At 53.7% G+C, this 57,671-nt stretch carries 53 protein-coding genes (1 of these 53 cut by a window edge); 26 read left to right on the forward strand and 27 right to left on the reverse strand.

Features of this window, described 5'->3' with window-relative positions; translation table 11 throughout:
- Positions 1-260, forward strand: the end of a protein-coding gene (locus AC0Z7K_RS08035) for an amino acid ABC transporter ATP-binding protein (protein WP_413530827.1). Its footprint begins 463 nt before the window's first position; 260 of the gene's 723 nt are visible here — the last part of the coding sequence; its start codon lies off the left edge, out of view; its stop codon occupies positions 258-260.
- Positions 261-303: 43 nt separating this feature from the next.
- On the opposite strand, the gene AC0Z7K_RS08040 is transcribed toward AC0Z7K_RS08035, so the two are convergent.
- Positions 304-1,194: a glycerophosphodiester phosphodiesterase family protein gene (locus AC0Z7K_RS08040; RefSeq protein ID WP_485613792.1), complete on the reverse strand. Its 891-nt coding sequence runs from the start codon at positions 1,192-1,194 to the stop codon at positions 304-306.
- 253 nt (positions 1,195-1,447) lie between these two features.
- Positions 1,448-2,308: an aldo/keto reductase family oxidoreductase gene (locus AC0Z7K_RS08045; RefSeq protein ID WP_485613793.1), complete on the reverse strand. Its 861-nt coding sequence runs from the start codon at positions 2,306-2,308 to the stop codon at positions 1,448-1,450.
- A 93-nt stretch (positions 2,309-2,401) separates the two neighbouring features.
- Between AC0Z7K_RS08045 and AC0Z7K_RS08050 the strand changes: the two genes are divergently transcribed.
- Positions 2,402-3,328 (forward strand): LysR substrate-binding domain-containing protein, encoded by a 927-nt coding sequence (locus tag AC0Z7K_RS08050; RefSeq protein WP_485613794.1) that lies wholly within the window; start codon positions 2,402-2,404, stop codon positions 3,326-3,328.
- Here the strand turns inward: AC0Z7K_RS08050 and AC0Z7K_RS08055 are convergent.
- The 3 genes from AC0Z7K_RS08055 to AC0Z7K_RS08065 form a co-directional block, all read right to left on the reverse strand.
- Complete coding sequence (locus AC0Z7K_RS08055; protein WP_485613795.1) at positions 3,313-3,852, reverse strand: glycine zipper family protein; 540 nt, start codon at positions 3,850-3,852, stop codon at positions 3,313-3,315. The genes AC0Z7K_RS08050 and AC0Z7K_RS08055 overlap by 16 nt on opposite strands.
- A gap of 15 nt (positions 3,853-3,867) precedes the next feature.
- On the reverse strand, positions 3,868-4,203 hold the full coding sequence (locus AC0Z7K_RS08060) for a hypothetical protein (RefSeq protein ID WP_485613796.1): 336 nt from the start codon (positions 4,201-4,203) through the stop codon (positions 3,868-3,870).
- Positions 4,204-4,426: 223 nt separating this feature from the next.
- Positions 4,427-5,311, reverse strand: a complete 885-nt coding sequence (locus tag AC0Z7K_RS08065) for a LysR family transcriptional regulator (protein WP_485613797.1) — start codon at positions 5,309-5,311, stop codon at positions 4,427-4,429.
- Positions 5,312-5,625: 314 nt separating this feature from the next.
- Between AC0Z7K_RS08065 and AC0Z7K_RS08070 the strand changes: the two genes are divergently transcribed.
- Both AC0Z7K_RS08070 and AC0Z7K_RS08075 read left to right on the forward strand, forming a co-directional pair.
- Positions 5,626-6,738: an MFS transporter gene (locus tag AC0Z7K_RS08070; protein WP_485613924.1), complete on the forward strand. Its 1,113-nt coding sequence runs from the start codon at positions 5,626-5,628 to the stop codon at positions 6,736-6,738.
- Between the two features lie 80 nt (positions 6,739-6,818).
- Positions 6,819-7,832 carry an alpha/beta hydrolase gene (locus tag AC0Z7K_RS08075; protein WP_485613798.1) on the forward strand — a complete coding sequence of 338 codons (1,014 nt, stop codon included), beginning with the start codon at positions 6,819-6,821 and terminating at the stop codon, positions 7,830-7,832.
- 86 nt (positions 7,833-7,918) lie between these two features.
- On the opposite strand, the gene AC0Z7K_RS08080 is transcribed toward AC0Z7K_RS08075, so the two are convergent.
- From AC0Z7K_RS08080 to fhuE, 17 genes are all read right to left on the reverse strand, one after another.
- A complete protein-coding gene (locus AC0Z7K_RS08080) occupies positions 7,919-9,031 on the reverse strand; it encodes a VasL domain-containing protein (protein WP_485613799.1) in 1,113 nt (370 codons plus the stop codon).
- Positions 9,018-11,552: a type VI secretion system ATPase TssH gene (gene tssH / locus AC0Z7K_RS08085; protein WP_485613800.1), complete on the reverse strand. Its 2,535-nt coding sequence runs from the start codon at positions 11,550-11,552 to the stop codon at positions 9,018-9,020. Before tssH ends, AC0Z7K_RS08080 begins: the two co-directional genes overlap by 14 nt.
- A 19-nt stretch (positions 11,553-11,571) precedes the next feature.
- Positions 11,572-15,000, reverse strand: a complete 3,429-nt coding sequence (locus AC0Z7K_RS08090; RefSeq protein WP_485613801.1) for a type VI secretion protein IcmF/TssM N-terminal domain-containing protein — start codon at positions 14,998-15,000, stop codon at positions 11,572-11,574.
- 6 nt (positions 15,001-15,006) lie between these two features.
- Complete coding sequence (locus AC0Z7K_RS08095) at positions 15,007-15,621, reverse strand: DotU family type IV/VI secretion system protein (protein WP_485613802.1); 615 nt, start codon at positions 15,619-15,621, stop codon at positions 15,007-15,009.
- Complete coding sequence (tssK, locus tag AC0Z7K_RS08100) at positions 15,618-16,997, reverse strand: type VI secretion system baseplate subunit TssK (protein ID WP_485613803.1); 1,380 nt, start codon at positions 16,995-16,997, stop codon at positions 15,618-15,620. Before tssK ends, AC0Z7K_RS08095 begins: the two co-directional genes overlap by 4 nt.
- 1 nt (position 16,998) lies before the next feature.
- Entirely contained in the window at positions 16,999-17,649 is a 651-nt protein-coding gene (locus tag AC0Z7K_RS08105) for a type VI secretion lipoprotein TssJ (protein ID WP_413530705.1), read from the reverse strand.
- On the reverse strand, positions 17,646-18,725 hold the full coding sequence (gene tssA / locus AC0Z7K_RS08110) for a type VI secretion system protein TssA (protein WP_485613806.1): 1,080 nt from the start codon (positions 18,723-18,725) through the stop codon (positions 17,646-17,648). The genes AC0Z7K_RS08105 and tssA overlap by 4 nt, the downstream gene beginning before the upstream one ends.
- A gap of 24 nt (positions 18,726-18,749) precedes the next feature.
- A complete protein-coding gene (locus tag AC0Z7K_RS08115) occupies positions 18,750-19,049 on the reverse strand; it encodes a PAAR domain-containing protein (protein ID WP_413530826.1) in 300 nt (99 codons plus the stop codon).
- On the reverse strand, positions 19,049-19,531 hold the full coding sequence (locus AC0Z7K_RS08120) for a DUF6931 family protein (protein ID WP_413530703.1): 483 nt from the start codon (positions 19,529-19,531) through the stop codon (positions 19,049-19,051). Before AC0Z7K_RS08120 ends, AC0Z7K_RS08115 begins: the two co-directional genes overlap by 1 nt.
- 23 nt (positions 19,532-19,554) lie before the next feature.
- Positions 19,555-21,516, reverse strand: coding sequence for a type VI secretion system Vgr family protein (locus AC0Z7K_RS08125; protein WP_485613807.1), 1,962 nt, complete (start codon positions 21,514-21,516; stop codon positions 19,555-19,557).
- 66 nt (positions 21,517-21,582) lie between these two features.
- Positions 21,583-22,521 carry a type VI secretion system baseplate subunit TssG gene (gene tssG, locus AC0Z7K_RS08130; protein WP_485613809.1) on the reverse strand — a complete coding sequence of 313 codons (939 nt, stop codon included), beginning with the start codon at positions 22,519-22,521 and terminating at the stop codon, positions 21,583-21,585.
- Positions 22,512-24,308 carry a type VI secretion system baseplate subunit TssF gene (gene tssF / locus AC0Z7K_RS08135; protein WP_485613810.1) on the reverse strand — a complete coding sequence of 599 codons (1,797 nt, stop codon included), beginning with the start codon at positions 24,306-24,308 and terminating at the stop codon, positions 22,512-22,514. Before tssF ends, tssG begins: the two co-directional genes overlap by 10 nt.
- Complete coding sequence (locus tag AC0Z7K_RS08140; RefSeq protein WP_485613811.1) at positions 24,301-24,714, reverse strand: GPW/gp25 family protein; 414 nt, start codon at positions 24,712-24,714, stop codon at positions 24,301-24,303. The genes tssF and AC0Z7K_RS08140 overlap by 8 nt, the downstream gene beginning before the upstream one ends.
- 56 nt (positions 24,715-24,770) lie before the next feature.
- Positions 24,771-25,256, reverse strand: a complete 486-nt coding sequence (locus AC0Z7K_RS08145; protein ID WP_485613812.1) for a hypothetical protein — start codon at positions 25,254-25,256, stop codon at positions 24,771-24,773.
- A gap of 24 nt (positions 25,257-25,280) precedes the next feature.
- Positions 25,281-26,762: a type VI secretion system contractile sheath large subunit gene (tssC, locus tag AC0Z7K_RS08150; protein WP_485613814.1), complete on the reverse strand. Its 1,482-nt coding sequence runs from the start codon at positions 26,760-26,762 to the stop codon at positions 25,281-25,283.
- Complete coding sequence (gene tssB / locus AC0Z7K_RS08155; RefSeq protein ID WP_485613816.1) at positions 26,759-27,247, reverse strand: type VI secretion system contractile sheath small subunit; 489 nt, start codon at positions 27,245-27,247, stop codon at positions 26,759-26,761. Before tssB ends, tssC begins: the two co-directional genes overlap by 4 nt.
- Positions 27,248-28,469: 1,222 nt before the next feature.
- Complete coding sequence (gene fhuE, locus AC0Z7K_RS08160; protein WP_485613817.1) at positions 28,470-30,686, reverse strand: ferric-rhodotorulic acid/ferric-coprogen receptor FhuE; 2,217 nt, start codon at positions 30,684-30,686, stop codon at positions 28,470-28,472.
- Between the two features lie 488 nt (positions 30,687-31,174).
- Between fhuE and AC0Z7K_RS08165 the strand changes: the two genes are divergently transcribed.
- From AC0Z7K_RS08165 to AC0Z7K_RS08190, 6 genes are all read left to right on the forward strand, one after another.
- Positions 31,175-32,077 carry a homocysteine S-methyltransferase family protein gene (locus AC0Z7K_RS08165; protein WP_485613819.1) on the forward strand — a complete coding sequence of 301 codons (903 nt, stop codon included), beginning with the start codon at positions 31,175-31,177 and terminating at the stop codon, positions 32,075-32,077.
- 72 nt (positions 32,078-32,149) lie between these two features.
- Complete coding sequence (locus AC0Z7K_RS08170) at positions 32,150-33,691, forward strand: ABC transporter substrate-binding protein (protein WP_413530825.1); 1,542 nt, start codon at positions 32,150-32,152, stop codon at positions 33,689-33,691.
- Between the two features lie 91 nt (positions 33,692-33,782).
- Positions 33,783-34,721 carry an ABC transporter permease gene (locus AC0Z7K_RS08175; protein ID WP_485613926.1) on the forward strand — a complete coding sequence of 313 codons (939 nt, stop codon included), beginning with the start codon at positions 33,783-33,785 and terminating at the stop codon, positions 34,719-34,721.
- Positions 34,722-34,739: 18 nt separating this feature from the next.
- A complete protein-coding gene (locus tag AC0Z7K_RS08180; protein ID WP_213052748.1) occupies positions 34,740-35,555 on the forward strand; it encodes an ABC transporter permease in 816 nt (271 codons plus the stop codon).
- A complete protein-coding gene (locus AC0Z7K_RS08185) occupies positions 35,552-37,135 on the forward strand; it encodes an ABC transporter ATP-binding protein (RefSeq protein ID WP_485613820.1) in 1,584 nt (527 codons plus the stop codon). Before AC0Z7K_RS08180 ends, AC0Z7K_RS08185 begins: the two co-directional genes overlap by 4 nt.
- Before the next feature lie 315 nt (positions 37,136-37,450).
- On the forward strand, positions 37,451-39,121 hold the full coding sequence (locus tag AC0Z7K_RS08190) for a methyl-accepting chemotaxis protein (protein WP_485613822.1): 1,671 nt from the start codon (positions 37,451-37,453) through the stop codon (positions 39,119-39,121).
- Positions 39,122-39,192: 71 nt separating this feature from the next.
- Here the strand turns inward: AC0Z7K_RS08190 and AC0Z7K_RS08195 are convergent, their stop codons facing one another.
- Positions 39,193-39,645 (reverse strand): GNAT family N-acetyltransferase, encoded by a 453-nt coding sequence (locus tag AC0Z7K_RS08195; RefSeq protein ID WP_485613823.1) that lies wholly within the window; start codon positions 39,643-39,645, stop codon positions 39,193-39,195.
- Positions 39,646-39,761: 116 nt separating this feature from the next.
- Between AC0Z7K_RS08195 and AC0Z7K_RS08200 the strand changes: the two genes are divergently transcribed.
- The gene (locus tag AC0Z7K_RS08200; RefSeq protein ID WP_485613824.1) at positions 39,762-40,142 is read left to right on the forward strand and encodes a YebG family protein; all 381 of its coding nucleotides are present in this window, start codon (positions 39,762-39,764) and stop codon (positions 40,140-40,142) included.
- Positions 40,143-40,205: 63 nt separating this feature from the next.
- Here AC0Z7K_RS08200 and AC0Z7K_RS08205 read toward each other — a convergent pair whose 3' ends face one another.
- Positions 40,206-42,062 carry a M48 family metalloprotease gene (locus AC0Z7K_RS08205; RefSeq protein ID WP_485613825.1) on the reverse strand — a complete coding sequence of 619 codons (1,857 nt, stop codon included), beginning with the start codon at positions 42,060-42,062 and terminating at the stop codon, positions 40,206-40,208.
- Between the two features lie 346 nt (positions 42,063-42,408).
- Positions 42,409-42,699, reverse strand: coding sequence for a hypothetical protein (locus AC0Z7K_RS08210; protein ID WP_485613827.1), 291 nt, complete (start codon positions 42,697-42,699; stop codon positions 42,409-42,411).
- Positions 42,700-42,786: 87 nt separating this feature from the next.
- On the opposite strand from AC0Z7K_RS08210, the gene AC0Z7K_RS08215 reads away from it, so the two are divergent.
- Positions 42,787-43,128, forward strand: a complete 342-nt coding sequence (locus AC0Z7K_RS08215) for a hypothetical protein (RefSeq protein ID WP_485613828.1) — start codon at positions 42,787-42,789, stop codon at positions 43,126-43,128.
- Between the two features lie 82 nt (positions 43,129-43,210).
- The gene (locus AC0Z7K_RS08220; protein WP_413530686.1) at positions 43,211-43,765 is read left to right on the forward strand and encodes a hypothetical protein; all 555 of its coding nucleotides are present in this window, start codon (positions 43,211-43,213) and stop codon (positions 43,763-43,765) included.
- A 73-nt stretch (positions 43,766-43,838) separates the two neighbouring features.
- Here AC0Z7K_RS08220 and AC0Z7K_RS08225 read toward each other — a convergent pair whose 3' ends face one another.
- A complete protein-coding gene (locus AC0Z7K_RS08225) occupies positions 43,839-44,357 on the reverse strand; it encodes a hypothetical protein (protein WP_485613927.1) in 519 nt (172 codons plus the stop codon).
- Between the two features lie 151 nt (positions 44,358-44,508).
- On the opposite strand from AC0Z7K_RS08225, the gene AC0Z7K_RS08230 reads away from it, so the two are divergent.
- The 4 genes from AC0Z7K_RS08230 (at position 44,509) to AC0Z7K_RS08245 (ending at position 48,638) form a co-directional block, all read left to right on the forward strand.
- Positions 44,509-45,393, forward strand: coding sequence for a serine hydrolase domain-containing protein (locus AC0Z7K_RS08230; protein WP_485613829.1), 885 nt, complete (start codon positions 44,509-44,511; stop codon positions 45,391-45,393).
- A 56-nt stretch (positions 45,394-45,449) separates the two neighbouring features.
- Complete coding sequence (locus AC0Z7K_RS08235) at positions 45,450-46,448, forward strand: ROK family protein (RefSeq protein WP_485613831.1); 999 nt, start codon at positions 45,450-45,452, stop codon at positions 46,446-46,448.
- 95 nt (positions 46,449-46,543) lie between these two features.
- Complete coding sequence (locus tag AC0Z7K_RS08240; protein ID WP_485613833.1) at positions 46,544-47,716, forward strand: MFS transporter; 1,173 nt, start codon at positions 46,544-46,546, stop codon at positions 47,714-47,716.
- A 103-nt stretch (positions 47,717-47,819) separates the two neighbouring features.
- On the forward strand, positions 47,820-48,638 hold the full coding sequence (locus AC0Z7K_RS08245; RefSeq protein ID WP_413530682.1) for a Cof-type HAD-IIB family hydrolase: 819 nt from the start codon (positions 47,820-47,822) through the stop codon (positions 48,636-48,638).
- Between the two features lie 252 nt (positions 48,639-48,890).
- Here the strand turns inward: AC0Z7K_RS08245 and mntR are convergent, their stop codons facing one another.
- The gene (gene mntR, locus AC0Z7K_RS08250) at positions 48,891-49,337 is read right to left on the reverse strand and encodes a manganese-binding transcriptional regulator MntR (protein ID WP_413530823.1); all 447 of its coding nucleotides are present in this window, start codon (positions 49,335-49,337) and stop codon (positions 48,891-48,893) included.
- Positions 49,338-49,525: 188 nt separating this feature from the next.
- Between mntR and AC0Z7K_RS08255 the strand changes: the two genes are divergently transcribed.
- The 9 genes from AC0Z7K_RS08255 to AC0Z7K_RS08295 all read left to right on the forward strand — a co-directional run bounded on the left by AC0Z7K_RS08255 (position 49,526) and on the right by AC0Z7K_RS08295 (position 57,551).
- The gene (locus AC0Z7K_RS08255) at positions 49,526-50,467 is read left to right on the forward strand and encodes a metal ABC transporter substrate-binding protein (RefSeq protein ID WP_485613834.1); all 942 of its coding nucleotides are present in this window, start codon (positions 49,526-49,528) and stop codon (positions 50,465-50,467) included.
- Positions 50,464-51,264: a metal ABC transporter ATP-binding protein gene (locus tag AC0Z7K_RS08260; protein ID WP_485613835.1), complete on the forward strand. Its 801-nt coding sequence runs from the start codon at positions 50,464-50,466 to the stop codon at positions 51,262-51,264. Before AC0Z7K_RS08255 ends, AC0Z7K_RS08260 begins: the two co-directional genes overlap by 4 nt.
- Positions 51,261-52,118: a metal ABC transporter permease gene (locus tag AC0Z7K_RS08265; protein ID WP_485613836.1), complete on the forward strand. Its 858-nt coding sequence runs from the start codon at positions 51,261-51,263 to the stop codon at positions 52,116-52,118. The genes AC0Z7K_RS08260 and AC0Z7K_RS08265 overlap by 4 nt, the downstream gene beginning before the upstream one ends.
- Positions 52,115-52,969: a metal ABC transporter permease gene (locus AC0Z7K_RS08270; protein WP_485613837.1), complete on the forward strand. Its 855-nt coding sequence runs from the start codon at positions 52,115-52,117 to the stop codon at positions 52,967-52,969. Before AC0Z7K_RS08265 ends, AC0Z7K_RS08270 begins: the two co-directional genes overlap by 4 nt.
- A 56-nt stretch (positions 52,970-53,025) precedes the next feature.
- Positions 53,026-53,613, forward strand: coding sequence for a flavin reductase family protein (locus AC0Z7K_RS08275; RefSeq protein ID WP_485613839.1), 588 nt, complete (start codon positions 53,026-53,028; stop codon positions 53,611-53,613).
- Positions 53,614-53,931: 318 nt separating this feature from the next.
- Positions 53,932-54,111, forward strand: a complete 180-nt coding sequence (locus AC0Z7K_RS08280) for a hypothetical protein (protein WP_413530677.1) — start codon at positions 53,932-53,934, stop codon at positions 54,109-54,111.
- 157 nt (positions 54,112-54,268) lie between these two features.
- Complete coding sequence (locus tag AC0Z7K_RS08285; protein ID WP_485613840.1) at positions 54,269-54,859, forward strand: GNAT family N-acetyltransferase; 591 nt, start codon at positions 54,269-54,271, stop codon at positions 54,857-54,859.
- Positions 54,860-55,301: 442 nt separating this feature from the next.
- Positions 55,302-56,516 (forward strand): ribokinase, encoded by a 1,215-nt coding sequence (rbsK, locus tag AC0Z7K_RS08290; RefSeq protein WP_413530675.1) that lies wholly within the window; start codon positions 55,302-55,304, stop codon positions 56,514-56,516.
- Positions 56,517-56,621: 105 nt separating this feature from the next.
- On the forward strand, positions 56,622-57,551 hold the full coding sequence (locus tag AC0Z7K_RS08295) for a dihydrodipicolinate synthase family protein (RefSeq protein WP_485613841.1): 930 nt from the start codon (positions 56,622-56,624) through the stop codon (positions 57,549-57,551).
- Positions 57,552-57,671 lie beyond the last annotated feature (120 nt).

Raw genomic sequence — 57,671 nt, forward strand, 5'->3', positions numbered from 1 at the left:
CGTCGATCATTTTGTTCGACGAACCAACTTCTGCGCTCGATCCTGAACTGGTGGGCGAAGTATTGGCGGTGATGAAACAGCTGGCGCTCGAAGGTATGACCATGGTGATTGTCACTCACGAAATGGGTTTTGCCCGCGAAGTGGCGGACCGCGTGGTATTTATCGATCAGGGTGTGATTCAGGAGCAGGGGCCACCGGCACAACTGTTTACCGCGCCGACCAATCCGCGTACCAAAGAGTTCTTAAGTAAAGTGTTGTGATGTAAGAGCCGGAAGTTTCGTGGGGGAACTTCCGGCTTTTTTATTAACGAGGAAGCGTTTTAAACAGCGCCGGAGAGTTTACCAGCACACCGTCCGCGCCCAGTGATTTCGCTTGTTTATAATCCGCTTCATCATTTATGCCAATTAAGATGATGTGCGCCTCGCCTTGCGAGCGGAAACAGTCCATCGCTTCTTTATCCCACACCAGCGTGGCTTTTGAACGCGCCTCACCTAATGTGTATTTTTCGACAACTTCCACTTCCCGTTTCATTTCAAGCGCATACCAGCGCGGCTGTTTATCGGCTTTGATCTGGCATTGATGCGCCATCGTGATATTCGCCAGCGCAGTGCGCGTCATGTCGCGGCTTTCAAATTTCGGCAACGTAGCGGGAAGCACGCTGAGATAGCGTGAGTCTGTGGAATAAATACGCGTTCTTTGCAAGCTGTGAGTCTCCTGCAAGACCTTGCTCAATGCAGCGGCCATTTGCTGAGGATCCGCATCCGGTGTTTTGATGTCGATATAAAACGTCGTCGTCGGGAAAGTCTTCAGAACGGACTCCAGCTGCGGAATACCGATATGTTTATCGCGATAAGGATGACTGGTTTCGGTACCAAATGCCCAGCCAGCGTCCATCTGCGACAACTCTTTGGCTGTATATTGAGAAACAGCGCCTTTCTTATCCGTTAAACTTTTCAGGTCTGAAGGCCTGTACAGCACGGGAATGTCATCTTTCGAAAGCTGGACGGTGATCCACACAGCATCAGCTTTATTCTCAAGCGCGAGCTTGATTGCCGGGACTGTATTTTCAGGGGCGTCGGCGGATCCCCCTCGGTGGGCAATGATTTGTGGAGAGAGTGGGAGGGATGCTGCACAGGTCATGGCAGAAAGGGAGGACAGTGTCAGAGCCAAAATCATTTTTTTATGAAGATACATTACATATTCCTTTAAAGTAACTTACCCATAACTATCTGTTATATAGTCAATATATTTCATCAGAGGAAATAAGTCTGTTTAATGAACCACGTTTGAAAGATGACATTGTTTGATGACAGTTTATGGTCACAATTCATAATTTTGGCTATGAAAGAGATAACTACAGAGTGAGTCCGTTAGATTATGTGTCCACGTTCTACACGAAATAGGGCGATGTTGATGCCTTACTCCGCCCCCAATCCCCTGTTTTCGCTCAACTTCCCATCCCGTTCAGTTTTTCCATCACGTCATCGGACAGCGTCAGTTGACCGCTGGCCAGATTCTCCTGCAAATGCAGCGGCGAGGAGGTGCCGGGGATCAGCAGAATATTGGGGGAACGTTTAAGCAACCAGGCGAGGGCGACCTGCATAGGCGTCGCGTTAAGTTCGGCGGCCACTTCATTGAGCTGCGTGGACTGCAACGGCGAGAACCCACCGAGCGGGAAGAACGGCACATAGGCGATCCCCTCGTCTGCCAGCTGATCGACCAGCGCCTCGTCTTGACGATTGGCGAGGTTATACATGTTCTGCACGCAGACGATCGGCGTCATTTTCCGGGCATCGGCCACCTGTCTGGCGGTCACATTGCTCAGGCCGATGTGACGGATTAGGCCGCGCTCTTTTAGCTTAATCAACGTTTCCAGCTGCGGCTCCAGTGAACCTTCTTTTGGTTTATGGATATCGAGCATACTGCGCAGGTTCACCACTTCCATGCTGTCCAGTCCCAGATTTCGCAGGTTATCTTCCACCGCCTGAGTCAACTCTTCCGGGCTGAACGCCGGGATCCAGCCACCTTTTTCATCGCGACGGGCGCTGACTTTGGTGACGATGCACAGATCGTCGGGGTAGGGATGCAGCGCCTTTTTAATCAGCTGGTTAGTGTAATGCGGGCCGTAAAAGTCGCTGGTATCAATGTGATTAACGCCGGAGGCCACGGCGTCACGCAGTACCTGAATCGCCCGTGCTTCGTCTTTCACCGGGCCGAAAACGCCAGGGCCAGCCAGCTGCATTGCGCCGTATCCTAAGCGCCCAACTTCACGGTCGCCGAGGCGGTAAGTCATTGTAGGTTTTGACATGGGGTTCTCCTGTGAGTGTTCATTGATTGTATCGGGGAACTGGCTGTGCAACTATCCGCTCAAATCAGGACAAACTGTACGAGGTGACGCACAATGTCGATGGATATCGCCCTGCTGCACGCGGTAGTGGAAGTGGCGAAAGCCGGAGGATTTCGCGAGGCTGCGCGGGTGACCGGCAGCAATGCGTCGCGGCTGAGTGATGCGGTGCGCCGTGCGGAACAGCAGCTCGGTATCCGGCTGTTTCACCGCACCACGCGCACCGTGGTGCTGACCGAGGCGGGCAGGGCGCTGATTGACCGTCTGTTACCGGCGATGAACGAAGTGGATGCTGCGCTGGATGCCCTCAATCGTTATCGCAACACGCCTGGCGGCACGCTGCGGTTGAATGTGCCGGTCAGCGCCGCGCGGCTGGTTTTGCCCGCGCTGGTGCCGGAATTTTTGCGGCGTTATCCCGATATTCAACTGGAAATTGTCGCCGAAAGTAACGTGCAGGATGTGTTTCGCGACGGCTGCGATGCGGGGATCCGCTATGACGAACGGCTTGAGCAGGATGTAGTCGCCATTCCCATCGGGCCGCGTATCCAGCGTTTTTCCGCCGCCGCCTCCCCGGCGTATCTCGATGTACATGGGCGGCCGGCGCATCCGCGCGAGCTGATGCAACACCGGTGTTTACGCGGCCGCTTTGCCAGCGGCGTGATGCCGCCGTGGGAGTTTGAGCGCGAAGGCGAGACCCTCAGCGTAGAGGTGAAAGGGCCGCTGGTGGTCAGTGTCGGCGGCGCAGTAGACCTGGCGGTGGGAGCCGCCATTGCCGGTGCGGGTATCATCTATCTTTTCGAAGAGTGGTTACAGCCCGCCATCGCCAGCGGTCAGCTTGAGGCAATATTGCAGCCGTGGTGGCTGTCGTTCTCCGGGCCGTATCTTTACTACAACGACCGCCGACTGATCCCCGCGCCTTTGCAGGCGTTTATTGATTTTGTGCGTGAGGCTAACCAGAAGACATCGCCTTATCGCGGCACATAATCTGGAGGAACGCCGTTGCCACCTGTCTGTGGATAATAATCCGGTGGTACGTCGGGCTGTGGTGCATAGTCCTGATTATTGCCGAAGCTTGCATCCACCGGTACTTTGTTGCCTCTGGCATACATGCACTGGGTATAAACGGTATCGTACTGATCCTGCAAATCATCGCTGCTTGCTCCGGCGTTATTACTGCCCATCGCACTGCCTACCAGTAATCCGCTGCCTGCCCCGATCAGGGCTCCTGGCCCTGCCTGATGGGAGGCCGCGCCAATGAGCGCCCCTGCCGCAGCACCGATCACCGTCCCAGCTGCGGCAGTACCCGCTGCATTATTGCTGGCCACCTGAGCGCCTCCATTCACGTTGCCATAAGCTGCGTTGCGACAGGCCATTTCATCCATCTGAAACGACTGGTAACTTTTACCGGTGCCCGGCAGCACCATCACATCTGGCCGGGTAGGAGGTGAAACGCAGCCAGAAAGGGCCGCGGCCACGATAAGTACAGCCACCGGAGTCAATCTCTTCATGACTTTCATCACCTGTTAACGGGGAGCCGAATCGCCAACCACGACCTTCATCCAGCCGCGCGGGCAGGCGGGCACGCGCGGGTAATAGCCCGCCGGATTTTGGCAGTAATATGCATAATTAGGGGTTTTCTCGACGTAGGTCTGCGGTTGCGCAGGCGCAACGTAGACCACGGATGGCGGCCCGTAATACACCGGCGGCGGTACGCCAATGACTACGTTTGGGCCATACCACCCGCGACCGTAATATCCATGGCCGTAATACCCATGACCATAATAACCATAGGCAAAGGACGCTGAACTGGCGGACATCAGTGCACCCGCCGTCAGCATCAACAACAGCAGTCTTTTCATAACCACCTCTAAGAAAAATGACCGGATAAGTGGAGTAAGAAAACCAGCACTCCTGAGAGTAAAGATACGCCGGTCCCACATAAAAAGTTGGCAGGGGATTAGGGTGAATATGACAAGGGAGTGGCAGCAAATGTGTGCAAAGAATTCAGGGGTATAGGCTTGCTGACGTTCGTAAGAACACATGGGATTTCAGGGCGTCGAACTGCTGCATGCCTGAGGCTTGTCACGCCAGTTTAAGCGCCTCCATCACCAGTGAAAATGCCGGAGAGTGCTGTTTTCTGCTGGGGTAATACAGGTAATAGCCAGGGAAGGGAATACACCACGCATCGAGAACCCGGATCAGGCGGCCCTCAAGGTGGGGGGCAAACTCTTCTTCCGGTAAAAATGCGATACCCAGCCCGGCTAAGGCTGCGTCTACCATGGGCGCAGAGGTGTTAAACGTCAGTTGCCCGTTAACCCGGACATTCACCGGCCCCTCTTCATTATCGAATTCCCAGACGTAAAGCCCCCCGGACGTCGCCTGCCGCATATTCATGCAGTTGTGATCCAGTAAATCGTGCGGCGTCAGCGGGAGCGGATGTGAACTGAAATACTCAGGGGAAGCCACGGCCGCCATGCGCAGCTGAGGGCTTATGGGCATGGCAATCATATCTTTATCGATGGTGTCGCCCAGCCGTACACCGGCGTCAAACCGGTCAGCGACAATGTTGCGAAAACCGTGGTTAGCATCAAACTCGAGATGGATATCAGGATATTTACGCAATAACGGCGACAGTTTGGGTAACAAGAGGGTTTTGAGAACGTGAGGGCCGCAGGTGATGCGCACCGTACCGGCCGGCTTATCGCGCATCTCGGTCAGCATATCCAGCTCAGCTTCAATCTCATCAAACCTGGAACCAATTGCCTGTAGCAGACGCTCGCCCGCAGTCGTCGGCGAAACATTTCGCGTCGTGCGCGTCAGCAGCCGGATATCCATGCGATTTTCGAGTGCGGTGATCGTCTGGCTGAGGGCGGGCTGTGTCACGCCAAGCCTAGCGGCCGCGCGGGTGAAACTGCCCTCGCGCGCGACGGTCACAAATGCCATCAGATCATTGAGATTACGCTTCATCACACCTGCTTTGATTTCGATTTATAAGCACAGCTTATAACCCCATTAAGGATTTATTACCTAGTCAGACTATACCCGCCCTGTAGAATTCTCAGCAAGCAGAAACGTTAAAAATTCAGAATCACGTGTCTTCAGTTCCTCCCAGTAACGTCTTGTTATTTCAGTTTTTATTTCCTGAATAAAGACCGCCCCGGGCTTGCTTAAAAATCATCAGGCAGAATTTAAAAAGGTATTAAAAAGTGACGACTACGGTAGAACAGCCAATAGCGAACGATAGCTCCACCGCGCACTGGAACGGTGTATGGGCGATAACGATGTGTGTGTTTGCACTGGTCGCCTCGGAGTTTATGCCCGTCAGTTTGCTGTCACCGGTTTCACGCGATCTTGGCGTCAGCGAAGGGCTGGCCGGACAGGGGATTGCCATCTCCGGCGTACTGGCGGTGCTGACCAGCCTGTCGATATCACGGCTGGCAGGAAACATCGACCGGAAGGCGCTGCTGTCAGGGCTGACGGTGCTGATGGCCATTTCCGGCGCGGTGATTGCCCTCGCCCCTGATTACCTGACCTACATGGTGGGACGCGCAATGATTGGCGTCGTTATCGGCGGATTCTGGTCGATGTCGGCGGCGCTGGCTCTGCGGCTGGTGCCTGAAGACCAGGTACCGCGCGCACTGGCGATTTTCAACGGCGGCAATGCGCTGGCGACGGTGATTGCCGCGCCGCTCGGCAGTTATCTGGGCTCGGTGATGGGCTGGCGTGGCGCCTTCTTTTGCCTCGTGCCGGTCGCGCTGGTGGCGTTTATCTGGCAGTGGGTAAGTCTGCCGTCAATGAAACCTGCAGTGGGTGAAAAACCCCCAGGCAATGTCCTGCGGTTGTTCAGTAACCCTCTGGTCAGTGTTGGCCTGGCGGCTGGCGGGCTGTTCTTTATGGGCCAGTTTGCCTTGTTCACTTATTTGCGCCCGTTCCTCGAAACGGTGACCCGCGTCAACGTCTCAACACTGTCGCTTATTTTGCTGACTCTCGGCATTGCCGGTTTTATCGGGACGCTGGTCATCGGCATCTTTCTGCGCGCTGGCTTTTACCCGACGCTCATCGCCATCCCGCTGATGATGGCGGTCATTGCCGCAATGCTGATGCTGTCCGGACACACGCTGTGGCGGGTGATCGCGCTGCTTGGTTTATGGGGGTTAGTCGCAACGGCGGCACCGGTCGGATGGTGGTCGTGGGTGGCAAAAACTTTTCCTGACAATGCAGAAGCAGGTGGCGGGCTGATGGTCGCCGTGGTGCAGCTTTCTATCGCGCTGGGCTCTACCGCGGGCGGACTGGCCTTTGACCACATGGGCTGGCAGAGCACGTTTGGCCTCAGCGGCGTGTTGCTGATACTGGCGGCCATCCTGACTTTTATCACTTCCCGCCTGTCGCACTGACGGCGGACGTTTTTTTTACACGGGCGAACGGATGCCCACTCACGAAACCTACTGAGGATATTCTCATTAGAGCTCTAAGTATGTTGTTAGGATTGTTGATCAGCTCGTTTGCGGCCACTGCTGCGGATATGTCGAACGGTGCAGATAATTTTTACAAAAGCGATAAAGTGACGCAGCAAAAGGTGACGTTTAAAAACCAGTATCAGATGAATGTCACCGGGAATCTTTTCATTCCGAAAGAGATGAATCAGAACGTCAAGAATCCCGCCATTGTTATTGGTCATCCAATGGGGGCGGTAAAAGAGCAGAGCTCAAATTTGTATGCACAGAAACTGGCAGAGCAGGGTTTTGTGACGCTGGCGATTGATATTTCTTTCTGGGGCGAGAGCGAAGGAAAGCCGCGTAACGCCGTCGCGCCGGATATTTACGCGGAAGATTTTAGTGCGGCGGTGGATTACCTCGGCACGCGTTCGTTTATCGACAGAAATCGTATCGGCGTGTTGGGGATCTGCGGGAGCGGCAGTTTTGTCATCAGCGCGGCGAAAATTGATCCGCGCATGAAGGCGATTGCGACGGTCAGCATGTATGACATGGGATCGGCGAACCGTCACGCGCTTAACAATTCATTAACGCTGGAACAGCGCAAGCAAATTATTGCCGAAGCTGCTGAACAACGTTACGCAGAATTCACCGGCGGTGAAATCAAATACACCAGCGGTACGCCGCATAAAATCGATAAAAATTCTCCACCGATTGCCAAAGAGTTCTACGATTTTTACCGTACGCCGCGCGGCGAATTCACGCCCAAGGGGTCTTCGTCGCAGCTGACCACGCACCCGACGCTGACCAGCAATGTGAAGTTCATGAATTTCTATCCGTTCAATGACATCGAAACGATTTCTCCGCGTCCGATGCTGTTTATTACCGGCGATCGGGCACATTCCAAAGAATTCAGTGAAGATGCTTATAAGCGTGCGGGTCAGCCCAAAGAACTGTACATCGTTCCGGGTGCCGGTCATGTCGATCTTTACGACCGTACCGATCTGATCCCATTCGCTAAACTGACGTCATTCTTTAAAGAGAATCTGAAGTAATCCGTTCATAAATACCGACTGAAAAGATTCAGGGCAACGTTGTCTGATACATTCCGACACGTTGCCCTGTTAAATAACGCTTCGCTCTACTGTCTATTCGCCAACTGAGTCAACCGGCTATTTAATGCCTCCAGACGCTGAGAGATCGCTTTGATTTCTGCATCGCTGACCGGCTGTTTTTTATCGAGTTTTCTTTGCACATCATCAAGCTGTGCCATCACCGGTTGACCGCCTTGCTGGAGCGTCTGCCGCATCTGATAAATCGCGGTTTTTAGTTCCGAAATCGTCATATAGGATTTTCGCTTTTGCTCGGCATCCAGCAGGCGCTGTTCGAGATCGTTGAGCTGATTGTTGACCATCGCCCAGCTGTTGATCGTCGGCAGGCTGGCAGTCTGTTCGGCGAGGCGGTTTTGCCAGCGTACAGATAACGGATTGCCCGGCCAGAACGCGTTTAAGCTTATCGCCGTCGAAGGTTGTTCCAGCCAGTGAGTCACACTTACCGCACACAGCGTCAGGGCTATACCCGCCATGCCGCCAGTTATCCAGGCTCTCCATGGGCGCGGCGCAGGCAGCAGAGTCAGCGCAGGAATGGGTTGCGGAGCGGGCACGAAAGGCAATGGCGCAGGGGCCGGAACCGAAGGTTTTACGGTCAGCGCCCGTTTTTGCAGCGATTGCCGGCTTGACTGAAGGTAATCGAGCAGATTTCGCAGCGCCGCCTGACTGCGCGATTGCAGGTTCAGTGCATGTTCGAGCATCATTGACACCGCGCCTTCAAGCTGAGTAAGGGTGTCGATTTCGGCACTGTTTAACGGCAAACCGTACACGCAGGTCGCGGCATGAGTGCAATACCACTCGATGATTTGTTGGCGCAGATCGGTGGCCGCTAAAGGTGGCCAGCACTGACGCTGTTTTCTGCCAAAGGCTTCGGCCAGTAATAAGGTGGCGTTGGCCATCCCCGCCCAGCCGTGGCGCTGGCAACTGATCAGACAAAACCACACACCGCTTTGCAGGTCATAACCGTGGCGCTGAAAGATCTCCAGACACTGGTTTTCCTGCGTCAGCCACCATGAACGGTCGTGAACGTGGCCTTTCCAGCCGTTAACGCTGTTGCTGAGCAGCAAAAACTCCTGATGATGACGGGGATCGTGGCAACTGATTTTTACATCGGCTGGCGTCACGGAAGAATTAATCTTTGTCATGGCTTTTCCACGTCACAAGTTTGTCTTTACTGACGCCCAGTTTCAGGCCGCCTTTGATGACCTTCTCTTCCTGCAACAACTGGTCAGCCAGCAGCGGCAACGTATGCTGGTTCAGCACCTGGTCGATGTCGCGGGCACCGCTCTGATTCACCTGACATAGCCCGGCGACCCATGAAACCACGCTCTCGCTGTAACTCAGTTGTACTTCGCCGTTGCTGGCAGCGTGGTATCGCTGGCAAATTTTGTCCAGTTTTAGCCTGATGATCTGCGCCAGCGTTTTTGGATCCAGCGGCAGATAAGGGATCAGCGTGACGCGACCCATCAGGGCCGGGCGGAAGACGTGTTCGAACTCCGGGCGGATCAGCGTGCAAAGTGCTTCCGCAGAGACGTTGCCCTCGGCGCAGGCCGTAGTGATCGTCGCGCTCGCCAGATTGGAGGTCATGATAATCAGTGTGTTACGGAAATTAATCAGCTGGCCTTCGGCATCTTCGAGCACGCCTTTGTCGAACACCTGATAAAACAGTTCCATCACATCCGGGTGGGCTTTTTCCACCTCGTCGAGCAAGACGACGCTGTATGGATTGCGTTTCACCGCCTCGGTCAGCACGCCGCCCTGACCGTAACCCACATAGCCCGGCGGGGAGCCTTTCAGACCTGAGACGCTATGCGCTTCCTGGTATTCCGACATATTGATGGTCACCAGACTTTGCTCGCCGCCGTACAGCAACTCCGCCAGTACCAGCGCTGTTTCGGTTTTACCGATACCGGAGGAGCCTGCCAGCATGTACACGCCGGTCGGTTTCAGCGGATCGTTAAGATTGGCGCGGCTGATGCGTATTTGCGTGGCGATGGTCGACAGCGCATGGCGCTGGCCGATGACCCGCTGTTCCAGCCGCTGAAGCAATTCGTTCAACTGCTGATGTTCTTTTTCCACCATGCGTCCGAGTGGCACACCCGTCCAGCCGGATACGACGTCGGCGATACAGGCGGCGTCCACACACTCAAACACCAGCGCGTGAGTCTCATGTAACTGCGCCAGTTCGCTGCGCCACTGGGCGATGGCGCTCTCGTCACTGCTTTCCTGCAATTGCTGCACCAGTGCTTTTTGCTGCTCCCACAGTGGCTGGAGATAGGCGAGATCGGCCAGCAGTTCACTTTCCCGCAGGGCCAGCGCGGCAAGCCGTTTCTCGTGCAGACCTTCTCTTTGCAGCGCGTCGCGCTCGGTGTACAGATTGGCGAGCAGGGCGTTGATGTCCTCAATCTCTTTCGGATGATGGGACTGGGAAACCGCCACGCGGGCGCACGCGGTATCAAGCAGGCTGACGGATTTGTCCGGCAGCTGCCGCCCGGCGATGTAACGGCTGGAAAGCGTCACGGCAGCGTGGATCGCACTTTCGAGGATCAGTACGCCGTGATGGCGCGACATGGCCGGGGAGATGGCGCGCAGCATGGCGGTGGCGCTGTCGATACCGGGTTCTGCGACTTGTACCAGCTGGAAGCGGCGGGTTAGCGCGGCATCTTTCTCAAAGTACTTTTTGTATTCCGCCCAGGTGGTGGCCGCGACGACACGCAGCTCACCGCGCGCGAGTGCGGGTTTCAACAGGTTGGCCGCGTCGTTTTGCCCGGCCTGACCGCCTGCGCCAATCAGAGTATGGGCTTCGTCGATAAACAGAATGACAGGCGTCGGGGCGCTGGCGATTTCTTTCATCAGCCCCTGAAGACGGTTCTCAAACTCCCCTTTGACGCTGGCGCCCGCCTGAAGCAGACCGAGATCCAGCGTAAGCACCTCCATAGATTTCAGCACATCCGGCACGTTACCTGCAGCGATGCGCAGCGCCAGACCTTCCACCAGCGCGGTTTTGCCGACGCCTGGTTCGCCGGTCAGGATCGGATTGTTCTGACGGCGACGCAGCAGAATGTCGATCATCTGACGAATTTCCGCTTCGCGCCCCAGCACCGGATCCAGCTGTCCGTTGCGCGCCTGTTCGCTGAGGTTGCGGGTAAATTTGCCGAGCGCGGTCTGGCTGGTTTGTTCCGGAGAAAGCGTACGGCTTTCTGCCGTCTGGCAGGCGTCAAGCAGTAACTCTTCTGCCGCATCCCGCTTGCAGTTCAGAGCATTACGCACCCCACTGGCCAGCTCTGGCGCAGTGTTTTCATCAAGCAGGCACGCCAGCAGCGCCGCAGGTGTCATCTGCGTTTGCTCCCAGCCCGCGCTGGCGTGCAGCCAGCCTTTTTCCAGCCACTGAACCAGTCCGTCGGAGAAAACCGGCGCGCGGCTGTTGCCGCTGCGCAAGGTGTTCAGTGTTTGCTGCGTGGCGCTCAGCAGGACGTCCGAACGTAATCCTGCGCCCAGGCTGAGGGTTTCCATCAGACTGCTGTGGCGGACAATTATCGCGAGTAAAAGATGCTCAACGTCAACTTCATGGTGGGTACGCGAAATCGCCTGACTGACGGCAGCATCCAGACAGCCCCGGCTTTCCGGGGAAAGCTTGTCGACGATGTGTTTTAAATAGCTACTCATAAATATCTCTTATCCTAAATTACTGGCAATCAGCCGCGTTTTCAGGCAGCTCGGAGAGTCGTCCACGCAGAGCGGCCGATGGTTGCTGGCTTTTCTGTTGCACTTCCAGCGCTTGTTTTTGTTCTTGCAGATCGGCGATCTGGTCATCAATTTTTGCCCAGTCCATCCAGGCTTTTTGCAGCGACGTCTGATCGGAGATCTTAAAGCGCAGCAAGACATGTTTGATGTTCAACGCCGTCATGGCCTGCGCGTTATCATCAAAATCATGGGCATCGATCAACGCTTCGCCATGGGCAAATACGTCAAGGAAATCAGGCCATGCGCTGCTGCCGGTATAGCGGTAGGTGGCGGTGAAGTTAGGGAATTTCACTTCCAGCTTCACGCTCTGGCATTGTCCCGGCAGCCAGGTGAACTGTGTCTCTTCGGCAAAATTCATGCTGTCGAGCACTTTGACACCACTCTGGCATTCCAGCGTCAGGCGGGAACCGATTGGGATCAGGCGTGCGCCTTCCGGTACGGTCGCCGGCTGGCTGATAATGCTGACGTTGTACGGCTTGGTTTCCAGCGCTTTTTGCTGCTGGGTCAGTTGTACAATCTGATCGTTAAGCACTGACAGCCGGTCGGCGTTCTGCGTGTTCTGGCGTTGCGGGACGTCAAGTACGTCTTCCGGGTTCAGCAGGTGACGAGCAATGCTCACGAACTCTTCGGTCAGAGGGAGCGTCTGGCCCTGGAATTCACCGGCCTGCGGCTCCTGATCGTTGACCACCAGCAATCCTTTGGCCGGGCCACGGACGAAGTCGGCAAGGTACTGCCATGTCAGCGTCTGCTGGGCGTCATAATCTTCCCCTTGGGCATTTTTACGCATCGGCCACAGCACCTTGCTTTGCCACTGTTCATTGAGCCAGCAGCCGGAGCGGGAAAGCGCATGGCCAAGCAGCGCGCTGGCGTCGCTTTGATACAGCGACCACACCGCTTCCACGCCAATTTCCTGACTGCGTGGCTCTGACATTTTGCGCAACTGTTCAAAGCTGGCAAACAGGGTCACCAGTGGATTAATATTTTTGGCATCCGCCTGTGGCACGAAAAGCCCATCAGTGAGCGCCGGACTCAGAGCAGCCTGATTCAGTGCCAGACCGGTGGCCGCATTAAGAGATTCATGCCATTTCTTCCATGCGCCGGTTTGTGGCGTGACGGAAGGAGTAACAGCCGCGAGTTTCCCGCCACGTAACCATTTGGTCAGCCCGCCGCGCAATGTGGCGTCAACCTGCTGCACCTTCTTCAGGGTCGGGTTTTCTGCCGCCTGCGACGGCAGGATTTGTAACCGCCGCAGTTCGCTCAGCCAGGGCTGGGCATTTTGTGCCGGAATATCATCGAGTTCTTGCGCGACGCGTTTGGCGAATTGCATCGCCGGACTTTGCCCCTGACCAATCGCAATCAGCTGGTTTTGCGACAGAGAACGAGGCGGCTGATTTTGAACCGACGGGCTCACGGTGAGCATCAGACCGCGCCAGGCGTTTTGGCGCAGGGTGGGCAACGTCTGCATAAATTGTTGCAGCGCAGGTTCTGAATGCGTCCTGGTCCCCGCTTGCGCGATGAGATTTACCCATTGGGCGAGCTGCGCTTCGCCTTGACGTGTCCAGATACCGGACAGCGTCGCTGGCAACTGCGGCCAATAGTCGCTGGCCTGTACGGCAGGCAGGCTATCATCTGGCGCGGTCAACCATGCCAGCGTGCGGTCATCATTGATAAGCGCTGACAACAGGCGATGCAGCGCCGCCAGATGGGTTGCACTAGCGGGTTGTTGCATCTCCCAGCGTTCCAGCGCCAGTCGCGCGTGCGGGGATACCGATGGATCGATGGCGTCCAGGCGCAGGGCGTCGGGGATTGCCGGTCGCAGGCTCAGCGCCGCCAGCGTGGCATCGTCACGCATCGCCTGACGGGTAAGTAGCGTTTGAGCCAGACTGATCACCATCTGACGCTGGGTTTGCAACGGCGCGGTCAAAAATTGCTGTTCATACGCAGCGAACTGCTGGTCGATGTCTATCGGTTGAGACGTGAGCTTGCTGCGCAAACGCTGTTCAATCCATTGATGCTGATGGTTAAGCACGTGCGCAAAAGGCAGGTAAACCAGTGGTGAAGCGCGATGCGTTTCGTTTTTTATCAGCAAATCAGCCAGTTCAGACGGGGGCAGGGACGCCGTGTCGCGTTCCATCAGCTCTGTACTTTTCAGCGCGCTGTAACCCAGCGCAAGCACGCAACCCAGCAGCAACACACGACCCACGACAACGCGCAGCCTTTTGTTGTGATTCCATTGTACTTCGCGGGTGGCGCTGAACGTCGGAAGATGGTGCATCAGCAAATCGTGAACAAAGGATGTGGTGCGGCGACTCTTGTTTTTATCTTGTTGCTCACTGGCCGTAAACCACACGCCGCCGAGCGTAGCCGGGGTGAAGTAGGCGTTGGGTTCGCACAGCGACGCGAGGAAAACCCGCAGCGGCTCTTCCCGTTGGGCGAAAGATTCTGGGAACGCGAGAAGTGCGGCGTTAGCCTCCGCCGAAACGGGCGCGCCGGCCATGCTGATGCGAGCGAGATCGAATCCCTTCTTCAGCGCGGTAAAAAGCGGCAGCAGCGTCGAGACGTCTTTGCCGTCGATTTCCGGCGGCGTTGGCCAGTAATATCCCAGCGCCTGCTGTTGCTGAGCAGGGGAAAGCTGATTCGTCCAGAGGCTGAAGGCAGGAAATTTATCGCACTGTGTGACCATAATGTAGAGCGGCAGCTGGCGCTTCAGCTTACGCGCCAGAGGTTCGATTTGCGCGCGGATTTTGCGCGCCTTTTCATGCAATGCACTGACGTCTTCATTGATGAGATCGGTGATCGGCAGACCGATCAGAATGCCAGCCGGAGCGGGAGCGCGCGCAATCCAACCGACCATTTTCCCCCAGGCACGGTGGAAAGTCGGCGTCCCGTTGAGGAAGTTGCCGGACAGGTCGAGGAAGCAGACGTTGCGGAAAAACCACCAGCGTAAAGTGTGCGTCGGGACCACGGTATTGTCTTGCTCTTCGCTTGAGAACATCGGCAGGCCGGAACCGGCGAGTAATGACGTTTTGCCGCAGCGGTCGCCGAGCAGCAAATACCAGGGGATCGGCGGGCGTTTACGCTGAATACGTTTCACCACCGCTGCGCCGGATTTCCAGTGCTCGAACAGCACATATTCCCGGCGCGAAAGGCGAAATTTTTGGAAAAAGCGGTGTGCTTTTTTCTCTTTAATCAACTGTGTCAGCCAGAGCAGCGCGCTCCACAGCAACATTGCTGCTACCAGCAAACTGAGCCAGACTGCGAAAATGGTGACCGTACTCCACTCGCCCCAAAGCCCGAGGGTGCAGCAGAAGAGGAACACCAGACATAACAACAGCAGCCATCCGGCAAAGACGAATAATTTTTTTAACATACGTTCTTATGAAAAATAAAGGGTCTGAAGAAGCACCAGGGTGGCGTAAAGCACCGCCAGCCCCAGAGCCGCAAGGACAGCGTTGCATTTTGACGATGCGAGCGAGCGTTTCCTGACGTGGACCGGCGTGAGCGGCGCGTCGTTCGGCCACGGCTGCCAGTCTTGCGGCAGGCACAGCTGACGCTGTTGGTCGATGAGCGCGGTGAGCGCCTGACTGTCTTGCACGGCGCTGTATTTCCCGTGGAATCCGTTTTGCAGACAAAACAGAAACACGCAGCGCGCCTGCTGATGTTCTTCTTTCAAGTCATCTAGCCGGACGAAGAACATTTCCCCGCCGATGGAGGTCTGGAAGTATTTGCGTTGCAGCAAATCGTAGCGCCAGCTTTGTACAAAGGGCTGTGCCGAGCACAGAATGGTTTCATCGAGCCAGACGACCACAGCGAAAAATGCCTGATCCCGCTCGAAATCGGAAATGTCATGGTACTCAGCTTCCTGCACTGCCTCCTCGAGACGGGAGAGGCAGAGTGCGCGGAAAGTGTCGTAATCGGCAAAAAGTTCCGGCTGATGCGCGAATTGGGCTGCAAGTTTGAACACCGGCAGATAGCAGTCGAGGAGTTTCATTCTGATGGCACCATAAAGACCAGTTGCACCTGTAAGTCGTCTGGTGCATCGGCCCAGTAAAAGGCGACACTTTTCTGGAGTTCGACGCGTTTCCACGCCTCTTCATGCTGGTTAAGCACAAAGTAGCAGGAGTCTTTGCGATCGGGCACGCCGCGCGGTGACGGGTTCGCCCAGGTTGAGGAGATGCCCGGCAGTGCGTGCTGAATAAGCGCGCTGATGGCATTCTGCGGGGCGATTTTAAATTCGTTACCGGCAGCAAAACTCAAGTGCCATGACGCCAGTTTTTCCGACCGCAGCAGCAACAGAACCTGACTGGCAGGTGGCATTTTTCCGGGTAATAATTCACCGCGATAAATTCTTTGTTCGTCGGATTTCAGGGTGATGTAAGTGTTGTCTTCCAGCGCCAGCCCGTTAAGCAGGGCGATCAGCGTTTTTTTGACACTGTTAAAGCAGTCGATCAGGTGGTAGTGATCGTAAGGCAGCAGTGATGCACCGCCGTCGAGCCATTCGCCAGTGAACGAACACATGTCGTTAAAGGACGAAATCTCCCCCACCAGCTGCACCAGCAGGCCGTAGATTTGCCACGGATGAATGGTTGGCGCGAGGCAGTAATGTTCAAGCAGCGGCAGCGCGCGGTTGAGGGAGCGCATCGCCAGCAGCTGCGTGATGTCACCGGCGCTTTTACTGCCGTTGCTGAGTTGATCGGGACGTTTATATTCTTCGAGTTTGTGGGCGCGGCTGCTGAGTTCTGCGCGCAACCCATCGAGCAACGTTTTGAGCGCTGGCGACCCGGCAAGCGTGACCGCTGGCGGACTGAAACGTGGATCGAAAATCACGCGGTCATTGTCATAACGCAGTTGCAGCAGGGGCAGGCATTCGCAATCGACCGCGGTTTCTTTCTCTTCATCGCTCAGGATACGGACGTTGTAGGCGATGCGCGGCACGGCACTTTCCGGACCATTGTGATAAACGTCCTTCATCACACCGTCATCAGCATGGTTGATCCATCGGCTGCTGGTGCCGGTGCTGACGTTCGTATGGCCGGGATCGAAACGGCGGAGCGCCAGCCAAAGGCGAAAAGGTTTCTCGCGCTGCTTCCAGACGTCACGAAACTGACGCGGTTCGATCAGGCAATTGCCCGGATATTCCAGAAAATAGCCGGAGGGCAGGATCAGGCGAAGCTGGTCTATTTTGAGCGTAAAATCCACCATCGTATCGTGATTGATGTCGCACTGGATCACGCCGACGTTCCAAGGCTGCGCCAGCTGACGCTGTTGTGCCAGCATGTAGCTGTGGTGAAGATCCACCGATTGAAAATGCTGAGGTTGCAGATACAAACCGGAGTACCAGTAAATCTGTTGCTGTTCAGGATACATACTATTTTTCTCCCTTCACGGGGGCGTTATCAGGCGAATTCTGTACTGCCTGAGTGTCGGCTGGCGACAGAACGTCTTGTGGCGATGAATTATTCGTCAGCTTCGTAATGCTCTGACTGCCGAGCGTGACGTTGAGGATGAGCGGGGATAACTGTGCGGACCATTTTTTAGTCCACCAGCCGGTGCTGGTCGCGGTAACCGGGATGCTGACCAACGCCATATGCTGCTTTTTCGGGAATGGGTAATATCCGGCGACGATCGCCACTTGACGTGCATTCTCGCTACGGTCGATGTGCAGGGTGGTTTGCTGACCGGGCATCGCGGGATAGCGATCCACTTTCAGGATGTCTTCTTCGGCACCTGCGCCGTTAAACAGGTTTTTCAGCTGCGCCGGATTGGACAGGATCTTATTGATTGCACTGGTCGTTTGCGCCTGGATCACCAGCACGGTACAGCTGTTGGCGATTTCATTCCAACTGTTCAGACCCGGCTCTGCCGTGATGTTGAGGGCGATTGCGCCCTGCGCAAACGGCGCGGCTACCTGACTGATGGCCTGCTGTTCGGCAGAGGCCTTATTGGGTTGATCCCCCGAGCAGCCGCTAAGCAGGATGCTGGTGATCAACAGTAATAATGTTGCGCTGAGGGCTTTCACTCTTGCTGTCCTGTTAGCACGTTGTTGATTTCACGCATGCTGCTGCTGTCGGTCACCATCTCTTCGAGCCATTCGGTGAGTGTCATATTGGCCCAGCGTGCCGCGCGCTCCATCAGGAACGGCACCGGACTGGAGGGTTCGGTCTGGCGGAAAAAGTGGGCGATCGACAGTATCTGGCTAATGGCTAAATCGCGCGAGAGAGGCTCATTTTTGGGCGGTGCCTGATACAGTTCCGCCGTCTCAAACGCGCCGGGGTCCTGCGTCACGCTGGTGAAGTTCAGGTTTATCGATTCGCCGCCAAGAGGGATAGCCTTCTGCGCCAGACGTTGCAGAAAATCCGCAATGTCGGTCAGGGTCTGGCGGGTCTGGGCAAACAGGGCATGAGACTCTTCCTGACTCAGCGAGAAATAACAGGATTCCAGCCGGTCGAGCTGTGTTTGCAGGCGTTCAAGGCAACCGGCTTGCTGACTGATCTCGATGGAGGAAAACGCAGCGGCGAGCGCATCGAACGTCTCCATACTCAGGTCGCCTTCTTTGTCGATCAGATCGTCACGGGAGTCTGGCCAGGTAGCGATTTTATGTTGAAACGCCAGCACTTTATGCCAGTGCGCCAGGGTAGACTCCGGTGACCGGAGCAGCGGGCGGGTATACAGCGCCTGGCTGATATCGCGATCGAGGCGGGCGAGCTTGCCGTAGCGGAACGTGGCGCCGTCGTCATCCAGCTCTGGCCAACACTGAAACCAGAAATGAGTGATGAATTCGCTCAGAAAATGAAAGCCCGTTTCTGTTCCCTCAATACCTTGTAAATGGGTCAGGGCTTCCACGAACCAGCAACTGACCTGCAGGTCTTTGCTCTGTTGCGAAAGTGTCGTAATGCACAGCTTGCGCACCTTATGCCAGTCCGCACGGCGCGGTTCTGCGATTGTCCATTCATCCTGCGGAAGATATTCCGCATCGCTCTCGCGCGCCTGACGGATATCATCATAAATTTGTTCATATTCCAGGTTGATCCCTGCCGGATTTTCCGGGCTTATGGGGACCAACAGAGTGGCTATTTCGGGTTGTATTGCTGACATTTCTTTTATCCAATAAAAACAGAACTATCCAATAAGAACTTTTGGGCAGCCCATGACAATGGTGCCCCCGTGGGCGCAGCTGTCACCCATGCGGGCGGCTGGTTTATTTCCGATTAACACCTTGAAGCTGCCCATGACAATACTGTCCGGCGGCCCCACGCAGACCGCCATTGAGCCGACGGTGGCCGCGGGCATTCCGCCGATCAACACCGTTGGCACACCCGGTGGGAGGATCGGACCACCCACGTGCGGGATCGGCGGCAAGCCGGGGGTGACCATCGGACAGACGTGCATGTCTGAAACGCGTGCTGCGGGTTGTGCCATTACGCTTTCTCCTGATGAGCCCATTGCTCAAGCAGGCGGCGTGCGCCGTCTGCGGGATTGTCGGTGTTATGCGTTGCCAGCATCAGTAACACGCAGCGGCGCATCTCGGCACTGAGGTGCGGTTCTGGATAGACTGGCTCCAGACCTTCAGGGCTCATGCTGCCCTGCGACCAAAACAGCGACAGGGCAAGCGCACCCGCCGGTGTGTCGAAACCCAATATTTCGGCGTGGCGGAAGATCTGCCAGCGTAATTTTTCATCGGGCTGTGCATACCAGCGCTGCATTTCATCCAACAGCTGAGCGCTGGCGGGGTGCGCGATAAGGCGCAGGCAGCGGAGCAGCCACAGGCATAGTGCTTGCGGTTCGGCTCGCTGCACCAGCAGGGTGAGCGTTTCTTCCCACCGGTCGTCGGCACTCTGTAAGTGCGACTCGTTTTGCCCGTTTGCCGCCGGGTGATGCGGGGGATAACCGTAATCAGACATGCTGTTTCCTTAACCCATGTTCCTTAGCCAATGTTGATGATGCCGCCTTTAATCTGCGTCATGCCGCTGCCCTGCACCGTGGTCATCGCACCTTTTAGTTCAGCCGTGCCCGAGCCTTCGATTTTGATCATCGTGCCGCTGATGGTGATGCCGCTGGGCGAAATCGCGATTTTGTTTGAACCGACTTTCAGCTCAATGGATTGCGTGGATTCGATCACGCAGGTTTTGTCGGTTTTGATCTTGCCGCTGCCGCCGGTTGCCGTGAGGGAATAATTGCCGTTGCTCAGGCTGGTGGTGACGTTACCGGTGACTTTTTGCTCCATATCGCCGTTGTTGAGAGTGATATGCAGCGAGCCTTGTTTGAGCACCAGCGTGTCATTACCTTTGGTGATTTCTGTATCGCGGTTCGCACCGATTTTACTTTTGACGTCATGCGTCACGTCGCTGGTGACGTCATTTTTCACCGTCAGTAGCAGGTCTTTTTGAGCCGTGATCGTCAGCTTTTCTTCGCCTTTCTTATCGTTAAAGCTCAGCCGGTGGCCGTCTTCCATGCCGCCTTTGCTGGTGCTTCGCGTCGCGAAGCCGGATTCGGTTTTCTCATCCGGCAATGCGAATGGCAGTTTGTTTTGGCCGTTGTAGACCGAGCCGGTGACCAGCGGGAAATCAGGGTTTCCCTGAATAAAGCTGACCAGCACTTCACTGCCGATGCGAGGGATAAACTGAAAACCGAATTTGCTGCCGGTCCAGGGTTGGGAGATGCGCACACAGCATGAGCTGGTGTCGTCATTTTTATTTTCGGTGTCCCATGGAAACTGGATTTTGATACGACCGTGTTCATCGGTGTGAATTTCTTCAGATGACGGGCCAACCACTTTGGCGATCAACACGCCAGCGATTTCCGGCGCAAAGCGGGTGCAAACCGGTTTCCACTTCACACTGTTGCGCAGCGACTGCGTTTCACAGTGATAGTCGCCCGCGTTATCTTCATGATTATTGGTGGCCTCAAGGCTGAGAGACTGAATGCGGTAACTGTCGTCGTCCGTAGGGTGACCGGTCAGGCTGAACACTTCGCCACAGCTCAGCCAGAAGGCGTTAACTGACGCGTCGTAAAACTGGCCGTTGGCTTCAAACGCCTCCATCGCATTTTTGGCTTTACCGGTGAGCTGCGCACGTTCGGCGAGCGGGTTGACATCGGTGAACTTCAGATGATCGATGCTTTGCGTTTTGGACGCTGAATCCTGGTTGTCGGCCACCGCCGCCGCTTTCTGCATGTTGTAGCCAGACAGCGTAACTTCACCGGGGATGAGCGTCGAGCTGACCGACCAGCGGTCGATGTTGCCGGGGGTGAGGATTTTCCCCTGATGGTACCAGAGCAGCGTGCCTGCTTTGGCAGAGGGATGCCCGGCAGGCTGATCGACCAGTACCATCTGGTGCTGATTTTCCTGATGCTTGAAGAAGTAGGAGATGCCTTCTTCTTCAAGCAGGCGGCTGATGAATTCGAAATCGGATTCACGGTACTGAACGCAATATTCCCGTTTCTCATAGGTATTACGCAGCTGCATTTCCACCTGGTTGATTTTGTGCTCACCAAGCAGTTTGCTGACCAGATCCGGTACGGTGATGTTTTGCCAAACGCGCGTCGAACGCCCCATCTGCAGTAATGCAAAAGCCGGTTCCAGCTTAAAAACGCACTCCGTCTCATTATCAGCATGCCGCACACGATGGATTTCGGTCACGATCCCGTGCAGATAACGCTGGGGCAGATTGTTTGAACCGTCGCCAATCTGGCAGGAGATCGCTTTGCCATGCAATGCAGCAATTCCTTTATCATCAAGCGCCGTCAGGGAGCGCACTTCATAGCAAAAAGGCGTGGAAATCGTCTCGCGGCCCCTGACTGACAACAGTAATAGATCAGAGGCAACGCTGCCATTCCAGTGCAGGAAGTGATTTTTCTGCATGTCTCTTAGCTGTGTGGTTAATAACATTATCATCTTCCTTTTAAGGTGCTCCGTGATGGCGAGCTGATCGCAACATCCGGCGGTATCGCTGACTTATACGGGCAGCGGCAGACAAACCAGGCGCAGGGCGGCGGGGTCACGCTGGCCGATACAAATATCTAACCCAAGCTGACCTTGACCCAGCGCCACGGGTGGGCTGTTGCCGCTGCTGATGCTGAGGTGAATCGAAAAATCCAGCCCCGGCCCGACGTATTCCAGAATGCGTTCCCAGATTTCCTGATAAAACTTGCCTTGCGGAATAAAGTGCTGTGAATGTTCCTGCTCCATCGGCCCGAAAGTGACATCAAAGTGCGACTGAACTTCCCAGCGCACGTGGCCAATCATCGGGGCGGTTTCCAGGGTTTGCCCCGGGTTTCCCAGCCGGCAATGTTCGGTTTCTTCAACAGTTTTCCAGCCGCCAGTGAACGGCGTGATATGCACAGGAACGCCGTAGTAATGGCTGAGCCACACTTCCAGATTGACCAGCGACCGGACCGGTGAAGAGAATAAATGGGCGTAATTTTCCCCGCCGGACACGGAATGCGACGTCAGTAAACCGGTCAGTGCCAGCGTCGCCTGCTGTAAGGGCGACTGAGTTTGCGATTCGGCAAGGGCATAAAGATGATTTTTCTGCCATGCCAGGTAATCCAGGCAGTAAAGCCGGTGGCCGAACATGTCCAGAAACGCTTTGGCGCTATGGTCGCCATAGCGATACTGACGTTCGATCATCCATTCGGTGTAGACCGTCGGTAAGGCGCCCAGCGCACCCGTCAGCCCGTTTTGCCACACGGTGATGCGCAGCGGATCGTCAGGCGTTGTCTGCTCGATGCTGGCAATCTGGCCTGCGGGGGCATCAAGGGAAAGGGGGGAAACAATCTGGAGTTGAGTATCCAGCGTGTCCGCCTCGGAACTTTCGCCGCCACGCAGCTTGTGCAGCAGCGTGCGCACCTGTTGATAGAAATTGAACCGGCTGGTGATGCGTGTTAAATCCATGACAGTTTCCCTGCCCGTACCGGCCAGATGCGCCGCGTGTGTTCTTCATTTTCAATCAACGTCGTGACGCGGGTGAAGCTGTTGACTGGCGCATACAGCCCGAGAAAGTGATCCAGAAAACAACACAGCAGAAAATATTCCGGTTCGTTCAGCGCGTCATGAGTAAAGGTGAGCGTCAGCGCAATGCCGCGCGCCAGCGTCTGCGGATCGCTGGCCACCAGCCGGGTGGTGATCGGCTGCACGTCGAGATGAAGGATCATGTTAATGAGGCGGGTGATCGACGGAAGATCGTGAAAGTTGTACAGCATCAGCGTTTCACGCAGCACCTGCACGCCCTGACTGCCGCTCAGCAGCATATGGTTAAGGGAAAGCTGTGAAATAAGGCGCCAGCGAACGGCACTTTTATCAGGCGGCAGGATGGGCCGCGTCGGGCGGTTGAGCGCGCTTATCTTCAGCCCGGCCAGCGGAAGATCGGAATCAAAATCTCCGTCTGGGTGGCCGTTATTCATCAGGGTCGGTATCGCCAGATTAGTGCAGGTTAAACTGAGAGTGACGATGTCGGCTTTCGGCACAGTGGGCTGAATGCTCCGGTTGGCAAAGGCGATAAACACTTTACGCTCCGCGCCTGCGGCATTCATGGTTTCGCGCTGAAAACTCTGCCAGTAAATGCCTGCGTCACCCTCGATGCGCGAGTGGTCGATACCAAACAGCGGCTGGACGGGAACCATCGTGCGTTCCTGTTCCGCTTTGCCCTGAATAAACACATGGTTGATGGCCCAGACGTCAATCAGCTGCTGCCTGCGGATATCAGGAATAACCGGGTATTCTGCGGTGTTTTCCGCGAGGGTGATCGGTTCCGCGCGTTGTGCAAACAGGTTGATGGCCGGTGTGCAGTTGAGTCTGAAGAAAGAGGCGTCGATAATCTTTGTCAGCCTCTCAAGAGGCTGATTTAGGTGCGTGCGGTTAAACACCATTTCAAAACTAAACACAGAATTGGCGGTGGCTTGAAAAGTGTTCGGTAACTTGATATCCAGGAAAAAGAACTTTTCCGGAAAGAAAAAATAATCCTGCATCAGCGCATGGATGGGCGCCACGCGCGGATCCTGTGCGATAAGCCCCTCTCCATGCGCAAACCCTGCGGGTCTGATGTCGGTACTCTTCAGCGGGTAAAACGCCTCACCCTGATGAACACTGAGCTGACTAATCTCAGAGCACAGCAGGGTGTAAAGAATGTTGACCGCATTACTGGAACCATGGAGGAACAGGCGCAGAGATTCGCCGGCCACCGTAGCACCGGACCAGACCTGAAAACTAAGGTGCAGATGCCAGTTAAGGTCTTCTTCATCAAACCGTAACCGGGCCTGATCTACCGACAGCGGCAACAGAACGACGGGGTAAACGGTCTGAAACTGACAGACAGCGTCCGGGATATGCCGGGAAAATAGCGTGGCACCTGCGGCGATGTTATTTTTATCGGTAATGCCGCTGGTGTGCCGGTTGGGTTCAATGGCAACGATACAGGTTGACGGCATCGCCCGTAAAAACTGCGGGGCGATGGTGGTGAGCAGCGCTTCAGTGAGCTCCGGCATATCGTCGTCTAAGCGCTGATGAATACGCGACGTGAGTAACGCAAAAGATTCAATGATGCGTTCAACATGCGGGTCTTCGGATTGGCCCTCGATCATGCCCAAACGACGGGCAATCTTAGGGAAACGGCTGGCAAATGCTTTGCCATGCTGTTTCAGGAAGGTTAATTCCTTCTGGTAATAAGACAGTAGCTTATTCATCGAAATAAAACTTACCTGTGCAGTCATCCCACACCAGTTCAAATTTCACCGGCAATGTGTTGTACAAAGCATTTATTTCGAAAATGACATTAGAAGGATTATTGGTTTTGGTGATGATTGCCACTTCGCTTAATCGCGGTTCGAAGCGATGCAACGTATTTTTTATGCGCTCCTCAATAACGGTTTTCCGGTGATCAGTTTCCTGAATTTGTGAAACTGATTCATTGATGCCGTAATTTAAGACCGAGGCATTCACCAGCGGCAGAGTTTCAATAGAAGAAAAACGCGAACGTGAAGAAAAAAGCATCTTAAGCTCACTCAGCAACCAGGTGCTTTTGTCTTCAGTCCGGTAATCTTCTTCAGCCTGAGGATTATTATCACTCAGGCGGAGTAATAAAGATGGCATCTTGAAACCTCATGTTAAGGAAAGCAGTGCTTGCGCACTGCCTAATAATAAATTGATTACATTTGAGTACTTTCTGGAAGGCCGTAGTTGATTGGCCCGATTTTATCCAGACCGTTTGCCTTAGCGTTCGGTACGTTGAAGGTGACTTCGACCGAACCTGTAAATCCGAAGTTAAATTCTATAAATAAACCATCGTCACTGTTACGGAAGCCCATGCCGAGAAATTTGCAATCTTCGAACACAGTACGCTGGATTTCATAATCCTTGTTAAACTGATCTGAACCACGATGAACAGTGATGATGTTGATATTTTTATAACCACGTTGTAAATATTTCTCGAACAAAGTACCGGTGTCTTTCGTCGCCAGAATGGACACATGGACTTGTTCAAATCCCGGACCTTCTTTGTAGGCGTAGCTGGTTATACCCTTTGGAGCATAACCTTCCATCCAATTAAGATATTTTTTTTCTTCACATGAACCGGCCATATCTTTGCCGTCGATAGTGATTTTAATGAATTGACAGTCGTTTAACTTCGACATTTTTTATTTCCTTTATGTTAATAATTAAGCACTTGCCGCCGCAGGTAAATCTGCGACTAAGCGAAGTGACATACTTAATCCTTCCAGTTGGAAGTGAGGTTTCAAATAAGCGATAGCGCGGTAGCTGCCAGGGAAACCAGGCACTTCCACCACTTCAACGCTCGCTTCACGCAACGGGTAGCGCGCTTTGGTTTTCGGCCCAGCATTATCGGATGCGACCACGTATTGCATGATCCATTTCTGCAAATATTCTTCGCATGCGCTGCGCGACATAAAGCTGCCGACTTTGTCACGAACGATAGATTTTAGATAATGCGCAAAGCGCGACGTCGCCAGAAGATACTGAAGCTGACTTGACAGCCGCGCGTTGGCGTTGGCCTGATCGGAACTATACAGACGCGGTTTGTTGACAGATTGAACAGCAAAAAATGCTGCATAATCAGTGCCTTTACAATGAACCAGCGGAATAAACCCGAGTTCCGACAGCTCTTTCTCACGTCGATCGGAAATGGCGACTTGCGTCGGGCATTGCATGACGCGCTCGCCGCTTTCTGACACGTAGTTATAGGCCGGAAGGGCATTAACCAGACCGCCGCCTTCTACGCCACGGATGGCCGCGCACCAGCCATACTCTTCGAAGGACTCCAGAATGCGCCCTCCCAATTCGTAGGCAGAGTTGACCCACAGATAGTCGGAACCCACATCGTTTTCGCGGATTTGTTCTTCAAAGGCGAAGGTTTCAACAGCAACTGTTTTGGCGCCATACGGCATACGGCCCAGGACTGCTGGCAACGTCAGGCCAATGTAGCGGCTGTCGTCGGTCTGGCGGAATGAGCGCCAGCGGGCGTAATCGGTGGTGTCGAACATTTTCGCCATATCGCGCGGGCGCGGCATGTCGGAGAAATCGGTCATCGACAACATACCCGGTGAAATAGCGCTCAGGAAGGGCGCATGGGCTGCAGCGGCAACGTGGGATATCTGCTCCAGCAGTTCAATGTCCTGAGGGGTGTTATCGAACAGGAAATCGCCGATAAACGCAGAGAAGGGAACGCCACCAAAGGTACCGTATTCGCTTTCATAGACGGTTTTAAACAGCACCGATTGATCGAAGTCGGACGCCGATTTGAAGTCTTTCAACAAATCTTGTTTGGTGCATTGCAGCAGACGAATCTGGGTGTTATTTGTGACGCTCGATTGCACCAGTTTGTGCAGACCACGCCAGGATGATTCTTTTTTCTGGAATTCTGGCGCGTGCATGATCAGGCTGATCTGGCTGGAGAGCAGCTCATCAATGGCAGTAATACGGTCTTCGATACTGCCGATCAGATCACTTGAGACAACCATGGCGCCGGAAACCACTTCAGCCAGAAAGTTGTTCAGCTGGGATTTCATGCGTCCACGATCAGATTCGCGACGGATGGCCTGGGTGCTATCAATGATTTTATCCAGATAATCTTCGCTCAACGCCTGTCCGGCAGAGGCATTCAGGATTTGTTCAGCACTCATTCTTCGTCTCCCAGGTTTTTATTCACGTCGAAAGAGGCAGGGCTTTGTTGTTCCAGCATTTCTGAAAGCTGCTCTTTGAGGCGTTGATTACTGGCCGCACGGTTGCGCAGGTCGCACAGTTGCTCGCGCAATTCAATTAGTTTGCGCAGAGGGTCAATCTGACGGGCAATATTGTCCGGGGAGAAATCTTCCATGCTGTTGAAGGTCAGCGAAACCGCCAGTTTTCCTTCTTGCTCAGGTAATGTGCTCTCCACCAGGAACTCAGCTTCTGGTTTCATCGACGACATGATCCCGCTGAAATTATCTTTATCGATGTTGAGGAATTTCCGCTCGCGCAGGGCGTCATCACTTTTAGTGAAATCACCGAGCACGCCGAGAACCAAAGGGAGTTCCTTGACCGCTTGTGCATCACCGATATCAACGTCATAGGTGATTTGCACGCGTGGTGGTCTTGCTTTATCTAATTTATGTTGTGTATTACTCATAGATTTATCCGGCATTATTTGACTTATGTAATAAGTCAATTGTTAAACGTTATAAAGCGTTGTTTACGAGCGAACGTATTTACTATTTTAAAAGCCTGGGTTTTCACAAAAAACTTTAGATGATAATATTTTCTAAATTCGCCAAATAAAATATAACATTTGATGTTTTTTGCCGTTGGCCATGATGGTAGTACGTTATTTGTCTGGTTGTTGTAAATTAACTTTCATCATCAAGGTAAAATGATTGAGTTATCTCCAACGCTCAGTGAAGTAGCTAAGGCTACCATAAAAATTTTATCAATCTAGATTTTTTTTATCCTGTCCAATTTCCCGCGCCGTCCAATTCTGGACTGTTATGATTACGTTAATGACAAATGTTAAATGCTTTTAAACAATCATATATTCATAGAGTGAATATAAAATCAGGGCCGAAAATATTTTTAAACATCTTAATAACGTATTGCATATCTAACTGATAACCATTGTCAGTCTGAGGAGATGAGCGAATATTGAATGACTAAATACATTATTAAGTATAATTAAATGTCACCTCAGCGAATGTGGTCGATGAACACCGCCATCAGTCCCGAGGTTTCCGGGCCGAGATCATCTGGTTTTGAAAATAAATATCGCCATGACTTTCGATAATCAGGAAGTGAACGGCGCCTGAGATATTATTGGAATGGCCAGGTGCGAGCTTTATTGTATTATTTGGCGCTTTTGAATAATTTTTTGCACTCTTAGAAAGATTGCAGTAAATAATAAAGGCTAGCCATTTCTTACGTGAAAGATAGCTTGGGTAAGATTATTCTTATTGGTTTATTTGGATGCCATTCTATTCATGTCATTCAATAAAATACTATGTCTATTTATATTTTAAATGGATAACCAGAAAATTCGCGACGAAATAGTGCGAGTTTTACTCGTCGCTTGTCCCAACAGGTGAAGTCACGCTGCCAGCGCTGGCTGCGAGCCGTCCGGCACATTACTCTGGCGGATAGTCGCTAAGCACAGAATGCGTTTACAGGAGAAATAGAAAGTGATCTTCGTAAAATTTGTTTAAAAAAGGTTGACCGCAGAGACAGTTAAAAATATTTCTCATCCGGCCATTCTCGGTGCGTGGATAAAAAGCTTCAGGTCGGTTTGGAATGGGTTCCCAGGCGGAATATCGGCGACTGGCAGATTGATTATGCCGGTCGCCGTACTTATATAAGAAGAAAAATCAGAAGCTGTAGTTTGCTGTGACCGACACATTACGCGGTTCGCCATACACGACATACTGGTTCACGCTGGTGTCATATTCTTTATCGAACAGGTTATTGATGTTCGCCTGCACGGAAAGCTGTCTGGTGACCTGATAACGGCTGAACAGGTTAACCAGCGCGTAACTGCCCTGTTCGGCATGACGGGTGCCATCGCCATCAGGACCTGCGACATCGCTCCAGACGTGAGTCTGCCAGTTCACACCACCGCCGACGGTCAGATCCTGCAACTGCGGCAACCGGTAACGGGTGAACAGACGCAACTGGGTACGCGGCTGTTCCGGATTCACCGCATCACCATTTTCATCTTCGGCCACGTAACGCGTGCCGCCGAAGGTCATCTGCAAGTTGTCCGTCACTGCGCCATTTACTTCAAACTCAACGCCACGGCTCACGGTGCCGCTTTTACCCTCATACGCATAATCCTGCGTCCCCGGAATAACACGGCCGGTGGATTGTGCGACGTTATCCAGCTCTGCACGGAACACCGACACCGAGGTGGTGAGACGGCTGTTAAACCAGTCTGATTTCACGCCTGCTTCGTAGTTTTTGCCGATCACCGGCGACAGGTAAGCGCCGTTGATATCCCGGTAGGTCTGCGGCTGGAACACCGAGGTGTAGCTGGCGTACGTCGACCAGTTATCGTTGATGTCAAACACCAGACCGGCGTACGGCGTGATGTTGTTCTTTTCGATCTGATCCGTCAGCGTGTGCGAATTCCAGTTGGTATAACGTGCGCCCAAAATCATGTGCAGCGGATCCGCCAGAGAAAGACGGGTGGCGATATAGCCGGATTTCTGGCGGATCACGTCTTCCTGCGCAAGGGAGCGCGGGCCCCAGTCGGTTTCAGGGAACTGACTGTTGTAATTGTTAAAATTACCCAGCTCTTCGGTGGAGATATTGGCGAAGGCGCTGTAGTAGGTATTTTGCTGTTTGCTGTAGCTGAGACCGGTCATCAGCTCATGCTCGCGGCCAAACAGCTCAAACGGCCCGCTGGCGAAGGTATCGACGGAATCCACTTTACGCTTGCCGGTGTTATAACCGGTGCCACCTACGACCGGATAACCGGCGTAAGAAGAGACGCCCGCGCCGGTGGTTTTATCGAAATAACCGTCGATGTACAGCATTTTGCTGTCGATCATCGTTTCGTTATGCGTGCCGTTCAGGGTCAGCGTCCAGCCGTTATCGAACGATTGTTTGATCGTGGTAAAGAGTTTTTTGGTCTCTTTATTGCTGTACGCCCAGTCTGGCGCTGAATTGAAACCGCGGCGGTAATCAGTTTTGCTGCCGTCGATGTACCAGCGCGGCATGCCGCCCCAGGTCGGGCTGTCGGTGTCATTTTGCTGGAATTCATAACCGGCGGAGAGCAGGGTCGAATCGGTCAGATCCGCATCTACGGCGGCGTAGACGAATTTCTTGGTGGCGCCGTAACGTTCGACGTAGCTGTTTTTGTCTTCATAGCCGGTTACCAGACGGCCACGCACGTTGCCGGATTCACTCAGTGGCGTAGAAAGATCGGCGACATAACGCTGTTTGTTCCAGCTGCCGTAGGTGGCGGATACATTGCCGGTAAACTCTTTACTGTCGGCGTGTTTACGCACCATATTCACCGACGCGGAAGGGTTACCAGGGCCTGTCATCAGGCCGGTCGCGCCGCGCACCACTTCAATACGTTCATACAATGCGGTATCTGATTCAGCATCGCCCAGATTCCAGCGCGGTTCGAAGACTGTCGGAATGCCGTCAGTCATATAGTTGTCGATCAGGAATCCGCGCGAGTAATAGGTACGGCGATCCATATCGGCCACGCTTTGCGAAATGCCGGTAGTGTTATTGAGCACGTCACCGAGGGACAGCAGTTGCTGATCCTGCATACGCTGTTTGCTGATAATGGTGACTGACTGAGGTATATCGCGCTGCGTCAGCAGCATCTTGGTGCCTGCGGCAGTAACCGGAACGCTGTAATCCTGCGCGGTGCTGCCGGTGTCATTGCCGCCGGTCTGACCGGTTACAACCACCGTATCGTCGGCAGCCTTGGGTGCCGTGGTTTCCGCCGCGTGGACGGAATGTAGGGAAGAAGAAACAAAGAGAGCAATCACGGAAAGTGAAAGTTTCCGGCCTGCATTATTTCGCTTCTGCGCTGACTGAACTGGATGGATCCCTGAAACGGACAACATTGTGATTCTCCAAACGATTATTTTATTTTTTGGATACTGTTTTTACTTCGCCACTGTTTTTTATTTTTTTCGCGTGATTGCCTCGCTTAAACATCCACCAGGCCCGTAAAAACACAGGGCGGAAGGGGGATAAAGATGCGCAGTCAATAAAGCGAATGAGAATAATACGCATTGAGCTTTCAGGTGTAAATAAATATAACAAAGGTAAATTTTGTGGCGGAATTGGTAAAAGGCGTAGAAAAGACAGAGTTTTTATATTAGCGAGACTTAAGCAAAATAATTGTTACAAAAGCCCATGGAATGCATTCCTGGTATCGCGTTTATTTATATGTTTATCGCAACCAATAAACACAACCAATGAATTTCGCATAGTTTAGCCATTAAGAAATCTAGACATCTAAACGTTCGTTTTGTAGAGTGGAGCCAACTTTCGGGAAACGCCGAAGCGGACGTTGATTCGCTTACGAAAAACACCAGGTGACGACACAATGATCAATAACATTCAAATCCTCGATGGCGGCATGGGTCGCGAACTGGCCCGCATGGGCGCACCGTTTCGTCAGCCTGAGTGGTCGGCGCTGGCGCTGATTGAAGCTCCGCATTTTGTCCGCGCCGCGCACGATGCCTTTATTGCCGCCGGTTCTCAGGTGATTACTACCAATAGCTACGCCGTGGTGCCTTTTCATATCAGCGACGCGGTATTTGCTGCGCAGGGTGCGGCGCTGATTGCGCTTTCTGGCAAGCTGGCGCGTGAAGCCGCCGATGCTGCGCAGACGCCGGTAAAAGTGGCCGGTTCTCTTCCTCCGGTGCTGGGCTCTTACCGCCCGGATCTGTTCGAGCCGGTAGCCGCGAAAAAATTACTCAATGTGCTGGTGGATAATCTGACCGACAGCGTGGATATCTGGCTGGCAGAAACCCAGAGTTCGGTGGCCGAAGTGGAAGCCGTGCGTGATGTGCTGGGCGATGACCCGCGTCCGCTGTGGTTCTCGTTTACCTTGCAGGACCAGCTGGATGAACAGGGCCGGGCGCATCTGCGTTCCGGTGAATCTATCGAAGAGGCGGTTGCGGCGGTATTGCGCCTATCCGCCAGCGCAATTTTATTCAACTGTAGCCGCCCGGAAGTCATGGCTGCTGCGGTGCAGGCCGCACGCGCTGCGCTCAACGCAGAAAATTCCTCGCTGGATATCGGCGTGTACGCCAACGCCTTCGAGCCTTCAGACAACCAACGCGGTGCCAACGAAGGGCTGAGCAAATTGCGTCAGGATACGGATCCTGCGGGTTATCTGGATTTCGCCCAGGACTGGGTGGCGCAGGGCGCGACGCTGGTGGGCGGCTGCTGCGGTATCGGGCCGGAACACATTGCGGCACTGAAACATGCGTTCAGCAATTAGCATCATCAAAAATAAAAATTATTGAATCAGAGCTTGAGGGCGGATGCCCTCAGTGACAGGGGATAAAACATGATCGATCGTCGTTCGTTTATTAAAAGTGCGGGGGCACTTTCCATTGCAGCCGCCACCAGTTCCACCTGGCTGGGCAAAGCCTTTGCCGCCGAAGTGGAAAAACCAAAGAAGGGCGGTCACTTAGTGGTGGGCGTCGATAATGCCTCCAGCACCGACCGTCTGGATCCGGCGTTCTGGTTCGAAACCTACATGTACTTTGTTGGCTCGCAGCTGTTCAACAATCTGGTAGAAATCGACGAGAGCGCCAAACTTGCGCCTTCGCTGGCCGAATCCTGGGCATCGACCGATGGCAGTAAAACCTGGGTGCTGAAAATCCGTCAGGGTGTGCAGTTCCACGATGGCCGTTCGCTCGGCGCAAAAGACGTGGTGTATTCCCTGAATCACCACCGTGGCGAGAAATCCACGTCGCCGGTGAAAGGCTATCTGGAAACCGCCAGCTCGATTGAAGCGACCGGCGAACATGAAGTCACCATTAAACTGACCGCACCGGACGTCGAATTTGTCTGGTTGCTGAGTGCCGTGCATTTTGCGATCACCGCCGAAAACGAAAGTTTCGACAAAGGCATCGGCACCGGGGCGTTCATTCTGGAAAAATTCCAGCCGGGCGTGACCACGCTGACCAAACGCAATCCAAATTACTGGAACAGCGAACGCGGCCACGTGGATTCGGTCGAAACGCTGGCGATGAACGATTCCACCGCACGCGTTGCGGCGCTGGTCAGCGGCTCCGCGCAGCTCATTAACCGCGTGAACCCGCGCATTGTCAGCCGTATAGAACGTATGCCAAATCTGAAGCTGGTGCGTGCCAAAGACAGCATGATTTATACCTTCCCTGGGCTGTCGAATCTGGCACCGTTCGATAATATCGATGGCCGTCTGGCGCTGAAATACGCCATCGACCGCCAGCAAATTATTGATACTGTGCTTGGCGGTTACGCCAGCGTGGCAAATGACAATCCAATCTTCCCGTCAAACCGTTACTTCGCCAAAGATATTCCGCAGCGTCCGTATGACCCTGAAAAAGCGCAGTTCCACTGGAAGAAATCTGGCTTCAGTGGCCCGCTGACGCTAAACGTCGCCGACGCCGGTTTTCCGGGCGCGGTTGATGCCGGTCAGCTTTATCAGCAATCTGCCGCTAAAGCCGGGATCAACCTTAACGTCGTGCGCGTGCCGGACGATGCGTTCTGGAATGACATCTGGCAGAAGAAAGCCTTTGTGTCATCAAACTGGGCAAACCGTCCGACCGCCGATGCGCTGCTCTCTTTAGTGTTCACCAGCCAGTCTTCGTGGAATGAGTCCGCCTGGCACGTTCCGGCCTTTGATGCGATGGTGAAAGCCGCGCGCGGTGAGCCGGACGAAACCCGCCGTAAGCAGATTTACCATGATATTCAGGTGATGCTGGTCGATCAGGGCAGTGAAATCATTCCGCTTTACGCCGATGCGCTCGACGGCTGTTCGTCAAAAATCAAAGGGTTCACCTCCGTTCCGGGAATGCCGCTCAGTGGTAACCGCGCGGCAGAGAAAGTCTGGATCGAAGGCTGAGCCGGGTAAAATAATGTCTGATTTGTCCTCACCAAATACAACTCAACGGCCTGCGGGCCGTTTTTCGCGCCTCCATTCGTCGCTTTTCGGCATGGTGCTGGTGCGCCTGTTTTACGGCGTGCTGATCGTGCTGGCGGTCTCCGTGCTCATTTTCGCCGGAGTGCAATTGTTACCGGGAAATGCCGCGACGGCGATCCTCGGTCAAAGCGCCACGCCTGATGCTATCCGCGAGCTGAACCTGCAACTCGGGCTGGATAAACCGGCGGTCAGCCGTTATCTGAGCTGGCTGTTTGGCATTCTGCATGGCGATTTTGGCACCAGTTTTTCCACCCGTGAAGCCATCAGCGGCCCGTTGTTTACCCGCCTGGGTAACACGCTGTTTCTGGCCGGATGCACCGCCGCCATCGCCGTTCCGCTGGCGCTTTTAATCGGCTTTATCTCCGTGCGTTATCACGGCAGCTGGGTAGATACGCTGCTCAACGCCGTCACCCGCGCTACCGTGGCGCTGCCGGAATTTTTCTCCGGCTATCTGCTGATCCTGATTTTTGCTATCACGCTGGCGTGGGCGCCGAGCAACAGCAGCATCACGGCATACATGCCGCTGGCTGCCAAACTCTCGGCGATTTCCCTGCCGTGCGCCACGCTGGTGCTGGCGATTCTCGGACACATGAGCAACATGACCCGCGCCGCGCTGATTGCCGCGCAAAGCTCAGCCTACGTAGATACCGCGCTGCTGAAAGGGCTTGCGCCGTCGCGCATTCTCTGGCGTCACGTACTGCCGAACGCCATCGGCCCGATTATCAACGTCGTGGCGATCAATCTGGCCTATCTGATGGTCGGTGTGGTGATTGTCGAGAATGTCTTTGTGTATCCGGGGCTCGGGCAATACATGGTCGACAGTATCAGCAAACGCGATATTCCGGTGATGCAGGACTGCGCGCTGTTGCTGGCCGGGATTTATATCCTGCTGAATTTGCTGGCAGATGTGATGGCGCTGGTCGCCAATCCGCGTTTACGCCACAACCGCTGACTTTTAGGAATTGCTGCAATGCCTGCTTTAAAACCTTCCTCGATACTCGGTCTGCTGGTGCTGAGTCTCTTTATTCTTATCGCGATTTTTGCGCCGTGGCTGGCACCGCACGCGCCGGATCAAACACTTGGTATGTCCTGGGATTTACCGGGGCCAAACGCCATTTTGGGCACCGATAATCTCGGTCGCGACCTGCTCTCAAGGCTGATCTGGGGGACGCGCGTCTCGCTCGGCGTCACCGCGCTTGCGGCGCTGGTGGCGTTTGCGGTCGGTTGCACGCTGGGGTTTATCGCCGGTCTGCGCGGTGGCTGGCTGGATCAGGTCATTTCTCGCTGTAACGACATCGTGATGGCCATTCCGACGCTGATTCTGGCGCTGATCGTCCTCGCTGTGCTGCCGAAAACGATTCCGGTGCTGACGCTGGTGCTGGGTCTGCTGGAATCGACCCGCGTGCTGCGCGTGGCACGATCGCTGGCGGTGGATATCGGCGTGATGGAGTTTGTCGATGTGGCACGCCTGCGCGGCGAAAGCCTCGGGTGGATCCTCTGGCATGTGATTTTACCTAACGCGCTACAGACGCTGATCGCCGAATTCGGCCTGCGCTTTATCTTTATTCTGCTGTTCCTTTCGGCGCTGTCTTTCCTCGGATTAGGCATTCAGCCACCGACCGCCGACTGGGGCGGGCTGGCGCGTGATAACAAGGACGGCATTTTGTTTGGCGTCTGGGCGGCACTGGTTCCCGGCGGCGCGATTGCCGTGCTGGCGCTGGCGGTGAACGCCGTGGCGGACTGGCTGATGAGCGGTACCACCCGCGTGTGGGGGAGAAAAGGATGAGTCTGTTAACCGTAACAAAACTGTCTGTTGTTTCCGCCGGTAAAAACCCGCGCACGTTAGTCGATAATGTCTCTTTCACCGTCAAACGCGGTGAAGTGCTGGGGCTGATTGGTGAATCCGGTGCGGGGAAATCCACCATCGGGCTGGCGATCCTCGGGCATTGCCGTCAGGGGATGCGCATTGAATCCGGCAGTATTCTGTTCAACGGGCAGGAGCTGACTACGCTGTCTGACCGCCGCTTGCGGCAGGTGCGCGGACGGCATATTGCCTATGTGGCGCAGTCCGCTGGCGCAGCCTTTAATCCGGCGATCACCTTGGGTGAACAGGTGATTGAAGCGGCGCTTAAGCACAAGGTGTATGACCGCCAGCAGGCGCAGGCAAAGGCCATCGAACTGTTCGGACTGCTCGGTTTGCCGCAGCCGCAACAGTTTTATCAACGTTATCCGCATCAGGTTTCCGGTGGGCAGTTACAGCGCGCGATGATCGCCATGGCGCTGTGCGCAGGGCCGGAACTGCTGATTTTCGATGAGCCGACCACTGCGCTGGATGTCACCACACAGCTCGGCGTACTGAAAGCCATCAGCGATGTGATCCGCATTTCCGGCGTGGCGGCGATTTATATCAGTCACGATCTGGCGGTTGTCGCGCAAATCAGCAATCACATTATGGTATTGCAGCAGGGTAAAACCGTGGAACAGGCGCCGGTAGAACAGCTTCTGACACAACCGCAGCAGGATTACACCCGCCGCCTTTTACATGCACAGGGCGAAGAAAAAATGCCGCAAACCGGCGAGGCACCGGTTGCGCTGTTTATCGATAACATCAGCGCCCGTTATCACGCTCAGCCTGTTTTGCAGAACGTCTCGCTGAGCCTGCCGCGCGGCCGCACGCTGGCGGTGATCGGCGAATCCGGCTCGGGGAAATCGACGCTCGGTAAAGTGATTTGCGGGCTACTCAGCCCGGAATCCGGAGAAGTGAGTCTGGAAAATCAAACACTGCCGGCCAGTTTGCGGCAGCGCAGCCGTGCGCAACTGCGCGACGTGCAGCTGATCCATCAGATCCCGGATACCGCACTGAATCCGAAAGAACGGGTCGGCAGCCAGATCGCCCGCGTGCTGTCCTGCTTTTCCGATCTCCACCGCAGCCAGCGCGACACCCGCGTCAGGGAATTGCTGGCGCAGGTCGGACTGCATGCTGAACTGGCGCAGCGTTTTCCCTCTGCGCTTTCCGGTGGTCAGAAGCAGCGCGTCTGTATTGCACGGGCGCTGGCGGCGCAGCCGAAACTGATTGTGTGTGATGAACCGACGTCTGCGCTCGATCCGCTGGTCGCCCGCGACGTGCTGGCGCTGCTGCGTAAAATCCAGCAGGACACCGGTATTTCCTATCTGTTTATTACCCATGACTTGCAGGTCGTGCGCGAAATTGCGGACGAAGTGGCGGTACTGAAAGCGGGCAGGATTGTGCGTCAGGGGCCGGTCGTTTCTACACTGGTTGAACCGCTGGATGATTACACCCGCGAACTGCTGCGTTCGGTGCCAGAAATGCGCGTCGGCTGGCTGGAAGAAACCCTGACTGCCTGATCACAAGGCAGAATGATGTTGCGTAACGTGCACTGTTTCACCCTCCCGGCGCTGGTGGCGTCGGTATTTCTGCTCACCGGCTGCCCTGAAACGTAATCTCTGTTTATAACGTTACTTTGTTCAGTAACGTTATAAATTCATTCACCTCTCTTTACACTTTCCCTTAAATATCCCGGCTAAAGTTCCCCTTATTGATACCGATAACTCATGTGAATTAAATAATCATTAGAAAGTAGTCCCGCTATGTAATCATCAATATATTGAATTATTTTCATTGTATTTGTTTTTTATTGGCCCGGAAATAAGGGAAATAACATGTTTAAACTGATCAACAATATGCGGGTGGGCAGCCGCTTGGGTGCCGCATTCGGCCTCATCATCCTGCTTCTCATCATCGTCAGTGCCACTGCCGTTATCAAAATAAGCAGCATTAACAGCAGTATCGAACAAATTATCAACGATCGTTATGTAAAAGTCCGGCTGGCATTTGATGTCCGTGACGGCGTGAATGATCAAATAAAGTTTTTGCGCGGAATCGTTATTGATACGAAAAACACCGAGCAAAATAAGAAACGTTATTTGCAACTTGATGACACCATCAAAAAAACCAATCTGGCGATGGATAAAATTGCCGCGATTCAGTCCACGCCAACCGGAAAACAAAAAATTAAAGCGTTGCAGGATGCCAGTGATGCTTTTGAAGCCGGAAAGGAACAGTTGATTGGTCTGGCCCGCGCCGGTGATATGGAAGGCGCCACCGAATATGTGCTGCGTAAACTGACTACCTCACAGAATGCCTATCTGGGGCTGGCCACCGCTTTTGCTGATTCTCAGGATTCGCAGTTGCAGGCCGAAGGGAAAAAAGCCGTCGCTGATGGTCAAACGGCGATTCAGCTGACGCTGATCTTCTCGGTGATTGCCGTGCTGCTGGCCATGATCCTGGGTTATTTCCTGACCCGCTCGATCATCCGTCCGCTGGGCACCGCCGTACAGGTGGCTGAAAGCGTGGCCGCCGGGGACCTGACTACGGACATCCGTGTGAACTCTTCTGACGAAACAGGCCAGCTTATGCAGGGGCTGAAAAATATGAATGAAAACCTGCTGCGCATTGTGACTGAGGTCCGTTCAGGCACGCAGGCTATCAGCAGCGCGTCCAGCCAGATCGCCGCCGGGAATCTGGATTTATCCTCACGCACCGAGCAGCAGGCCAGCTCGCTGGAAGAAACCGCCTCGGCGATGGAACAGATGACCGCCACCGTAAAACAGAACGCTGATAACGCGCGTCAGGCTAATCAGCTGGCGGCCCGGGCATCACGCGTGGCCGTCGAAGGGGGCGAAGTGGTCGGGCAGGTGGTCAGCACTATGGAGGGAATCAACGTTTCTTCACGCAAAATTGTCGATATCATTTCTGTGATTGACGGCATCGCCTTCCAGACCAATATTTTGGCGCTGAATGCGGCGGTAGAAGCTGCCCGTGCCGGTGAGCAGGGGCGCGGTTTTGCGGTTGTAGCTTCGGAAGTGCGCAATCTGGCGCAACGCTCTGCTTCTGCGGCGAAAGAAATCAAAGTACTGATCGACGATTCGGTATCGAAAGTCGATAACGGCACGCAACTGGTCGCTAAAGCCGGTGCCACCATGGCAGAAGTGGTGTCCAGCGTGAAGAACGTGACGGATATCGTCGGCGAGATTTCAATCGCCAGCCATGAGCAAAGCACCGGAATCGAAGAGATCAACAAAGCCATCACACAGATGGATGAAGTGACGCAGCAGAATGCCGCGCTGGTGCAGGAAGCCTCGTCGGCGGCGTACTCGCTGAACGAGCAGGCCGAGCGTCTGGCGGAGTCGATCAGCATCTTTAAAGTCAGCGCTGCGGCGGTTAATACCGCTGTACGTCAGCCATCGCCGCTGAAAAGACCTGTACTGTCGTCTGGCCGTGCGCTTTCACCGGCGAACAAAAGTGACGAAGGAAACTGGGAGACGTTCTAAAGTCCGGGAGACGTTTTCTGGTAAAAGGTGAAATTCTGACGCCTGTGGTTCGGGCGTCAGAAATACAGAACCTATTGTTTGTTGAGATAGATGTCAGGACGGGCGATCGCCCACGCGTAATCCGGCGTATTGACCGGCTCATAGCCAAACTTCTTGTAAAGCCATGGCGCAGTGGTGGTAAAGAGCATCATGCGACGTAATCGCGCGGTAACCGGGTGTGACTGACAGCACTCCACCAACCATCCCCCCAGATTTTTGCCCTGATAATTCTCCAGAACATACACATCGCACAGGTAGGCAAAGGTGGCGTAATCGGTGATAAATCTGGCGAATCCAATCTGCTTATCTTCGTCGAACAACCCGAAATTCAGGCTGTTGTCGATGGCATCGCGCACGGTCTGTTCATCAATACCTGCCGCCCAGGTTGAACGGGTCAGATAATGCTGAATGGCTGAAATATCCATCTTTTCAACGTCAGTGGTGATGAGGTACCCGTCTTTCGTCCAGCATTGCACATCTTTCATTGATATCACCGTATAATGAGCCCGTTAAAATACTAACGTAAAAATTTAAATGTATGATGTCAACGTCATCCATTGTTGATATACTGTATATAATTACAGTATAAGGAGTGAGAATCATGGCTGTTGAAACAAAATTTGTTGTCGTCAGAAAAGGTGAAGAAAAAATGACATTTGCCAATAAGAAAGAAGCGGACGCCTACGACAAAATGCTCGACATGGCGGATACTTTTACTGACTGGCTGTTACAGAGCGAAATTGAGATCGATGAGGTTCTGGCGGAAAATATTGCGCTGCACCTTGCCGAGCAGAAAGATACCGTTCAGCACATCCTGCGCACCAGCAAACTGCCGGAAGCAGAAACTGCACCTGCCGACGTAAAGGCCGACGCTCAGACAGCACAAGAGACACACGTTGAAGACGCGGAAGTTGCAGAACATGCAGAACACGCCGAAGACGCTGTAAAAACTAAGAAGGTTCGCGCGGTTAAAGCGGCCTGATGAAATAGAGCCCCGCTGAACGCATTTCACAAGGCGTTCAGCGGGGCTTTTCGTTACCGGATTTTAGCCTTGCGCAGCGGCAGCCTCTTCCTCTTGCTGTAACGCACGCACCGTCTGGTGACGATGCCAGTAGTAGCCCAGCGTATTTTTAAACCCTTCAATTTCCTTTTTCAGACCTGGCAGACGGATCTCACTGCGCTTTTTCCCCTGCGCATTCGGCTGGACGTGTTGCAGATACAGTACTTCAGTACCGAACTGGCGGATCACATTGATGTTCTTCACGTTATCCCACTCCAGTAATTCCCCCGTATCTGGCTTCACGACGCCCTGATAGTTGATCTCGATTTGAGAACCATTTTTCAGCGTAAAGGCCACTGGCGGGAAATGTTTCAGTACCAGCGCCGTCTCTTCTTCACCTTCAGGCTGATAACGCCATGCCAGACTTTCCTCATGTACCGATGAGAAGTCACGCTCATACTTCTGCCACAGCTGCTGCTCAATCTGTTCGGCAACCGGCATAAGATCCACCCAGCTTTCAGCAGGGGGTTCAGCGGCAATCGCCGCATAGCCCAACTCTTCCACGTGGTAACCGACGTTGCGCATTCTTTCCGTCAGCGGCGGGTGGGAGTCAAACGGGTGCGGTACATCCTGCTCGCGCATCAGGCTGATAAAGTCTGGCGAGCTGACGTGTTGCGGCAGGCCTGCGGCTATCGCTTTGCTGATCCCCAACTCGTTCTCATGCAGGGTTTTGTTATCGAACAGGGTGCGTTCAACTTCGCTGCGATAGCTGGCATAGGCTGATATTTTAATCAGTGATTCAATAATCGCGGCAGGCGTGGTGTGCGTCGCTGCGCTGTGGTCGGCGATGAACTCACGTTCACGGCTGTTTCGCTGCCATGCCAGTTCGAACAACATGCGGTACAGGCACAGAGGATAAAAGACGATAAGCGTCGCGACGTTCTGACCCATCAGGTGCGTATACATATCAAAACGGTGCAGCTTCGGCCCGAGCAGCGCGCCTGATGCGGTATCACCTTCATGCAGATGTGTCAGCTCATGCACCATCACGCCGTCTGCCTGTGCGGTAGTAAGCTGGCGCAACAGGGGAATACTGACGTACAACTTGCGGCCACTCAGTGGATGCCCGTTGACGGACAGCGGCGCTTCAGTCACATAGAAGTTAGTGTCAATGCCGGCAATGATATGGTCAGGCGGTGTGGTGCCGACTTTGGCCGCCAGCGTATCAATACGTGCCCATAGCGCGGGCGCGGCGTCCCGCGTCACGACCTCACCTTCAATACCCTCTTCGCGCGGCAGCTTTTTAAAGATGCCTTTGATCATGTAGAACATCCCGGCCAGCACCAGCAGGCCGACCGCCATCACCAGTTTCGGATAGTAGGTTTGCGTGAAGAAAGCCGTGCCCCAGAACGAGAGCCAGACCAGCATCGCACCTTGCACTAACACTTCCAGCGCACTGGCCAGCATCAGGAAATGACGGGCCAGCATCAGGCTCAGCAGTTGTCCCTGGCGATTCCTGAAAGCGAGGGCACTGAACAGCAACACCATCAGCAGCACAACAGCGCTGGCGATCAGCGTCCAGAATGACACTTTGTCCATCATGTAGAATTGCCACAGTTCGGACTTCTCGGCGCACACCGCATTTTTATAATCGAGCAGATCTTCCGACACGGGGCCGCAAACGCTGGAAGGCGGATTTTGTTGCAGGAAATCCGTCAGTTTACCGACGTCCTGATTTTGCCCGCGGGCGTCATCAATAAAGATCTGAGTATATTGCTGATTAAGCTGATTACTGCCGTATTCAGCAAATATCAGCGTGATGGCGGGGATCAAAAATAGCGTGATCAGAAGCCAGAAGAATACCTTTGCATAACCTTTTTTCAATGCCGTTAATTTATTCAAAATAGAAACTCGCTAACTGTCTGTTGGAGGGACAAGCTGCTTATATCAGGCAATACCGAAAGAAAGATTTACGGCATAAGGGGAAATGCTCGAGATCCTTCTCTGGCGTGCATCAGCTATATTCACTTAATGAATTGTGAAACGTTGCTATAAGACGATATTTTACCCGTCGCGACAAGCTATTATTTATTTTTCGGATTATTTACCTTGTGAATATGATGTATTGCGGTTGCAGTCTGCAATTTTTCAGAAACGGCGAGGGTAATTTGAGTTAAGTTTTATTCATCAGAATGATTCGGTGCCGGAAACGAAGAGGATAACCATTATGTCCGCTGGCCATAAATATTCAGTGCTTTATAAAACCAATAATGCTGCAAACCAGCACTAAAGCGAGTGAAGGCCACTGCATGGGAATATAAAAGAAGTGATGAAGCACACTATCATCATGATTTTTTCTATTGAGTATCAATCCCATAGCCGTGTTTATGGCTGCGCCAATACCTACGCCCAACAGGAACTGCATTAATGACACATCACCCTTTTTTACACCCGGATCGGGCCATAACCACATTAACAATAGTACAGTAACAATTGGCAGTAAAAGGGTCATAATACCGGCGCCGCGATATATCAGCATGCAAGAATTCCTCGCCATCATCGAAAAAATACGCTAATTTTGAAAGAGATTATGCATTATTCGATTTGAAACTCAAGGATATCAGCCATGATAGTGTGGAGCGGAGTAGGGTTTTTTATCGCCGTGTTGATTTCGATTGCCTACGTATTTTTAAAATGGATTGTCGATATCATTTGGCAGGAAGGTTATTTTTCTGCGCATTTATGGGCAACTGGGGCTACATTTATACTGGCATCTATTCTGTGCTGCATTTTTGTCTATGCGATCAAGCAGGAAAAGCTCCTGGCCTACGTGGCAAAGATGACCGACAGTCAGCCGATGTTTGAACCGGAAAGAACGCATAAATTCTTTTTTATCCCGGTACGGTATTGGCCACTTGTTTTGTTTTTAGTCGGCTCGGGAATATGTATTCGTGATCTGATGAAATAACCCTCTCTATATTATGGATACTCCGCGCACTATTGCAGGGTCATCAATACAGAGAATTTTTACAGGAAGAAGGGAGTTCTACATGAAGTTAAGAAAATCAATCAATCTAATGGGTTCATTGTGCCTGCTGACGGCACTTGGCGGCGCAGCCACGCTGGCTACCGCTGCGGAAGTGAAAGCACCGGCAGCCGCAGCCACGACCCAAACTGTGACGTTGCTCAACGGCAAACAGGTGTTCAACCTGACGGGTTATGAAGTGCAGCCTGTGCCGGGCGGTGGTCCGGGTAAAATGTACGTCAGCAAGCAGGAAAAACGCGTTCTGCTGATTGGCGAAGATGACATTCCGCTGGTTGCCCGCGCCGCCAGCGATGCTGATTTCCTTGAGGGTATGAAAACTATTAAGGATAAACAGAAGCAGGCTTCACCAAGCTACACCGTGACCAGCGAAAAGATGGAAAACGTCAAAGGGCTGGAAGTCGACCACATCGAAGCCACTGATAAGATGGATGGTAAAGATGTTCTGCAGGCTACCTTACTGGCTGCCGGCGAGAAAAAGTTCACCGTAATTCAGGTGATCTCTGGCGCGAAAGACAAAGCAGGCCACACCGCTGCCGTGAATAACATTCTTGGTAAATAAGTTACTGTGATATCGATGTCATAAGAAAGCCCCTGTGGAGGTCAATGCCGCAGGGGCTTTTGCGTAAACAGGTTTATCTAAAGCTCCACTGTACGCTGATGACGAAAACAGAAGGGATGATGATCCCGCTCTCCACCCCAAAGTAATCGGTGAAGTTGTACTGTATCGCGTGATAGATATAAGGTGAGAAACCAATACCGGTGACTTTCTTGAAATCGTTATACGAACCGTGATCACCGCAGTCTTTGAATGCATTAAAAAAGAATTCGCCCGTGTAGCCGTAGATGCCTTTGAAAACCCATCCCGAATCCCCGGAGGCCCAGTCTCTTCTTAATCCCATTGCAATACAGCGATCGCCAAAGCTATTGTCCATCGTGCCCAGCAGAGCGCTATATTTGGAATCCTCAGAGAATTTTCGCTCGACAGACATGAATTTATTATCGAAGAATTCGTTGTATTGCCCGTAGTTACCGGTCAGATGGTAGACGAACGAGCCAGTGTTAAACGAATATAAATTGATTTCTCCCGCGTGAATACCGATGGTTGCGACCAGTAAAAATAAGCATAAAACCTGGTTAAGTTTTTTTAGCATGTCGAATAATCTCTTTGATTCGACGCGCACAACGCCGGGCAGCGTTGATAGGCGCAAAAAGTTCACATTTACTATTTTAAGAGATGATGGAAATTTGTCCAAAATCACTCCGCAATGAAGACAAAAATTATCCTGTTAAGGAGATCCACTCATGACCACCTTTCACAGTTACTGTATTTCGGCTTCCGGCGAGGAGTGGGGACAGGGAAGTGAATCTGCACTTTTTCCCTACTGGAGCTTTACCAAAACGGCGATCGCGATTTGTGCACTCAAATTGAGTGAGAGCGGTGTACTAAACCTGGACTCAACGCTGACTGGCGAACCTTTTACGCTTCGCCAACTGCTGGCGCACACTTCAGGATTGCCGGATTATGGAATCCTGAAATCCTATCACGATGCCGTCGCTGCGGGTGAAGCGCCCTGGTCACGGGATGAGTTGCTTAGTGCGGTGATGGCCAGGGGGCAATTGTTCAATCCGGGAGAAGGCTGGGCATATTCCAATGTGGGTTACATGCTGGCGCGCGAGCATATTGAGGCCGCATCGGGTTTGAGCTTCTCACGTCTGACAGATGAGATAATTTGCCAGCCGCTTGGGCTGAAGAGCATCGCGCTGGCGACGACGCCTGAGCATTTCTCACATCTTCATTGCGACGCAGCCGGACATTATCATCCGGGCTGGGTGTATCACGGATGTCTGACGGGTAACGTGCCGGACGCTGCAAAACTTTTGCAGGGTCTGTTCTCAGGAAGGCTTGTCGGTGCGAAGACACTTGCCCAAATGCAGGTGCGCTATCCGCTCGGCGGAGCGATTGATGGGCGGCCGTGGACGGATTGCGGTTATGGCATCGGGCTGATGATGGGTGCAATGGCGCAGGCGGGTCGCGCGATCGGCCATTCGGGCGGCGGGCCTTCCTGCGTCAACGCGGTCTATCATTTTCCTGATGTGAAAGACTCGCTGACCGTGGCATGCTTCACCGCCGGTTCACATGAAGGCGTTCCTGAAACTGAAGCTGTCAGGCTCGCCGGGGAGAGATGAATTCCGCCACTTTATGCTAAATTAGCTACCCTTATTTACGTTCCCTCCGAGGCACCATGATCACTCCGTTAAACCGTACAACCCGTGAAATGAAAATCAATAATGTGGTGCTGGTCACCCATGCCTTGAAATCACTGGGGTCGGCGACGAAAGCGGAGCTCGCGGTCGCAACCGGGCTTAGTATTGCCACCTGCGGCACGGTGCTGAATGAACTGAGTAGCAATAGCGAAGTGCTGGCGCTGGAACGCGAAGTCTCACGTGGCGGACGGCCCGCGCAGCGGTATGCCTACAATCCGGATTACTTCTCGGTGCTGAGTCTTTACGCGCAGGGCAGTGACGCTGCGGCGCAGATTATCTGGACGGTAAATTCGGCGACCGGAGGCTGTCTGGCGCAGGGCGAAGAGCGTTTTATTCCGCTTCAGCTGGAGACATTTTATCAGCTTATCCAACGTATTCTGAGGGAGTTTCCGAACATCAAAGCATCCGGGATCGGGCTGCCGGGTGTGGTTGTTAAAGGCACCGTCGCGACCTGCGATATCAGCGTTTTTGCCGGTGTGCCGGTGGAGCAACAGGTGCGGGAGCGGTTCGGGATATACGTACAGGCGGATAACGACATGAACTACACCGCGTACGGATTTTATCGCAGCAGCTGCATGGAGGTCACCGCGCCAGTGGCGTACATCTTCAAGCCGGAAGTGCCCTGTCTCGGTTGTGGAATAGTGATCAACGGGCAGGTTTTGCAGGGCGCGAGCCAGTTTGCCGGCGAGGTCTCTAATCTGCCTTTTACGGATATGGATAAGCTACCGGTGGCAGACGAACTGGCCAAAGTCATCGTCTCGCTCGCCGCGATCGTTAACCCGGCCACTATCGCGCTTTCAGGGCCGAAAATCAGCGAAGCGTTGATCCACGATCTGCTCGAACGCTGCCATCTTCATATCCCCGCGCAGCATATGCCTGAACTGGTTTACCGGCCGTCAATGCGTCAGGATTACCTGCAAGGCATCACTGAACTCACATTGAACAACTACAATCGTCACGTCGCTTTCAGTGTCTGACCGGCGCATGCATTGACTTTCTTTCTTTGCCGCCAATATACTCAGCACTTATTAAAAGACTTTTAAAAACTCATCAGGCCAGCGGGGAAACACTATTGTCACTGTCATCTGAACTACCCAATACCACAGCGCACGTCGGGAGCCCGGTTAAACGTGTTGCCACACGGGCAATCTTTTTTGTTACCGGCATGGCGATGGGATTGTGGGCGGCGCTCGTGCCTTATGCGCAACTGCGCACGCATTCTGAAGCAGGGGATCTCGGCCTGCTATTACTGTGTCTCGGTGCGGGTTCACTGCTTTCCATGCTGGGTTCCGGCAAGCTTATCGGCCGGTTTGGTTGCCGTGGGGTGATCATCGCCTCTGTCGTGCTGTATTGCCTGATGCTGCCGCTGCTGGCAACGTTCAGCGATATCTGGCTGCTGGCGCTGAGCCTGTTTATCTTTGGCATGGGCATTGGTCTGGCGGATGTGGCGGTGAATGTGCAGGGGACGCTGGTGGAGCAGGCGGCGGACAAGCCTCTGATGTCTGGTTTCCACTGCTTGTGGAGCGTGGGCTGTATCGCCGGTGCGGGCGGCGGTTCGTTGCTGCTGAGTGCGGGCGTAACGCCGCTCGGCAGTACATTTTACGCCATCGCGCTGGTGATCCTTGTCACTGCCTGGTCTTTCCGTGGGCTGCTGCCGTTTGGTGCGCATGAAGAAGAGCATGTAGCAGGGAAGGCTAAACCACGGCCAAACTTCCGTCTGGTGTTGATGGCGGTCATGGCGATGATCTGTTTTATGGCCGAAGGCGCGGTGCTCGACTGGGGCGGGGTGTTCCTGACGCGTGAGCGTGGTCTGGCGCTGGAACATGCTGGATGGGGCTTTGCTGTGTTTGCCATCGCAATGTCGCTGATGCGCATGACCGGCGATGCAATTGTCAGTGCGCTGGGGCGCAAACGCGTACTGGTGGTCGGTGGTCTTCTCGGTATCGCCGGTTATCTGATGGTCGTGTTGCTGCCAGGCTGGATCCTGCCGCTATGCGGGTTTGCACTGGTGGGTATTGGCGCGGCAAACATCGTACCGGTACTGATCACGCTGGCCGGGCAGGAAAAAGTGATGCCAGTGAATATGTCGGTCGCGATGGTCGCGACGCTGGGTTATCTCGGCGTACTTGGCGGCCCGGCACTGATCGGTTTTATCGCCCACCTTTCCAGCCTGTACGTGGCTTTCTCAGGCGTCGCCGCAGCTTTCCTCATCATTACCTTCGGCGCCTATAAATTAAAATATTAATGGTTTTCGATTAACTGAGTCACACTGAAGCGCTGGCGTGAAGAAAACCGCCAGCCTTTTTCCGATTATCACTTCTTAAAATCTGACCTCTGTAGGAGCTGCAATGGCCGTAAAACTTATCGCCGTCGACATGGATGGCACGTTCCTGAATGAATATAGTGAATATAATCAGGCACGTTTTAGCGAGCAGTATCAGGAATTACTGCGCCGCCGCATCAAATTTGTTGTCGCCAGCGGCAACCAGTATTACCAGCTGAAATCTTTTTTCGATGAACTCGACGATCAGATTGCCTACGTTGCCGAAGGCGGCGCGTACGTGGTCGATAAAAAACAAGAGCTGTACTGCGCAAAACTGGAGCGGGAACAGGTCACCGGCGTTTTGCAGTGGATTGGTCGCACGCCCGGCATCAACACTGTGGTGTGCGGCAGAAAAGGGGCGTATGTGCTTGAGGGCACCGATGAAGAGTTCATCAAGCGTATGCGCCACTATTATCACCGCCTGAATAAAATCCCGACCTACGCCCACATTGATGACACCATCTTTAAATTCGCACTGAGCTACGTGGAAGACGACGTTTATCCGCTGATGGGCGAAATCACCGCGCAGCTTGGTAACATCGTTGCGCCGGTCACCAGCGGCCACGGTTCAATCGATCTCATTATTACCGGTAATCACAAAGCCAACGGCCTGAAGAAGATCCAACAACGTTATGACATCCGCGACGAAGAAGTGATGACCTTCGGCGACAGCGGAAACGATCTGGAAATGCTGAGCTACGCCGGTTACGGTTTCGCGATGGAAAATGCGTCAGAGCCTGCGAAAGCGGCTGCGAAGTACCGTGCGCCGTCCAACCGCGAAGAGGGCGTAATGAAGGTGATTGATGACTGGCTAAATGGCCGTGCGCCATTCGATCAGGCCTGAAACCTGACGCTGTTAAATTGAAAAGGCTGCCACATTGGGCAGCCTTTTGTTTTTTGAAGAAACAGCCTTATGGCTGAAACGTTATTATTCTGGCACGAAAGCCTGGGGGCGATATTCCTGCCCGGCTGCGGCGGATAATAATCTGGTGGAACTGTAATCTAACGGATGTCACTGGCGTTGGCAGCATGGCGGACTGACTCAACGCCGCCTGAGACGCGCGGGCTTAATCCGGCAAAGAGTGCCGCAGGGGGATTACTGGGCCTGTTTTTGCGCGGTAAAGCGGCGGAAGGCTTCCAGCGTTTCATCGCTGACGTGATGTTCAACGCCCTCGGCGTCAAGACGGGCGGTTTCTGCACTGATACCCAGAGCAATGAAAAACGCTTCAACCACGTTATGACGCTCGCGGTTTTCCGCCGCCAGTTTCTCGCCTTCCGGCGTCAGAAACGTGCCGCGATAGGGGAGCTGGTGGACCAGCCCGGCATTCGCCAGCCGTTTCAGGGTTTTCGCCACGGTCGGCTGAGAAACGCCTAAGCGCGCGGCCAAATCTACCTGACGAGCCTCACCAAATTCGTGGATTAGATCCGAAATCAGCTCCACGTAATCATCCATTAATTCCCGACGATGCGCCTCGCGCACCTGTAAAAAACCCTGAGCGTGTTCTTCAACATCCAGCAACGGATTTAATTTTTTCTCTTTCACAACGCCTGCCTCTTTCTTGCTCAACGGTTTCTTACCGTCGCCGCTAAGCCGCGACAACGAACCGCATTGTAAACCAACTCCACATATCTACCAATTTCTGCAAACTTTGCCTTGGCTATGGAGTATAGCCTATGCTATACCTGAATAATAAACCGCCGACTGACGCACCGAGTGACAGGAGAAAATTCATGGGAAATGGACATAACATCGCGAAACACCTCAGCCACTCACCGTTTCGTTTGCGCCTCATGCTGATTGGCATGATCGTCGCGCTGATCACCGGCAACGCAACGGCGGCGGAAAAAGACAAAAAAAAGTTCAAAGTGGTGACGACCTTCACGGTGATCCAGGACATCGCACAGAACGTCGCCGGTGATGCCGCCACCGTTGAGTCGATCACCAAGCCCGGCGCGGAAATCCATGATTACCAGCCGACGCCGCGGGACATCGTCAAAACGCAGTCCGCCGATCTGATCCTGTGGAACGGTTTTAACCTTGAACGCTGGTTCGGGCGCTTCTTCGCCAATATCAAAAACGTGCCTTCCGTGACCGTCACCCACGGCATTGCGCCGCTGCCAATCCAGGAAGGGCCGTATCTCGGCAACCCGAATCCACACGCGTGGATGTCAGCAAAAAATGCGCTGGTGTACGTCGAAAATATCCGCGCCGCGCTGGTGAAATACGATCCGCAAAACGCCGCGACCTATGACCGTAACGCCAAAACCTACGCCGAAAAAATCACTCAACTTGATGCCCCGCTGCGTGAACGCCTTTCTAACATTCCGGCACAGCAACGCTGGTTAGTGACCAGCGAAGGCGCGTTCAGCTATCTGGCGAAAGATTATGATTTGAAAGAAGCCTATCTGTGGCCGATCAACGCCGAAGAGCAGGGCACGCCGCAGCAGGTGAAAAAGCTCATCGATCTGGTGCGTCAGAAAAATATTCCGGTGGTGTTCAGTGAAAGCACCATTTCGGATAAACCGGCGAAACAGGTCAGCAAGGAAACCGGCGCGAAATACGGCGGCGTTCTGTACGTTGATTCACTCTCCACCGCCGACGGCCCGGTGCCGACGTACATTGATTTGCTGAAAGTGACGGTGGGCACCATCGCAGAAGGATTTGGCCAATGAGTGACACCGCGCTGCATCTTGACGTTGACAACATTTCGGTGACTTACAACAACGGTCACACTGCCATTGAAGAGGCGTCGTTTCGCCTTCGTGGCGGCTCGATTTGCGCGCTGCTCGGCGTCAACGGCAGCGGCAAATCCACCCTGTTCAAAACCATCATGGGAATTATCCGGCCGACGCACGGCAGCGTGACGCTCGACGGCCTCAACGTCGCCAAAGCGCTGAAGCAAAACCTGATCGCCTACGTGCCGCAGTCTGAGGAAGTGGACTGGAATTTCCCGGTGCTGGTGCGGGATGTTGTGATGATGGGACGTTACGGCAAAATGTCGTTTTTGCGTATTCCTTCGCAAGAGGATAAAAAACAGGTGGTGTCGGCGCTGGCGCGTGTCGGCCTGACTGAACTGGCACAGCGTCAGATTGGCGAGCTTTCCGGCGGCCAGAAAAAGCGGGTGTTTCTGGCGCGCGCGCTGGCCCAGCAGGGGCGCGTCATGCTGCTTGACGAGCCGTTCACCGGCGTCGATATCAAAACTGAAAACGCCATTATCGAACTGTTGCGCCAGCTGCGCGAAGAAGGCCATCTGATTCTGGTCTCCACGCACAACATCGCCAGCGTGCCGGATTTCTGCGATCGCGTGGTGCTGATCAACCGGACGGTGATCGCCGCCGGTCCGCTCGAGACCACGTTCACTCATCAGAATCTCGAAAACACCTTTGGCGGCGCGCTACGCAACATCAGCTATCTGGTCGGCAAAGAGGCCATGCCTGAAACCGTTTCGCCGGTAAGGCGGGTGAAATGATCGACCTTTTGCTGGAGCCGTTTCACTACAACTATATGGTGAAAGCGATATGGGTCAGTGCGGGTGTTGGCGCGGTGTGTGCGTTTTTATCGGCGTATCTGATGCTCAAAGGCTGGTCACTGATGGGCGATGCGTTGTCGCATTCCGTCGTTCCGGGCGTAGCGGGGGCGTATGCGTTGGGTTTCCCGTATGCGATCGGCGCATTCGGCACCGGCATTCTGGCGGCGCTCTCCATGACACTGCTGCGCCATTTTACTAAGTTGCGCGAAGACGCGATCATCGGCTTCGTGTTCTCCACCTTCTTCGCCCTCGGTTTGTTACTGGTGTCGCTCAATCCGACGTCGGTTAACGTTCAGTCGATTCTGTTCGGCAATATTTTAGGCATCGACGACGCCGATATTTTGCAGGTGCAAATCATTGTCGGCCTTTCCCTGCTGGTGCTGTGTGTCATCTGGCGCGACCTGCTGGCGGTATTTTTTGATGAAGCGCACGCACGCTCGGTGGGCCTGTCGCCGCTGTGGTTAAAAGTTATCTTCTTCACTATCTTCAGCGCATGCAGCGTGGCGGCGTTACAGACAGTCGGCGCGATTTTGGTTATCGCGATGGTGATCACCCCCGGTGCCACCGCCTATCTGCTCTCGGACCGGTTCTCCCATCTGCTGATTATCTCGGTAATTATCGGCGCGGTAACCAGCGCGGCCGGTGCCTGGCTGAGTTATTACCTTGATGGCGCAACCGGCGGTGTGATCGTCTGCCTGCAAACCACCGTCTTCCTGCTGGCGTTTCTGTTTGCGCCGAAACACGGCTGGCTGGTGAATCATTTGCGCATTAAACGGGCAGGGAGTCGCGCATGATGAGCTGGATGGATGTCCTGATGGAGCCGATGAGCTTCGACTTTATGCAACGGGCGCTGCTGACCGCTGCCGCCACCAGCATCGTCTGCGCGATTTTCTCCTGTTTTCTGGTGCTCAAAGGCTGGTCGCTGATGGGCGATGCTATCTCTCACGCGGTACTGCCCGGTGTGGTACTGGCATATCTGGCGGGGATCCCGCTGGTCATCGGTGCATTCGGTTCAGGCTTGTTCTGCGCGGTGGCCACCGGTTTCATCAAAGAGCATTGTCGGGTAAAAGAAGATTCTGTCATGGGCATTGTGTTCTCCGGTATGTTCGCCGCCGGGCTGGTGCTGTTCTCGCGGGTGAATACCGAGCAGCATCTGAGCCACATTATGTTTGGCAACGTGCTCGGAGTGACTGACAGCGAAATGCTGCAAACACTGATCATTGCCGCTGTGGTGACACTGGCTATCGTCATCAAATTCAAAGACCTGATGCTGTTTTGCTTCGACCCTGTGCAGGCGAAGGTCATCGGCCTGCCGGTGCGTTTCTACCACTACGCGCTGCTGTGTCTGCTGGCACTGACCATCGTCGCTGCACTGCAGGCGGTAGGCGTGGTGCTGGTGGTAGCGATGCTGATTACACCCGGTATTACCGCCTTTCTGTTGTGTAAAACGCTGCCGAAGATGATCGCGGTATCCGTGACGGCATCACTGACCGCCGCCGTTACCGGCACCTTTATCAGCTTTTATATTGATGCCGCAACCGGTCCGACCATCGTGCTGATTCAGGCGGCGATTTTCCTGCTGGCGCTGACCGTCCATCTGCTGCGCAAATCCGTTAAACCGTGTCAGGCCGCACCGAATGCTTAGTGTTGAGAGCAGAGTTTTGCGATTCTGTACGCCAGACTCACTTCTGAGAAACGCTAATGACCGAACAATTTGCTCCCGTTGAGCTGGAAAAAGCCTACCGGCTGATTAACCACGGCACAACCGCGCTGGTTTCTGCCCATCATGCTGGCGTGGACAACGTGATGTCCGCTTCGTGGGTGTGCGGGCTGGATTTCAAACCCGCAAAACTGACTGTGGTGCTGGATAAAATCGCCAGAACCCGCGAGCTTATCGAGCAGAGCGGAGTCTTTGTGATTCAGGTCCCCACCGTGGCGCAGCTGCAAATGACCTACGATCTCGGCAACCGCACGTTGCGTGACGATGCCGATAAACTGGCGAAGTGCGGCACGGAGCTGTTCCGCATGGAAGGTCAGGGCGACTTACCGTTCGTCGCAGGCTGCACCGCGTGGCTGGCCTGTAAGCTGATCCCTGAGCCGCACAATCAGCAGGCGCATGATCTATTCATCGGCGAGATTGTCGGCGCCTGGGCCGATACGCGCGTGTTCAAAGACGGGCACTGGCATTTCGAAGATGCTGACCCGTCCCTGCGCAGCCTGCACTACATCGCGGGCGGCCAGTTCTACGCCACCGGCGAACCGCTGAATGCCGATACTGACCTGAAATAATTCTTTTCTCTGCGGCGTTGATTAACGCCGCTCGAAGACGCAAGGGGCAACGACGGGGACGCAGGCTTATCAGAGGGATAGGCATCAGTGGCCTGAATCCGAGAGTTTTCCTGCTGTTTCTGGCGCTACCGCCGCATTCATACCTGCAACTCCCCGGCGCAGGAACATTGCGACATGGTGTAAAACACGAAGAATGAAACCTTTCTGGCTACCTGCTCCATAAAGGCCTACCATCGATCGGCAACAGGTTTTTTGAACGACCTGTTTAGAAGTACCCTGGTTTTTTGAAGTTCCATGTAAGAAGAGTTAAGGATTGTTATGAGCGAAGTAGAAAGTTCGATGAGCATTGGCGACAGCTTTACCCTCAAGAACGGCTCAACCCACGAAGTCACTGGCTTTGTGAAGAAAGGGGAAAGAATTTATCCGACGATCAAAACTGATCACGGCAATTCTAACTTCACCTTCATCAAAGAAATTGTTTCAGTGCACAAAGCGTAACGTTAACGACCTTACCGAAGATCGCGGCCTGTTGTTTCCACACGCAGAGCAGGCTGCGTGACCACGTTCCCCTCTGATTTACTTACCTTCACCCCCAGATTTTCAGATTTTTGCCATAATAACGTCTCATCAACTCCGATAAAGGCGATGCGTCGAAATGCAAATCACGAAATCAGACCACAATGACATCCCCTCCATCCTCAGCATTCTCAGTGAATCCAAAGGCGATAACCTGACGGCGCAGCAGCGCGAAGAAGAAGGGTTTACCCAGGGCGCGATGGACACCGACATGCTGGCGACGTTTCAGTCCGGCAGCGGCGTGTTTGTCAGCCGTGAGGAACGCGAAGGGCAGCCTGTCATTTCCGGTGTGGCAATGACGATTCCCGGCAGTCTGGCAAAACATGGGGCAGCGCAGGCCGCTTACAATGCAGTACTCAGTAGCGGTGCCGCCGCTGCCGATCAGATTTTCCTCTATGGCCCGGTGAGCGTGCGCAGGGATTTTCGCGGACAGGGATTGCTGACCAAACTGCTGTTGCACATCTGCCATGCGTTGAAAGACGAATTCACCCTCGGCGTGGCGTTTGTCGATAAAGAAAACCACAAATCCTTGCTTATCCACCGTCATTATCCGATGACTGAAGCCGGTGAATTCGAACTGAACGGGCGTGGATATGTGATTTTTTCGTTTGAACCGCAGAAGGTGCTGGCGTTTTATGTCGGGCGTAGCTCTTTGAAAAGTAGTTCTTGAAAATGAGCAGGGTCATGGCGCTTTGGAATAATGTAAAACAACGTTAATGCGATGCGTTTTCGCCAGTCAGGCGTGACCCATATTGTTTTAGCATGAGTTATGTAAATGGTAGAGATTGAGACTTTATCATTATTACAAAATAGCAAATATTCAAGTCAACCACAGTCCCTCTGTTTTTGTGACTGCTGAGATCATTAATCTATCCGACTTTTCCATTTTCCTCCCCTTCATATTATCCCTGGCTGATGTAGGGATGATGACACCCTATTTCCCTTAAGATGAACATCAGTCAACTTCATCACAGGAATTTTAGTATTCATCCCTTACAGAAATCATACGTTGCCATTTTTGTTTGCTTCCGTTTTGACAATCAAGCTATGAGCACCATCACTCTTTAGTTAGCGTAGTGCCTTTATTCTTAACTCAGAAAAGGTGGGTGAATATGTTTCTTGAAGAGCGCCGGCAGCAAATTCTGGAGTATTTGGATAAACACGAACGGGTGAAGGTCGAGGTATTAGCTTGCCTGTTTAACGTGACCAGAGAAACCATTCGCAGTGATCTGAACGCCCTGTCTGCTGAAAAACTGATTCAGCGCTGTCACGGCGGTGCGAGGGTATGCCGCAGAAGCTTGCAGTCGAAACTTATTACTGACACCGGCGACAAATTTGAAGTGTTGCTAAAACGGCTTCAGATTCAAAAGAGAAAACACGCTGTACAGCAGAACAAAGGGAAGATTATGAAAGGTAAGGTTTGCATCCTGGGTTCCTTTAACGTCGATATCGTGGCGAAGGTTGAACGGTTTCCTAAGGGAGGAGAATCGCTGCTGGCGGTGGGGAGCACGCTCGGTCCCGGCGGTAAAGGTGCAAATCAGGCTACAGCGGGCAGCCGTGCTGGCGCTAAAGTGCACTTCGTTTCCAAGGTGGGCAAGGATCAGTTCAGCCAGTTTGCTTACGATCATCTCACCTCTTCGGAGATTCATTCTTTCACCCTTTATCAGTCGGATACCGAGCCGACCGGCAACGCCATTATTTATGTCTCGCAGGAAAACGGCGAGAACATGATTGCCATCTATTCCGGTGCCAATACCACCATTAGTGAAGATGAAGTCGCTGCGATCACACCCGAGCTTGAAGATTCAGACGTGCTGCTGGTGCAGCTGGAAAACAACTTTGTCGCCACGTTAAGTGCGATGAAACTGGCAAAGGCGCTGGGGGTAAAAGTTATCCTCAACCCGGCACCATTTTCGAACAATGCCCTTGATTGTCTTGAATACGTCGATCTTATTACCCCGAATGAAACTGAGGCTTCGCAGCTGTCTGGCATCGAAGTGCAGGACTTGGCCAGCGCCAAAGAGGCTGCCCGGCGTATCGTCAGCCAGGGCGCCAAACGGGTGATCATAACAATGGGATCGCGCGGCGCGTTGCTGCTCGACGGCGATCAGTTCCAGTATATTCCGGCCTTCCCGGCGATGAGTGTTGACACCACGGGGGCGGGCGACGCTTTCAATGGGGCACTGGCCTCGAGCATTGCTAATGGGCAAACCCTGGTTCAGGCAGCGACCTATGCCTCTGCGTTTGCATCTCTGGCGGTAGAGCGCGAAGGCGCATCGAACATGCCTGATCATGAGCAGGTTCTGGCGCGTTTGGCGCAGCGGTAAGCATTGCGTTCATGATGAGTTTCCTGAGTGGTCGCTGACCTGAGTGACAAACGTAGCGGCCATAATCGATTACATATGCAGCCTGCGGGCATTACAGGAGTTGTGATGAATAAAGTTATTGAAGGTATCGTGCCGGTGATGTTGACCCCTTTCACCAAAGATAATCAAATCGACTATCCGGGGCTGACCCGTTTGATCGACTGGTATCTTGCAAAAGGTGTTGATGCGCTGTTTGCCGTTTGCCAGTCGAGCGAAATGCAGTTTCTGACGTTAGAAGAGCGTGTTGAACTCGCAGAATTTGTGGTGAAGCGCGTCGCAGGCCGTATTCCGGTCATTGCCTCAGGACACATCAGTGACGACATCAACGATCAAATCAACGAGCTGAGCGCGATGGCAAAAACGGGTGTCGATGCGCTGGTGCTGGTCACCAATCATCTTGATCCAAAAAACCAGGGCAGCGAAACCTTCTTCGCCACGTTGGACCAGCTGCTGAGCGTGCTGCCCGCGTCTTTACCGCTGGGCCTATACGAATGCCCGGCGCCGTATCGCCGTCTGCTGACAGACGAAGAGCTGGCCTACTGCGCCAACTCAGGCCGCTTCGTTGTGCTTAAAGACGTGAGCTGCGATCTGGAAACTGTGACCCGCCGTGTGAAGCTGGTGGCGAATACTCGGTTGAACATCATTAATGCTAACGCTGCGATTGCTTACCCGGCGATGCAGGCGGGGTCTAAAGGATTCAGTGGCGTGTTCACCAATTTTCATCCTGAGCTTTACAGCTGGCTGTATCACAAGGCCGCCACTCAACCTCAAATCGCCGACGAGCTGGCTATTTTCCTCTCCCTGGGTGCGGTAACTGAGACGCTGGGCTATCCGAAAAATGCCAAAATTTATCATCAACGCTTAGGTACCTTCGACAGCGAATTTTGTCGCGTGAATAAAGACAATGTGCTGGATAAATTCTGGGGTCTGACCGTATTACTGGATCAGATCCACAGCGGCACAGCACTTTGGCAAAAGAAAATCTCCGCTGTGTAAAACCGATAATTTCATCGCGTAAGCGGATAAGCTGCAGGCTTGTCCGCAATCTGACCGACGATATAACTATAAAAGAATTATTCATCATGCTCGTATGTTGCCTGAGAGATTGGGAGCGTG

It is taken from the genome of Rahnella sp. 1L-D-7-B-C2, assembly GCF_057290995.1.

Coding starts and splice junctions, on each gene's coding strand:
- AC0Z7K_RS08040 (WP_485613792.1), bottom strand. CDS start 1,194: ATGTATCTTCATAAAAAAATGATTTTGGCTCTGACACTGTCCTCCCTT.
- AC0Z7K_RS08045 (WP_485613793.1), bottom strand. CDS start 2,308: ATGTCAAAACCTACAATGACTTACCGCCTCGGCGACCGTGAAGTTGGG.
- AC0Z7K_RS08050 (WP_485613794.1), top strand. CDS start 2,402: ATGTCGATGGATATCGCCCTGCTGCACGCGGTAGTGGAAGTGGCGAAA.
- AC0Z7K_RS08055 (WP_485613795.1), bottom strand. CDS start 3,852: ATGAAGAGATTGACTCCGGTGGCTGTACTTATCGTGGCCGCGGCCCTT.
- AC0Z7K_RS08060 (WP_485613796.1), bottom strand. CDS start 4,203: ATGAAAAGACTGCTGTTGTTGATGCTGACGGCGGGTGCACTGATGTCC.
- AC0Z7K_RS08065 (WP_485613797.1), bottom strand. CDS start 5,311: ATGAAGCGTAATCTCAATGATCTGATGGCATTTGTGACCGTCGCGCGC.
- AC0Z7K_RS08070 (WP_485613924.1), top strand. CDS start 5,626: ATGTGTGTGTTTGCACTGGTCGCCTCGGAGTTTATGCCCGTCAGTTTG.
- AC0Z7K_RS08075 (WP_485613798.1), top strand. CDS start 6,819: ATGTTGTTAGGATTGTTGATCAGCTCGTTTGCGGCCACTGCTGCGGAT.
- AC0Z7K_RS08080 (WP_485613799.1), bottom strand. CDS start 9,031: ATGACAAAGATTAATTCTTCCGTGACGCCAGCCGATGTAAAAATCAGT.
- tssH (WP_485613800.1), bottom strand. CDS start 11,552: ATGAGTAGCTATTTAAAACACATCGTCGACAAGCTTTCCCCGGAAAGC.
- AC0Z7K_RS08090 (WP_485613801.1), bottom strand. CDS start 15,000: ATGTTAAAAAAATTATTCGTCTTTGCCGGATGGCTGCTGTTGTTATGT.
- AC0Z7K_RS08095 (WP_485613802.1), bottom strand. CDS start 15,621: ATGAAACTCCTCGACTGCTATCTGCCGGTGTTCAAACTTGCAGCCCAA.
- tssK (WP_485613803.1), bottom strand. CDS start 16,997: ATGTATCCTGAACAGCAACAGATTTACTGGTACTCCGGTTTGTATCTG.
- tssA (WP_485613806.1), bottom strand. CDS start 18,725: ATGTCAGCAATACAACCCGAAATAGCCACTCTGTTGGTCCCCATAAGC.
- AC0Z7K_RS08115 (WP_413530826.1), bottom strand. CDS start 19,049: ATGGCACAACCCGCAGCACGCGTTTCAGACATGCACGTCTGTCCGATG.
- AC0Z7K_RS08120 (WP_413530703.1), bottom strand. CDS start 19,531: ATGTCTGATTACGGTTATCCCCCGCATCACCCGGCGGCAAACGGGCAA.
- AC0Z7K_RS08125 (WP_485613807.1), bottom strand. CDS start 21,516: ATGTTATTAACCACACAGCTAAGAGACATGCAGAAAAATCACTTCCTG.
- tssG (WP_485613809.1), bottom strand. CDS start 22,521: ATGGATTTAACACGCATCACCAGCCGGTTCAATTTCTATCAACAGGTG.
- tssF (WP_485613810.1), bottom strand. CDS start 24,308: ATGAATAAGCTACTGTCTTATTACCAGAAGGAATTAACCTTCCTGAAA.
- AC0Z7K_RS08140 (WP_485613811.1), bottom strand. CDS start 24,714: ATGCCATCTTTATTACTCCGCCTGAGTGATAATAATCCTCAGGCTGAA.
- AC0Z7K_RS08145 (WP_485613812.1), bottom strand. CDS start 25,256: ATGTCGAAGTTAAACGACTGTCAATTCATTAAAATCACTATCGACGGC.
- tssC (WP_485613814.1), bottom strand. CDS start 26,762: ATGAGTGCTGAACAAATCCTGAATGCCTCTGCCGGACAGGCGTTGAGC.
- tssB (WP_485613816.1), bottom strand. CDS start 27,247: ATGAGTAATACACAACATAAATTAGATAAAGCAAGACCACCACGCGTG.
- fhuE (WP_485613817.1), bottom strand. CDS start 30,686: ATGTTGTCCGTTTCAGGGATCCATCCAGTTCAGTCAGCGCAGAAGCGA.
- AC0Z7K_RS08165 (WP_485613819.1), top strand. CDS start 31,175: ATGATCAATAACATTCAAATCCTCGATGGCGGCATGGGTCGCGAACTG.
- AC0Z7K_RS08175 (WP_485613926.1), top strand. CDS start 33,783: ATGGTGCTGGTGCGCCTGTTTTACGGCGTGCTGATCGTGCTGGCGGTC.
- AC0Z7K_RS08180 (WP_213052748.1), top strand. CDS start 34,740: ATGCCTGCTTTAAAACCTTCCTCGATACTCGGTCTGCTGGTGCTGAGT.
- AC0Z7K_RS08185 (WP_485613820.1), top strand. CDS start 35,552: ATGAGTCTGTTAACCGTAACAAAACTGTCTGTTGTTTCCGCCGGTAAA.
- AC0Z7K_RS08190 (WP_485613822.1), top strand. CDS start 37,451: ATGTTTAAACTGATCAACAATATGCGGGTGGGCAGCCGCTTGGGTGCC.
- AC0Z7K_RS08195 (WP_485613823.1), bottom strand. CDS start 39,645: ATGAAAGATGTGCAATGCTGGACGAAAGACGGGTACCTCATCACCACT.
- AC0Z7K_RS08200 (WP_485613824.1), top strand. CDS start 39,762: ATGGCTGTTGAAACAAAATTTGTTGTCGTCAGAAAAGGTGAAGAAAAA.
- AC0Z7K_RS08210 (WP_485613827.1), bottom strand. CDS start 42,699: ATGCTGATATATCGCGGCGCCGGTATTATGACCCTTTTACTGCCAATT.
- AC0Z7K_RS08215 (WP_485613828.1), top strand. CDS start 42,787: ATGATAGTGTGGAGCGGAGTAGGGTTTTTTATCGCCGTGTTGATTTCG.
- AC0Z7K_RS08220 (WP_413530686.1), top strand. CDS start 43,211: ATGAAGTTAAGAAAATCAATCAATCTAATGGGTTCATTGTGCCTGCTG.
- AC0Z7K_RS08225 (WP_485613927.1), bottom strand. CDS start 44,357: ATGCTAAAAAAACTTAACCAGGTTTTATGCTTATTTTTACTGGTCGCA.
- AC0Z7K_RS08230 (WP_485613829.1), top strand. CDS start 44,509: ATGACCACCTTTCACAGTTACTGTATTTCGGCTTCCGGCGAGGAGTGG.
- AC0Z7K_RS08235 (WP_485613831.1), top strand. CDS start 45,450: ATGATCACTCCGTTAAACCGTACAACCCGTGAAATGAAAATCAATAAT.
- AC0Z7K_RS08245 (WP_413530682.1), top strand. CDS start 47,820: ATGGCCGTAAAACTTATCGCCGTCGACATGGATGGCACGTTCCTGAAT.
- AC0Z7K_RS08255 (WP_485613834.1), top strand. CDS start 49,526: ATGGGAAATGGACATAACATCGCGAAACACCTCAGCCACTCACCGTTT.
- AC0Z7K_RS08260 (WP_485613835.1), top strand. CDS start 50,464: ATGAGTGACACCGCGCTGCATCTTGACGTTGACAACATTTCGGTGACT.
- AC0Z7K_RS08265 (WP_485613836.1), top strand. CDS start 51,261: ATGATCGACCTTTTGCTGGAGCCGTTTCACTACAACTATATGGTGAAA.
- AC0Z7K_RS08270 (WP_485613837.1), top strand. CDS start 52,115: ATGATGAGCTGGATGGATGTCCTGATGGAGCCGATGAGCTTCGACTTT.
- AC0Z7K_RS08275 (WP_485613839.1), top strand. CDS start 53,026: ATGACCGAACAATTTGCTCCCGTTGAGCTGGAAAAAGCCTACCGGCTG.
- AC0Z7K_RS08280 (WP_413530677.1), top strand. CDS start 53,932: ATGAGCGAAGTAGAAAGTTCGATGAGCATTGGCGACAGCTTTACCCTC.
- AC0Z7K_RS08285 (WP_485613840.1), top strand. CDS start 54,269: ATGCAAATCACGAAATCAGACCACAATGACATCCCCTCCATCCTCAGC.
- rbsK (WP_413530675.1), top strand. CDS start 55,302: ATGTTTCTTGAAGAGCGCCGGCAGCAAATTCTGGAGTATTTGGATAAA.
- AC0Z7K_RS08295 (WP_485613841.1), top strand. CDS start 56,622: ATGAATAAAGTTATTGAAGGTATCGTGCCGGTGATGTTGACCCCTTTC.